Origin of the sequence: Bifidobacterium aquikefiri (assembly GCF_002259795.1) — a bacterium.
Classification (GTDB): Bacteria; Actinomycetota; Actinomycetes; order Actinomycetales; family Bifidobacteriaceae; genus Bombiscardovia; species Bombiscardovia aquikefiri.
The window spans coordinates 1-57,671 of record NZ_MWXA01000005.1 but is presented as its reverse complement, the minus strand read 5'-3'; the positions used below and the strand labels follow the sequence as shown (position 1 = coordinate 57,671).

Below are 57,671 nucleotides of genomic sequence, written 5' to 3'. Positions count from 1 at the left end.
CATAAGAGCTTAACGAAACAAATTCCTTGGCGTCTGCCTTTCGACCTTCGAATCCGGGGGTTGACCCGCAGTCCAATTGCCCAAGAATCAGGCCCGCATGAAATCTCAAGGCAACATCGGGATCAATATCCCAGATGGAGCTCAACTCAGAAGATTCCTTACGCACCATTCGCATCTTGTCGCGTCTATGATGTTTGGACTGCTCGCGCATCTGCTGATCCTGAATTTTGCGCAACTCACGCGCGCCAAATTTTTCACCTGTTGGAGACATGAAACCCCTCGATTCATAAGACCCTTGACCTGTGGCATCCCCTTGGGAATACCACAATAGTCGTTTCGTCTATGAGTCGGGGGGTTGTATGTGTGGAGTAACTCACATGGAATGGGCGGAGATCAGTCTTCGTCCTCGTCAGGATCGTAGTCAACACCAGTTTCTGCGCGCTGCGCATCGGTGATTGGCGCCGGGGCACCGGTAAGTGCATCCTGGCCACTGCCAAGCTTCGGGAATGCGATGACGTCTCTGATGGAACCAACACCAGCGAGCAGCTGAGCCGTGCGGTCCCAGCCAAGAGCAATGCCAGCGTGAGGAGGGGCACCAAACTTGAATGCATCAAGCAGGAACCCGAACTTCTCTTGAGCTTCTTCCGGCGTGATGCCCAGAACCTTCAAGACACGGTTCTGAATGTCATCACGATGAATACGGACCGAACCACCGCCGATTTCCTCACCGTTACACACAATGTCGTAGCTGTCGCTCATGGCATGCTCAGGATCCTGGTCAAAGTTGTCGATCCAATCCGCGCTTGGCATGGTGAATGGATGATGCATCGAAGTCCACTTGGAGTGGCCGACTGCAACGTCATCATCGTCAGGATCATCTGCCTGCTTGAAGAGCGGGAAGTCGACAACCCACGTCAATGCGAACTCATCTGGCTTGAGCAATCCCTGGCGACGTGCAATCTCAACGCGAACGGCACCGAGCAGGAGCTGCGAGGTCTCACGACGACCTGCGGCGAAGAACACGGCATCACCGTTCTCGGCATGAACTGCCTCTTTGAGGCCATTACGTTCTGCATCTGAGAGATTCTTGGCGACCGGTCCCTTAAGATTGCCGTCTTCTTCAAACTGTACATACGCGAGACCCTTGGCTCCGCGCTGCTTCGCCCATTCCTGCCATGCGTCAAACTGTCGACGTGGAAGTGAGGCACCACCCTTGTAGACCACGGCACCGACGTAAGGGTTCTGGAACACGCGGAACGGCGTGTTCTTGAAGTAATCGGTGAGCTCGACAATCTGGTTGCCGAAGCGAAGATCGGGCTTGTCTGAACCATACTTGTTCATCGCATCGGTCCAGGAAATGCGCGGAATTGGAAGCTTGACCTCAAAACCTGCGCTCTTCCAGATATTCGCAATGACCTTCTCGGCCATCGCCATGACATCCTCCTGATCAACAAAGCTCATTTCAATGTCGAGCTGGGTGAATTCAGGCTGACGGTCGGCACGGAAGTCCTCGTCACGGTAGCAGCGAGCCAATTGATAGTACTTTTCGAAACCGCTGACCATCAGCAGCTGTTTCAATAGCTGTGGTGACTGCGGCAATGCATACCATGAACCTGGAATCAGGCGCGCGGGAACAAGAAAGTCACGTGCGCCCTCTGGCGTGGACTTGATAAGTGTCGGTGTTTCGATCTCGCAGAAGTTCATCTCGTCGAGAGCCTCGCGAGCTGCCTTGCTCATCTTGGCGCGCATGCGAATGGTGCGTTGCATGGCGGGACGGCGCAGATCGAGATAACGATACTTCAGTCTGGTGTCCTCGCCGGGAAGCTTGTTTTCGGATTCATTCTCCAATGCTGTGGAAACCTGGAAGGGCAGGGCTTCGGACTTTGCAAGAATCGTGACATCCCTTGCCACTATTTCAATCTTGCCAGTCGCAAGATGGGTGTTCTCATTGCCATCTGGACGGGCGCGAACCTCGCCCTTGATCTCGACCACGAATTCGCTTCTTAAGGGTCGCGCAATCTCTTCATCGTAGATAACGATCTGAACCAGGCCGGTCTGATCACGCAAATCGATGAAGGCCACACCACCATGATCCCTTCTGCGATCAACCCAACCTGAGACGGTAACGTCCTTGCCGATCTCCGCCTCGGTCACTTCGGTGGCATAATGCGTTCTGTAAGCCGACTGGCCCATAACTCCTCTATTCCTATTCGACACACCATTACACAACATTCAATTGGCAAAACAGGAGAACTGATTGCCGGATTCCCTGGGGAAATCAGCCTTTATCGCTGCCAAATTGCACGGTTTGCTGGGCATACACACTATCTGGAGTCCAAGACTTCGTGCCGGCCGGAAGCTGTTCTCCCATAACGATATTCTTCACCGATTCCTCGGCATCATCAGTTGCCGGGAACCAGACATAGGGGATGCCGAGATGATCGGCATAGCGGATTTGCTTGCCGAGCTTCACAGCCTTTGGCGAGACATCTGTCGAGATGCCTCTGACGCGTAGTTCACGTGCAATGCGATTGCTCTCTCCCCTGCTCTCCTCATTCCAGACGGCGACGAGTACGCAAGCAGGAGAAACCCGCGAGGCGTGTGCCTGGGCACCGTGGAGCATATAGGAGACAAGACGCGACAAACCTATGGAAAGACCGACACCTGGATATTTGCGATTCCCTTGAGACGCGAGATTGTCGTAGCGTCCGCCAGAGCAGATCGAACCAAGCGATTCTGCACCTTCCAAGAAAGTCTCGTACACCGATCCGGTGTAGTAATCAAGCCCACGCGCGATCTTCAAATCAGCGATGACCGAGCCGGGTCGAATCCTGGACGATTCATCAACAATCATGGCCAAGGTTGACAATCCCTGTTGCGCCAGTTCGAAAGCCTTGGAAGTCTCGTCGATGCCGCATTGCCTGCTGAGCTCATTGAACTGCGATTCAAGATCCGCTCCCGTCGATGCGGAAAGTTCTGCGAGTCGAAGGCAGGCATCGGCCTGATCTGATGTAGCACCGCAGGTGTCGATGAGAAGCTTGGTCACTTCGTCGGCTCCGACCTTGTCAAGCTTGTCGATTTCACGAAGCACGCCTTCAATGTCGCTCAGACCAATGCCCCGATAGAAACCTTCGGAAAGCTTGCGATTATTGGCATGCACAGTTGCCTTGGGCAGTCCGAACGCTCGAAGGCTCTCCATTGCATTCACCATGACAAGCGGCAGCTCAACCTCATAATGCTCTGGAAGCTCACCATTGCCGACCACATCGATATCAGCCTGGATGAACTCTCTGAAGCGTCCCTCCTGGGGACGCTCTCCGCGCCAGACCTTTTGAATCTGCCAACGCTTGAATGGAAATGTCAGGGCGCCTGAATTCTCGACCACATACCGACTCAGAGGCACCGTCAAATCGAAATGCAGACCCAGACGATCCTCAATCGGCGTGTCATTTTCCTGACCCTCCTCCTGAAGTCGACTCAGCAGATAGATCTCCTTGCTGGTCTCTCCCTTTTTCAGCAGGCTGGAGCCTTGTTCGACCGCTCTGGTCTCGATTCCCAGGAACCCATTGAGCTCAAAAATCCTGCGTAACGTATCAATTGCCTGTTGTTCGACAACCCGTTCTTCGGGAAGCCACTCCGGAAATCCGGATAATGATGCACCTTTAGCCACGATTCCATATAATAGGTGAGGTTGCGGAAAAGGTGACACCCTCTTTCGCGATCCCTCTATCCCACAAGCTAAGGAGCTGGCCATGGCCGATGAAACAGCCACCACACCCGTAAACACTCAGACACCCCAAGACAACGATCACGGTAGCGCTTCGCAGGGGTCTTCACTGAGGCCAGCTGCGTCCAATCTCGAAGCCTCGAAGCAGCCCGCACATACCAATGTTCCCAAGCCTCACGCGCCATCACCTGCGGCCTTTGCAAAGAAGCAGCCAGCCGGCAAACCATCTGCACCACTTGCGGCGGTCAGCTACTCGGACGAGGCGATTGCGAAGGCGCAATCATTCGGCCACGTTGATGATAAGGGCGATGTATTCGTCACCGAGAATGGCATCGATCGCAAAGTCGGCGAATTCCCCGATGCCAAGCCTGGCGAGGCACTCAATCTCTATGCGACACGCTATCTCGAGCTGAAGGCGAAACTTGATCTGTTCGAGGCACGGCTGAAGAGTGCCGCAATCAAGCCTCATGAAATCGATGAATCACTGAAGACATTGGAAAATGAGACAGCAGAACCACAGGTCGTTGGCGATCTGACAGCGTTGAAAGCACAGCTTGGCAGTCTCAAGACTGAGGGAGCCGAGAAGAGGCAGAAGCTGGCCGACGAGCGCAAAAAGGCTCAGGATCTGGCCAGGCAAGAGCGCACGGTGATCGTCGAGAAGGCGGAGAAATTGGCTGCCTCACTCGGAGACAACACCAATTGGCGTTCCACTGCAGACAAATTCCGCTCGCTGTTTGACGAGTGGCAGAATCACCAGCGCAACAGCGTCAGGCTTGACAAGACCATTGCCGATGAATTGTGGAAGCGATTCTCCTCTGCACGCACCACATTCAATCAAGGTCGTCGCAAGTGGGCACAGATGCGAGATGCCGAGCATACCAAGGCAAAAGAAGCCAAGGAAGCAATCATTGCCGAAGCTGAGTCAATGGAGAACTCCACTGACTGGGGCGAGACTTCACGCAGCTTCAACGCATTGATGGATCGCTGGAAGCAGGCAGGTCGTGCAGGTCGTCGCGAGGACGATGACCTATGGGCCAAATTCCGCGCTGCCGCCGACACCTTCTTCAACGCGCGTCAAAGCGATCGCGACCAGACTTCAAGTGATGAGAAGGCCAACCTTGTCAAGAAAGAGGCTCTTGTCGCCAAGGCAGAGGCTCTGCTCCCCGTCAAGGATGACACCGCCGCCAAGAAAGCACGTCAACAGCTTGCAGCCATCCAAGAAGAATGGGATCAGATCGGCTATGTCCCACGTGAGGACGTCCATCGCATCGAAAGCCGTCTGGATGCCGTCGATAAGCAGATCAAGTCAGTTGAGGATGCTGTGTGGAAGCAGTCAGATCCTGAGGCCGATGCTCGCAAGACCAGCTTCGAGGATCAGCTGAATGCGCAGCTCAAGGAAATCGATGACCAGATCGCCGCGACCAGCGATGCAAAGAAGATCAAGAAGCTTCAAGCTGAAAAGGCGACGAAGGAACAATGGCTGAACGCCATTCGCTGAAGCTCTCAACCGAAAAGAATGCCTCTGATTGCGCATATGGCTCGTAGTCAGAGGCATTCTTTTCGTATATCGTGAGCGAAAGCGCTCATTGTGAACTTATCGAAGTATCACATCAAGATTTTCCTGTAATTTCTCTAGCTATCACAGGAAAATCAGCCAATTTGGCACGTCTATACTTCGATGAGTTCACAATGAAGACTGAAATGGCGATTGTTACCTATTGAATGTGCCTCATTCGCGATTCCGCCGAGTCCTTGGCGCCCGTGAGACGATAGACATCGAAAACGCCGTCGATTTTTCGAACTGCGGATAACAAACGATTCAAATGCTGTGGGTCTGCCATTTCGAATACAAATTGACTCACGGCCACACGATCTCTGCCAGTTGCTTGGCTCCCTGATAGGATGTTCACCCCGTGGTCAGCCAAAACTCGCGTCACATCGGACAGCAAATGCTGGCGATCAAGCGCCTCGACCTGAATCTTGACCATGAACGAACCCTTGGTGCTGGTCCAGGAAACGGGAACTATGCGTTCCGGCTGTCGTTTCTTCAAGTCGATGAGATTCTGGCAGTCGGCGCGATGAACCGAGACTCCCTGATTGCGTGTGATGAAACCCTCGATCTCGTCACCTGGTACAGGTGTGCAGCAACGTGCAAGCTTCACCCAGACATCGCCAACACCCTTGACCGATATGCCTTGAGACCCACTCTCCTGTGGTCCTTCGAACTTGCTGAGAGGCAGAGCCTCCTGCTCAACCTCGTCATCGACCTCAGATGGACCGGCATCCTTGACAAGTCGAGAAATCACATTCTGGGTGGAAATCTGGCCTTCCCCCAAGGCGGCGTATACAGCCTCAGCATTGGGATAGTTCAGTTCATCCGCAATGCCGATGAGCGCTTCATTCGAAAGAAGACTCGCCACCGGAAGATTCTGTTTGCGCAAGGCACGAGTGAGATCGTCCTTACCCTCATCGATGGCCTCAGAACGACGCTCCTTGCTGAACCACTGACGTATCTTGTTCCGTGCCTTCGGACTCTTGACGAAGCTCAGCCAATCACGTGATGGGCCTGCGTTCTCGGAATTGCTGGTCAGCACCTCGACCGTATCGCCGTTTTCAAGTTCAGTATCAAGAGGAATCAGACGGCCGTTCACACGTGCACCCATCGTGCGATGTCCGACTTCCGTATGCACTGCATATGCAAAATCCACTGGAGTCGCATGAGCGGGAAGCGAGACGATCATGCCCTTCGGTGTGAAGACATAGACCTCGGCCGACCCCAGATCCTCTTTCAATGACCCAAGGAATTCGTCGGAATCCGGTGTCTCGCTCGTCCAATCGGCCAGCTGCTGAATCCATTTGAGATTGTCAGCCTCGCTCAGTTCCGAACTCTCCTGTGTCAGGCGCTTTCTATCGGTCTTGTCAGGTTTGGAAAGAACACGCCCTGCAGAGCCATTTTCCTTATATTTCCAATGGGCAGCAATACCGAATTCTGCTCTGCGATGCATGTCCCACGTACGGATCTGAATCTCGACAGGCTTACCGCCGGGACCAACGACAGTTGTGTGCAATGACTGATACATATTGAGCTTTGGCATCGCAATATAATCTTTGAAACGCCCTGGAACAGGATTCCATCGTGCATGAACGGCACCAAGGGCCGCATAGCAATCCTGAATCGAATCGACGAGAATTCTCACGCCCACCAGATCATAAATATTGGCGAAATCATGGCCGCGGACAATCATCTTCTGATAGATGCTGAAATAATCCTTTGGTCTTCCGGTCACCGAACCTTCGATACCCTGATCGTGCAAATCATCCTTGATCTCATGCAGAATCTGTTTGAGATACACATCTCGCTGCCCTGCCCGTCGGGCAACCAAGACCACTATCTCGTTATAGATCTTGGGATAAAGTACCTTGAAGCTCAGCTCTTCCAACTCGGTCTTGATCGCATTCATTCCCAGACGATTTGCCAGTGGAGCATAGACATCGAGCGTTTCGCTCGCCTTGCGCTGCGCGCTTGAACTCTTCACATAGCGCCAGGTTCGAGCATTGTGCACTCGATCAGCCAGCTTGACAACCAGGACGCGGACATCACGACTCATGGCCACGACCATTTTCCGAATGGTCTCCGCCTGGGCAGAATCACCATAATCCATCTTCGTCAGCTTGGTAACACCATCGACCAGACCAGCGACCGTATCTCCGAACTCGTTACGACACTGATCAAGCGTGTAATCGGTGTCTTCAACGGTATCGTGCAGAAGACCAGCAGAGACGACGATCGGACCCATGCCAAGATCGGCAAGAATCTGCGAAACTGCAAGCGGGTGAATAATGTATGGTTCTCCGGATTTACGACGCTGCAGACGATGCTGAACGGCAGCACGGCGGTACGCTCGTGGAAGCATCGTCATATCCTCGTCTGGGTGATGATATTGACATACCTTCAGGATCGGGGCCAGTGGGTCAAGAGGATCGTTGCTGATCTCGCAACCCAGAGCTCTGGATGAAAAATCCTGGAGTCGTTCGCCATCATCATTCGATTGCTGTGAATCCCTGGATGAAGTCGGATCGGAATCCACGCTCCCACCCTGATCCCGTCCTTCAACCTGGCTCTCTGCAGACTGGTTCAATCGCTTCACATGCTCATCCGCTGTGCTTGCCATCATTCCTCCTTCTGCAGGGCTAACTTCATCATCCTACTCGTGTGGCTGATTTCTCTGTTGGACTTCGCTAAGGGTAGCTACGCAATTCCCGTCGAACCAAATCCACGCTCGGATCGATCCGATCCCGGAAGGGTTTGTGCCTGAATGAAGCGGGCTTCAACGTATCGTTGTATCACCAGCTGTGCGATGCGGTCGCCCCTGTGGAAAGTTACCGGCTCATGGGCATCCAGATTGATCAGCGTGACCTTGATCTCACCCCGATACCCTGAATCAATGGTTCCTGGTGTGTTGAGAACGGTTACACCCTGCCTTGCCGCCAAACCGGAACGAGGGTGTACAAGACCTACATATCCAGCTGGTAGTGCGATGCGAATTCCCGTAGGGACAAGTCTGCGTTCAAAAGGTTCAAGTGTGAAATCGATGCTGGTACGCAGATCGGCACCGGCGTCCCCGGTATGCTCGTATGCCGGAATGTGAGAGTGCTCACCGTCGAGAACGATGAGCACTTCGCTCTGTTCTGGTTCGTTATATTGCTCGTCAAACGACATCAGGCGGCGCACTCCTTGCAAACCGGCTGACCATCTTTATCCATGTAAGCCAATTGGCTGCGATGTTTTACCAAGAAGCACACTGAACAGATGAATTCGTCACCTTGCATTGGAATCACCGTGACCGAAGAATCCTCATTGCTCAAGTCGGCGCCGGGCAGTTCATAGTCTTCGGCGATGGCATTCTCATCGTCATCGATATCGTTCGACGAATTTTGCGACCCTTTCCCAAGCTCCTGCAAGGACTCCTCGTCGTCATCCTTGTTGCGTGGGGAATCATAGTCCTGAGCCATTGTTTTCCTTTCGTCATAACGTGGTGCTGTGCCGAGCACTGCGCCATAGGATACACGATTTTTGGTCAGGCACACGAACTTCAGCATAAATACTCGTAAAACGCCGTAGTTAGTGCACAATAGAATGGAAGCGTTGGAAGGAAGTAAGGTACGAATATGCCCGAAGAACCGCTAAGAATAGCGCAATTTGACCATGTGAGTGATGGTGGAGACCTCGTGTTCGTGTTCGACCATCGGCATTTCGCTGTGCGCGTGGATGACACACTCGAACGCGGGATCCTCGAGGCGAAGCAGATTCGCGCCGAAGAGGAAGGTTTTCCTTCACCTCAGTCATCATCGGCTCTTCCTATTTCCAGAATTCAATCGTACATTCGTGCGGGTGCCGATCCAGAGTCGGTTGCACGCCAGTTCAACATTGCGCAAGCATTGGTACGGCGCTTTTCCACACCCGTGGAGACCGAGAAAAAGTACGCAATTGATCAATTCCTGACTGTCGCCGTTCCACCAAACTCCAAGGCCAAGAGTTATGGCGAACTGATCGAAATGACTTTGCGTAACGCTCGCATCACGATGTCTTCCATAACGTGGTCCGCAACACGCCGAGGGCATGAACCGTGGAGAATTCGTGCACAATTCCAATCCTCTGGACGTATCATCACTGCCGACTGGAACTGGAATATCCGTGACAACACGGTCAGCCCTCTCAACCGTCAGGCCAAACGCCTCATTGGTGTGCCCAACAATCAACCTTCACATGGAACATCGTCGTTGGAACAGGTTCTTGATGGTCGTGGTCCCCTCCCATTCGCATGGATGGAAAACGAGGATGAGACAGCATCGGAGAATCTGCCTCTGCAAAAAGCCGATCTCGCTGTGACCAGTCAGGCTACACCCATCTCGCATGATTCACACAGGAATGGTGAATCGCTTGCTGATACCAAAACCCGTAGAGAAGCTGAGCGTGACGAATTGTCCGTGCATAACGCGTTCGACAGCGATGGCAACTCATATTCAGGTAATACCTCGGCAGACGGAGAATCTGCCACGTTCAATGGCGTTTACCACAATGATGAACCCGATATCGACTTCTCTCCGCGCGATGCTGAGATTGCGGATGTCAGCAGCAGCATGGCATACATCGAAGGGGAGGAAAACAGCGGTAACGATGGATCCGGTGCAACATCACAGCATCCGGGCACACGCTCAGATGAACAACGCTCAGATGAGCAACAGTCAGATGAGCAACAGTCAGATGAGCATGAGCGCAGGCACGTTAACAAATACAGCTCCTGGATGTACAAGACCACTCATGGCAAGGCGAATGCCGCCTCGCAACATTCCCACAGCGGGCAGCAGCGCAACGACCAACAACCAGTGCGTACCGCTGATCAGCAAGGTGAGGGTGCAGACAGGAATACTCCACGCTCCAGCACCATTGCGCGAGAACCTCACGCTGCTGAAGAAGACGCGAGGTCTCAATCACCACAATCGTCAACACAGGCTTCGCATCAACGAACCTGGAATACCGGCAAGGCCACCGGTGCTTCGAAGGAATCCGGTCAGAATCAGGATTCTTCCAAGAAGAAGTCAGGACGTTCTGCCGTTCCCAGCTGGGACGAAATCCTGTTCGGCGACTAGCTGTTTGCCGTTCGACGAGCCAAATCTCGCGTCTCTGCATCGCGCTTGTGGAATGCAACGACAGTTCATGGGATTCAAACGTTCAGACCAGATCCATCAGACAAGGAATATCCGATTCCATCATGGATCTCGAACCATGGACGCCGGGCAGCCGCGTTGCACGATCCTTCTGGACTCGTGAATCGACAAGTGTCGCGCGATCATTCATGACGGCAAGAACATCGCCAATCATCGGTTCGACATCAGCCTTGACGGGACCAAACAGGCCCGCATCGATTGCCTCATGCTTGGTGAGCACCTCCGCGGATTCACCGAGTTCATTGCACCAGCGTGCAGCAATTTCATGCGAATCCTCGGGCTCATCCGCATAAGCCATGACGAATCGTGGCTCACCACCATAGAATTTGACACCCCTGAGCAATTCCGGATTCTGCGCCATGTCAATGCGTTGGCTTGGGTCAACTTCTATCATGCCATGGTCAGCAATGATAACGATGAGTGTCCCTTTCGGGGCGCGCCGATGCAGCAAGGCCAGCTGGGAATCAACAGTTTCGAATTCGGCGATCCACGGTTCGGATTCCCATCCAAACTCATGCCCAGCCTTGTCAACGTCACGTATGTAGAGGTACGTAAGACCCGGCTCACGCGCAGCCTTGCAAGCTTCAAGGATTCTCTCATCAGCACCCTCACGACCGATGTAGGTGCTGCCTCGCAAGGCGGCTTGAGTAAGAGCGGAACCGGCAAATTCCGGCAGTCCCGATGATGTAACGCGTACACCTTCATCGCTCAAACGTTCAAACACTGTAGGTTCACGCTGAAGTTCCAATGGTGGTATGGCATTGCGAAACTGGATCATCTGACTGATACGATGCCTGTACGGGTTGAGCTGGGTGTAACCCGTCATTGCCGTCATACCCGGGCACGTACCAGTGCCGAATGCTGCCATGGCAACCACAGTCGTACTCGGCTGACACGTCGAAATCGGACGCGCATTGGCACTCTCATGCATAAGACTGCGCAGATAGGGCGCATGACCCGATCGCGTTGCAATATTCCAGAAACCCATGCCATCAACGAGTACGACTATCGCAGACTTGCAGCTGGGAAACCCTAAGGTTTCCTGCAGTTTTCTTGGATCATGATGGATTGCCGTCTCCACAGGATTCCCGAGAGCACTGCTGATCGCCGGCAAGACTGATGAAATTCTGAATGCTCCTCCCCTATGGAAGCCATCACTGCTTGAATTGGGAATCTCATCGCCGTAATCGGCAATATCGACGTGTTGCAGGAGGGTCTTGGGATCAGGAATTTCAATACTCATGCTTTTCATTGAACTACTCACACGCGATAACCCGTGCTATAGAGCCTTCCATCACGATGAAAAGTCCGGCATTCACGCGCTGTGCTGACTGGCACAACATTGGTGAATCGAGTCTGGAAATTCATTTTTCCATGTGTCCGCTAGAATTGATGAGTTTGCAGAAGGCTCAGGCCTTCGAAACCCAGACAAGACACGCAGACATTTTATCCTGTTGGATAATGGTTGCCGGTGTAGTCACACAGCGAGGAGTTTCAACTATGGCATCGCGCAGAAAACCGCCTTTTGATCCGAGAAGCGTCAAGGAGCACATCGTCGAAACGCCTTTGGGCGATGAGATGAGCAAATCATTCCTCGAATACGCATACTCGGTCATCTATGCGAGAGCTTTGCCTGATGCACGCGACGGACTGAAACCAGTGCAACGCAGAATCGTCTATCAGATGGGTCAGATGAATCTGACACCCGACAAGGCATATATGAAGTCGGCTCGTGTCGTAGGAGAGGTCATGGGCAAGTTGCATCCCCACGGCGATTCTGCAATCTATGAAGCCATGGTACGTCTCGCACAGCCATTCGCAATGAGACTTCCCTTGGTCGATGGTCACGGCAATTTCGGCTCGCTCGACGATGGCCCGGCCGCCTCACGATACACGGAAGCCCGTCTCGGACCTGCCGCCCTGGGGATGAACGAAAACATTGACGAAGAAACCGTCGATTTTTCGCCCAACTATGACAATAAACTGCAGGAGCCAGTCGTGCTTCCCGCGGCATTTCCGAATCTGTTGGTCAATGGGGCATCGGGCATAGCTGTCGGCATGGCAACGAATATGGCTACGCACAATCTGGGCGAAGTCGTTGCAGCTGCACAATATCTGATGAGCAACCCCGATGCCAGTCTGATGGATCTCATGCGCTTCGTGCCTGGACCGGACTGGCCGACTGGCGGTATCATCGTGGGCCGAGATGGCATCAAGGAAGCCTATGAGCATGGCAGAGGTGCCGTAATCACGCGCTCTGCAACACATATTGAGAATGTGACTGCGCGCAAGAAGGCAATCGTAGTGACTGAACTGCCATTCATGGTTGGGCCTGAGCGCGTGCTCGAACGCATCTCTGAAGGTGTCAAGAATCGCAAGTTGGAAGGCATCTCAGGCGCCATCGATCTGACGGATCGTCATAATGGCACACGACTCGTCATCGAGATCAAGACCGGCTTTGACCCCGAAGCTGTGCTTGCCCAACTGTTCAGACATACACCCTTGCAGGAATCCTTCACCATCAACAATGTGGCTTTGGTCAACGGCAGACCGCATACCATGGGCCTGAAGGAATTGCTGAACGTCTGGATCGATCACCGTCGTCTCGTGGTCAAGCGCCGCAGCGAATATCGTAAGCGCAAGGCATTGGAACGTCTGCACTTGGTTGAGGGACTGCTGCTTGCTCTCATTGACATTGACGAAGTCATTCAAGTGATTCGCAGCTCCGATGATGCCGATACCGCAAAAACCCGATTAATGGCGGTTTTCGATCTTGACGACATCCAGGCTCAATATATTCTCGATCTTCGCCTTCGAAGACTCACGCGTATCAGCAGAATCGAGTTGGAGACGGAACAGGATGAATTGCATAAACGCATTGAAGAGCTCAATATTATTCTCTCCTCGAAAGTTGAACTGGACAAGGTCGTTACCGATGAGATGAGCATCGCAGCGCAGACATGGGGAAATCCACGTCGTACAGTGCTGCTTGATGCCGATCCTTCAGGATCACTTTCACCCGTCGCAATAACCGATGAATCCGGTGCAGCCTCCCAATCTGCTTCAGCATTTGCCGCGGCTCGTTCTGCGAGCAGCCTTTCGAACCACACAGGAAGTGCACGCGCAGCAACTGCGAATTCCGCAGCAGACAAGGACGCTGGACTTCGCATAGAGGATAAACCATGCACGGTTATGCTCAGTGCGGCTGGTCTGATTGCCCGAAGCTCTGCGAATGCCTTGGACGAATGGATGTCTCGCTCCGCGTCGGATGGACGCACCGAGAACGATCAAATCGTTTCCATCTTCTCGACGACAACGCAGTCCAACTATGCGCTGGTAACCTCCGCAGGCCGATACGTGCTCGCGCATGTCAGCGACCTTCCTGCCTTGCCCGCCACTGCTGCCTTGAGCGTGAGCGGCGGTGTACGTGCGGACGAACTGCTGGGCATGACGCAATCTACCGAACATTCAGAGCATGAACATGTTGTGGCAGCCGTGGTTGCCGAGAATACGATTCCCCTTGCCATCGGCACTCGTAATGGCATCATCAAACGTTGGAATGGCGAAGCGCCGAGCACGATGGATTCATGGAACGTCATTGATCTGAAATCTGATGATCAAGTGGTATTTGCTGCACCTGCCGATGACGATGCCATGATCGTATTCATATCTTCCGATTCGAGTCTGCTTGCATTCCATGCCAAGGATGTACGTCCACAGGGCCGCAATGCGGCTGGCATGGCTGGTATTCGTCTGGGCGAAGGTCAGCATGTGTGCGCTTTCAATGCCATTGCTGCAGGACAGATTTCTTGGACCTATGTCGAGAACGATGACAACGGCATGACATCACAGGCCGGAGCTGTCGTTTTCACGGTAGCCGGCGATTCTCAGGCACTTGCAGGTACGGAGAACGGTTGTGGCAAGGTAACTCCACTCGAAATGTATCCAACCAAGGGTCGAGGAAGCCGTGGGGTGCGCTCTCAACGCTTCCTGAAGGGCCAGGACACGCTGATACTGGCTTGCATTGGAACATGGCCACTGCGAGCATCTTCGGCATCCGGTACCCCGGTGGATCTGCCTGATGTCGATATGCGCCGTGATGCCTCGGGTCAGGATTTGAGCGCTCCAATCGCCTACATCGCATAGCAGCCGCATGACCGTGACGAAACATTAACCTAGCAGCGCATACATGAAATGCTCGATCAGCTACAAATGAAACAGCTGATCGAGCATTTTGTATGCGCTTACTTATTCCGCACTTTTACTGTCAACACGCGCTTACTCGCTGTAAACGTTCGTGCTGTATGCGCTTACTTTCTATTGAATGCCGCTATGATACCCGCAACGATGGCAACCGCGCATCCGGCAAGCAAGCCCATTCTGAATCCTGTCACGCTGGGAATGCTCGTCCCCTTGACTGCAATGCTGGTGCCGGCCAGAATCGCAGCAATCACGGCCGATGACACGGAAGTTCCTATCGATCGCATGACTGTGTTGAAGCTGTTCGACGATGCCTTTTCGCTTGCGGGAACGCCGTTCATGATGAGCGTTGGCATGGCACCGAAGGCGAATCCGGTTCCCATGCTGCCGATACAGGATGCAATCGTCAGACCGATCAACGAATGCATGACCAGTGCTGCAAGTCCATATCCGCATGCCATGATCAGCGCGCCGCTGATCAGCGTTGTCTTGGCGCCATATTTCGTCGTTATCTTGGCTCCCAGCGATGATACGGCCATCATCGCGAAGCCGCTCGGCGCCATCCACAGACCCATCTGCAGCATGGTCTGACCGAGGCCATAACCCGTCGAGCTGGGAAGTTCCATGAGTTGCGGAAGTATCAATGATTGGGCATACATGGCGAAACCGACGAAGATGGATGCGATGTTCGTGATCAAGACATTATGCCGTCTGATGATGCGCAAGTCCACGAGCGGATTCGTGAAGCGCAGCTCCCAGAATCCCCAAGCCACAGCAATGATCACAGTGCCGATGAACAACCCCAGAATCGAAGGACTCGTCCAGCCCCATGAGCTGCCCTTGATGATGCCCAGCAGCAGGCACAGCAGAGCGACTGCAAGTCCGAGCGCCCCGACAAAATCGAAGGGAGCATAGTTGTGTTCGTGATGTGGCTTCGGAATCAATACATAGATCAAGACAAAGATCAGCGCTGCGATGGCGAAATCGACCCAGAAGAGGCCGCGCCAGCTCACGTACTGAATGATTGCCGCCGAGATTGGCAGCCCGAGAGCTCCGCCGATGCCCATGGACGAGCTCATCAGCGCGATCGCCGTGCCCACGCGTTCTGGGGGAAGTACGTCGTGCAAGAGGCTGATGCCGAGCGGAACCATGCCCGTGGCGATGCCCTGCAATGCTCGTCCAACAATCATGACTGCGATGTTGGGCGCGATCGCGCAGATCATCGAACCGATGACCAGAGGAATCAGCGCCAGAAGCAGCATGCGCCGCTTGCCATAGGTGTCGGCAAGTTTGCCGAGGATTGGCATGCCGACGGCGCCGGTGAGCAGCGTGACGGTCACCGCCCACGCGGTGACTGAGGGGTCTGCGGAAAATAGCTTGGGCAGCTCTCCCACCAAGGGAATCACCAAGGTCTGTGTGAGCGAGGATGTGATGCCTGCCGCTGCCAACACCGCGACGATGACCGCCGGCCGCGTATTTTGCGTTCCACTCGCTGTTGAATCTATGCCTTGCGAGTCACCTTCCGTGACTGTGGTTCGCTCCAGCTGTGTATCTGATGCGTTCATATGCTTATCTTTCGTATGCGTGAATCTTTATTTCCTGTGTGTTTGACAGAAGCATCATCTGCATGAAATCGTTATGTGTCATACACTCAATATGCATAATACACAGTTATGCATAACACACAAGTTATGCAATGTACATATTTGAGCTACACTCGGTGAACATAGGGAGTCATGCCAGAGGAGGATTGGATGAATAGCAGTCACAACCGCAAAGAAGCGTTGCAAGAGCTGGAAGATGAGACGAGCACTCAGGACCCAAAACTGCTCGAAGATATCGTTACCATCGAATATGAATCATTGCTGTTGGGAAAACGACTTACTCGAGTGGCCGGCTTTCGCGACCATCAGATCGGCACGCTCGATAGAAGTGCCTACATTCTGCTCGTCAGTCTTGAACATGAGCCGCAATCCATCGGTGAACTCAGTGCCGTCACAGGACTGGATGCTTCGACTTTGAACAGACAGACCGCTGCGATGCGCAGGAGTGGCCTGATTGAACGCATAGCCGACCCCAATGGCGGGATGGCAAGAAAATTCAAGATATCTCACAGTGGAGCACAAAACCTTGAAAAGCAACGCCACAGGAATCTTGGTGCGTTATCAACAGTGCTGAGCGATTGGTCGAGTGAAGAGATCGATAGCTTTGCACAAGCGCTTACGCGCTTCAACACAGCCATTCAGGAGCGCGTGTCATTCAATGGAAGGTAACGTGCACTTCTATTATCGCTGCCTCGAGCAATCAGGTATCAATCTCAGGTGTCAATCTTCGTGCGATCGAAGTCATCGGCATTGTCGACAATGAACTGCTTGCGCGGCGGCACCTCGTCGCCCATGAGCAACGAGAACACACCAGAGGCATTTTCTGCATCCTCCATGCGGATGCGGCGCAGCATCCTCGTTCTCGGATCCATGGTGGTATCGGCCAACTGATCGGCATCCATCTCGCCAAGACCCTTGTAACGTTGCACGTCCTCGCGGAAGTCGATGCGTTGCTTTCTTAAGTCCGACAGTCGCTGCGCCAGCTCGTCATCCGAATAGGTATAGATGTATTCGCCCTTATGCTTGCCAGCCAACGCTATGCGATGCAGGGGTGGGACGGCAGCGTAGACGCGTCCCGCCTCAATCAGTGGTCGCATGTAGCGATAGAACAGCGTCAGCAGAAGAATGCGGATGTGGGCTCCATCAACATCAGCATCGGTCATCATGATGATCTTGTGATAGCGAGCCTGCTTGATATCGAAGCTTGCTCCAGAACCCGCACCCACGACCTGGATGATTGCGGCACATTCCTTGTTCGAAAGCATCTGGTTGAGCGACGCCTTCTGAACGTTCAAAATCTTGCCACGAATGGGCAGCAGTGCCTGAAACATCGAGTTTCTTGCCGCCTTGGCCGTACCCAAGGCTGAATCACCCTCAACGATGAACAACTCCGCTATGTCATCATTGCCAGGTTGCGAATCAGAGAGTTTGGCAGGCATGGAAGCCGATTCCAATGCATTCTTGCGTCGAGTGACTTCCTTGGTCTTGCGTGCCTGCACGCGGGCATGCATTTCGCCGACAATCTTGTCGAGCACTCGAGCAGCCTGATCTTTGAACCCACGTCGAGATCCATGTATCATTTCGCCAAACTGCTTATCGGTCATGCGTGTCACAATGGGCTTGACCTGAGCAGTTCCCAGCACATCCTTCGTCTGTCCTTGGAATTGCGGCTCAGCGATGCGCACGGTAACCACCACGACCAGACCAGCAAGGATGTCCTCACGTTCGATCTTGGTATGCGAATCCCTCAGATTGACCTTGAGCTTCCTCGCGTTCTCCTCGACGCACTTGCGAACCTGCCGGGTCAAGGCATTGAGATATCCATCGACATGCATGCCTCCCCCGGGTGTCTCCACAACATTGACGAAGCTGCGCATCGTAGTCTCATAGCCATTGACCCAACGCATCGCAATGTCAACACCACACACGCGCTTGACCCTCTCGGCCTTCAGCTCGCCGTTAGGTTCGACCTTCTGCGTCTCCTCCTCATAGTTGGCTTCACCGGTAACATGCCAGATATCACTGATGGGCTCTCCGACAGTGAGAAAGTCGACAAAGTCCTTGACACCACCTTCATGCATGAACTCAACGACACGATGATGTGTTGGAGTGGTACCGAGGGATTCGCTCAAGTGCTGATCAGCGATGACATCGCTATGATCGTCAATGCCCTCAACATTGTGTTCGCCAACGTGTTCGCCAACGTTTTCATCAATGACTGAAAGCTTCAAGCCCGGCACAAGAAAGCTGGTCTGACGGACCCGGTCAATCAGCTGGTCATAACTGAAATGAGCGGTCTCATTGAATATTTCAGGGTCTGCCCAGTATCGAATACGCGTGCCGGTGGTTTTTCTGGATACCTTGCCCACTTCCCGCAACTCGGTGGGCTTGTTCTTGCGGGTCCTGACAAAATGCGAAGCGGGTGATGGGTCGTTGGAATCTGCATCTTCAAAGATTCCCGGATGACCCTGATGGAATTCCATCCTGTAGGTCTTCCCATTGCGATCCACCTCAACGTCGAGACGGGTGCTCAATGCGTTGACCACGGATGAGCCCACACCATGAAGACCACCGACCGCGTTATAGGAAGAATTACCGAATTTCGCACCGGCATGCAGCTTCGTCAATACGACTTCAACGCCCGTAAGCCCCGTTTTTGGCTCGATATCCACGGGGATGCCGCGGCCGTTGTCCGCCACGGTAATCGAACCGTCGGTATGCAGCGTTACCGCAATATGTGTGCATACACCCGCCAATGCCTCATCAACGGAATTATCGATAATCTCCCACAGACAATGCATCAATCCTTGACTATCGGTCGTACCGATATACATTCCCGGACGCTTGCGTACTGCATCCAGACCTTCGAGAACCGTAAGGCTCCTTGCGCCATACGAATCCGCCATGCCACTTCTCCCCTGTTCCGACAGTCCAACCATCTCATGAGTCCGTTCACACCGACACCGTGCAGATATCCTGGTGGTGTGAACCTCAACTCATCATTGATCCAGGAAGTCACGCAAAGTCTGAGAACGCGACGGATGACGCAGCTTCGACATTGTCTTGGATTCGATCTGACGAATGCGCTCACGCGTGACACCATAGACACGTCCTATATCATCGAGCGTCTTTGGCTGACCATCCTCAAGGCCATAGCGCATCTTGATGACACCAGCCTCACGAGGGCTCAAGGTCTCGAGAACCTGCCGGAACTGTTCCTGCAGAAGTGAAAATGCTACGGCATCAGAAGGAGCAATCGCATCGGTGTCTTCAATCAGATCGCCAAACTCGGAATCCCCGTCTTCGCCCAGCGGCGTGTGCAACGAGATAGGTTCACGGCCGTACTTCTGCACTTCCTGAACCTTCTCGACAGGCATGTCAAGCTCTCGCGCCAACTCGTCAGGTGTGGGCTCACGTCCCAAGTCCTGAAGCATCTGGCGTTGAACGCGAGAGAGCTTATTGATGACCTCGACCATGTGAACAGGGACACGAATAGTACGTGCCTGATCAGCCATGGCACGGGTGATTGCCTGCCGAATCCACCAGGTCGCATATGTAGAGAACTTGAAGCCTTTCTTCCAATCGAACTTCTCCACAGCGCGAATCAGACCGAGGTTGCCCTCCTGAATCAAATCCAGGAACAGCATGCCACGCCCGGTGTAGCGCTTGGCCAATGAGACCACGAGTCGAAGATTGGCCTCCAAAAGGTGATCCTTGGCCTTCTTGCCATCGGATGAAGCCCATTTCAGTTCACGCTTACGTCTGAAATCCATGTCATCAAGCTCGGTCTCCAACAGATGTTGAGCATAGAGCCCGGCCTCAATGCGTTCAGAAAGATCGACCTCCTGCTCGGCATTCAGCAGGCTGACACGACCAATCTGTTTAAGATAATCCTTGACGGGGTCTGCCGTGGCTCCGGTGGCAATCACGCGACGTTTCGGATTGCCTGAAGGGGTGATGTTCTCGTCATCGTCAGAATCGCTGACCACGAAGGCACCCTTGGCCTTGATCACTGGGATGTGAGGAGAACGACGTGAATGATGCCCAGAGCCCTGGGCATGCGAATCATTCGTATCGTCGTCATCGTCGGAATCGTCGTCAGCATCGTCATCGGAGTCACCATTATTGTCTGCAGAATCGTTGTCCGAATCGCTCGAATCGTTACTGTCTTCGTCTTCCAGCGCGTCGTCGTTCAAATCGATATCTTCATCATCAGCGTTGGAGTCGTTATCAAGATCCTCGGAAATGTCACTATTCTCCAGCTCGTCATCTTTCTTCGAAATCGGCATTTTCTCGGATTCCGTAGTCTTGGACTTGGCTGACTTCCTCTTTCGTGGGGAAGGCGACTTTGGGGACACTTCTGCCCTGCTTCGTGACTTTGAGACACGTCTGCTAGGAGTTTCCTTGGTTTTCTCCTGCGTTGCCGTACTCGAAGTTTGTGTGCGTACCGTCTTCTCAGCCGTATCCTTTGTGGCCAACATATCCTCCTGGAAGTTCTTGTCCGCTACCTATCAGCATTAAGGCCCAATTATGGCAAGGGCAAATTGTCAACTAATAGAGTGAACCATCTTCCAAGGACGATTATTCCCGAATTTCTCAATCTTTGCTCTGCGCGGGAAACATATTATGTTCCAATGCAGAAAGAATGATCGAAGCCAGCGTACAGTTTGGATCACATTTGAGACACGCTTGAGCCCATATATACGCAGAGTGATCACCCATCCACCATTTCACATAGGTGATGATTGCGAGCAGCGAAGCACCTTTGGGATTGTCAATATGCCCGGCTGCATGTTCAAGAATCGCCAGGCCACGATTGCATCGGCTTCTGATCTCAATGTCAGTCGCACGGGCAAAGGCTTCTTCAAGATTGTTTCTGATGATCTGCACAGAACTCGGGGCATATGGGTTATCGAAGATAGTACGTATGCGTTCGAGATTCCTGCAATCCTCGTCGCCAAGCAACGAGATAATCAGCAAATCTCTCAGCGTTATAGAACGCTTGATGCCCGCGTCAAGAACGCGTATGGGTTCTTCGCTGAGCGTTCCTGACGATGACTGAATCAGTGTCAGCCATTCCTTCAGTGGTCTGGCCACCGTTTTCCAAGATGTTCTGCTCCGTCTTCTGGTACGTGGCAAGGGAGATGACGTCGTTATGGATGCTGTCATAATTGATATTCCTCACTGTGAAGAAGTGCAGCAGGCAACGAGCGAAACTCTCGACAAAAGCAAGAATCGATGCTCAACCACTACTGCATGTCGTATGGATACGGTTTCAACCCAGACTGTGCGATTTCTCATTAGGGAAGAGACTGTTCCACAACAGTGTCATCAACATTGACCCACAAACAACGTATCTCAGTCATGTGGTCGAATGTGAAATCCCATGTGTTCAGGTGCCCTTATTCCCACTTGCATCACGCATAGCCAAGAAGAGCAACCCGGAATACCACACGATATCCTCATCGCATTCAGTCTGGAAACCCGACAAAGATCGTGAAAAGCGGTTAGTCTCGTAGATATGACGATCCCTGACGACATTGCCGCAATCAACCACCGCATCTCCTTTCTTGTAGACCGACATCTGGGGGCACCTGCTGGAACAGGTATCCCTCGGTCATGCCAGGACATATACGATGCCGTCATATGCCAAGGGCAAGCATCGAATGAAGGCGGAAAAAGACTGCGCGCCCGATTGCTCCTCTCCATCTATGATGCAATTCAGGGGACCCGTTCAGCCGATCGAGACGCGGTCATGGATGTGGCGTGTGCCATCGAGGTCTTTCAGACCGCTGCGCTCGTTCATGATGACATTATCGACAATTCACATCTTCGCCGGGGCAAGCCTTCGGCTCATGTTGCGCTCACCTCAGCTTTGGCTCGGATGGCAACGGCAGAAGATCCTGCCAACGCGCTGCCTTCTGCGGTTGAACACATTCCGCACATTGGCGCGGGTCTTGGCATCATGCTCGGGGATCTTCTTTCGACTGCGAGCATTGACATCGTAAATGCCATCAGCAATCACATGGAGCATGGAGACGGAGTGCTCGAGGCTTTTCTGAACATGCATCGCGAAGTCGAAATTGGTCAGGTGCTTGATCTCGCGGTAGAGCAGGTTCCTTTGAACGATCCTCACCGTCTGGCTGAGGCATCATTGGCAGTATTTCGATGGAAAACAGCCAGTTACACGACTGTGGCTCCTCTGACCATCGGTATGCTGGCCGCTGGGGCAGATCCACACAACGCAGCGGCGGCGATTGGCACCAATCTCGGAACCGCCTTTCAACTGGCCGACGACCTGCTCGATATCATCGGAGATCCTGCGCGAATCGGCAAGCCAACAGGCGGAGACATTCGTGAGGGCAAGCGAACGGTGTTGCTGAGCGATGCGCTCAACTTGTCCAATCAACGCGACCGATCCTATCTCATCAACGCATTCACGGCTGATCATAGAGACGAGGGCGACGTCAGAGAGATCACTCGCATTTTCAAGGACAGCGGTGCCTTCGAAGCATCTCGCAAGCGTATCTCATATCTGTGGTTTGAGGCTCAGCATGCAATCAATCGCACTGCGCACAAGCTCCAATTCTCCGAGAAGGCATGTCATGACGTGATTCAATGCTGTTCTCTTTTCATACCGGAAGCTCTTCGGTAGGTCAGATATTTCAATGTACATCCACTCATCAGCAATACGATGTGCCTGCATATGCTCCTATGCGTGTATTTTTAGCCAAGAAGCACAAACCGGCGAATGCATTTGACGAGCGCGAACCTTACGATACCTATATGAGTGAAGAAGCGTATCCATCCGAACAGCGTGCAGTCAAGGGAAGTGTGATAGAGGGGCGCTATCGCATTGTCCGCAAGATTGCCGAGGGGGGCATGGCAACGGTATTCGAGGCGGTAGATGAACGCCTTTCGCGCCATGTTGCATTGAAGATGATGCATATGCAGCTCATTCAGGGAGCGCATCGCGAGCAGTTCATCGAACGCTTTCATCGTGAGGCACGTTCATCTGCATCCATCGCCAATCCACATATCGTTCAGGTCTATGACACAGGAATCTATGAGGGCGTTGGCTTTCTGGTCATGGAATATGTGCATGGAGTCAATCTTCGCTACGAAATGAACCAGCAGGGTACCTTCAGTGTGCACGAAACGCTGCGAATACTCTCTGAAGTTTTGGATGGGTTGTCATCCGCGCATACGGCTGGCGTGGTACATCGCGATGTCAAACCAGAGAACATACTTATCAACGATCGCGGCCATGTCCAACTCACCGATTTTGGTCTGGCCAAGGTTGCGTCCCAGGCAACGCTCTCGACCACTGGCATGCTGCTGGGAACGGCGGCATATCTAGCACCCGAAATGATTGAGTTCAACGAGGCCATTGCCCAGGGCGACGTATATGCATGTGGCATCATCGCCTATGAAATGCTTACCGGTTCGGTGCCCTTCGTTGGCGATAATCCCGTGACAGTCATCTTCAAGCACGTTCACAGCGACATTGCACCCTTGACAGATGTATGCCCGGGTATTGATCCTGCTGTTTCCCACTTCATCTCACGCCTTGCATCTCGCCAAGTGGCAGACAGACCGAAGAATGCTCAGGAAGCATTCGAGGAATTGCAGGAACTCTCCACAAGTCTATCCCCACAGGATCAGCATTTTCAGATGTCAGTACGAGATCCAATCTACAAGACTCAGCCCGCCCAAACGCGCGCCGAAACCTCTCCACTTGCGCTCAATTCGCCTACGAGTGTCTTGTCTGCGGTTGCAGACAAGACTACGACGCATGCCACACAACCGGTGATGCCACGATCACGGCTCAGACTTGTTGCAGGCATCGTCGTGCTGCTGTTGCTCATCGGTGCCTCAGGCACCTCGGCATGGTGGTACTTCCTGGGCCCGGGCAGCTACCTGAGTCTGCCCATGCCCACTGATGTCACTTGTTCTGCCAATCAAAGCTGCACGGTGAACGGTGCATCCTGGACACGCTATAAGGGTATGCTCCGCCAGATTGGCATATCCTTCTCAGAGTCCGAGGAATTCAGCGACTCAGTGCCCAAAGGTTCCATCGTTTCCAGTAAGCCCGACACGGTCGGTTCCCATATCAGCAAACGTGGAGGCTCTGCAAGTTTTGTCATCTCCAAAGGCATTCGTCAGGCAACGATTCCTCAGGATATTCTCGATGCGACGACAGCCCACGGAAAATCCCCTCTGGATGCACTGAAGAGTGCGGGCTTCAGCAATATCAATCACGATGCCGGCGCGGATGAATATTCTATCGATGTTCCTGAAAATGCTGCAATCAGCGTTGTTCCTGAGCCTGGCACAACCACGAACCACACCACCAGCGTCACCGTGGTGCTCTCAAAGGGACCCAAACCTGTGAGCATGCCAGACATCGTTGGCTCGACCAAGGCTTCGGCACAACACCAGCTTGAAGAGGCGCAACTCAAATCGAGTTTCACGGAAGACTGGTCGGACAGCGTTGACAAAGGCAAGGTCATTTCCAGTAGCGAGGAAGCAGGTGCACAGCTGCATTGGGGAGATCCGGTCTCCGTCGTCATTTCCAAGGGACCTCAGATGGTAACAGTTCCGGACGTTCGCGGAAAGAATGAGCAAGATGCAAGCTCCATCCTGAAGGCACTCGGATTGGATGTGAAAATATCAGCGCCCCTCGGTGACCTTACACAGACCGTCCGCCTGCAAAGTCCTGATCCCGGCAAACAGATTCGAATCAGGGACACCTCGGGCAATCCCACCGTAATCACGCTTACCGTGGTCTAAAGGATCGCTCAGCGCGACTGTGTGCCATCCTGAAGTTTGCGAGCTGCAATGTCTTTCTTTGCCACCTGCGCATAGATGTCGACATACTCCTGGCCGCTGAGTCGTGCAATCGCCTCCATCATCTGGTTCGTGAGCGAGCGAATCTGCTCGTGCGTCAGTTCATCCTCGGCAATTTTCGGAACTTCAATTGGCTCGCCAAATAACACCTTGGTTTTGCCCTTCAGCGGCAGCACCTTGCCCTGCTTCTGCAATTCACGTGTTCCGACAAGAGCTGCCGGAACAATCGGCGAACCGGTCTCAAAGGCAAGACGTGCTACACCGGTATGCCCACGATATAACCTTCCATCAGGGCTTCGGGTACCTTCAGGATGAATGCCAAACAGCTCCCCCGCCTCAAGAATGTGTCTGGCTGTTTCCAGTGCTCCAAGAGATTTTGATCCTCCAGAACGGTCCACAGGAAACACTCCGACCGAGGTAAACCACCACTTCTTGAAAGCTCCCTTGAATCCCTTGCCAGTGAAGTACTCGGACTTACCCATGAAATGAATCATCCGGGGACTCACCAGGGGCAGCAGTCCATCATCAATGACCGCCAGATGGTTCGATGCAATGATTGCTCCGCCCTGTGCCGGAATATGTTCGAGACCAGAAACCGCTGGACTTAAACGTCGGCGAGCGAAAGGTCCGATGAGCTTAACGAAAAACCAATACAGCATGTTCCTCCTGGCCAGCGGATTGCCAACCGCTGAGGTTAAAATTATAAGTATGACCGAGCACAAGAATACCAATCCGTTTGACGAGCAGCCAACTTCGGGTGATGACAACGCGTGGAATCACGATTCTCAAGACAAGGACAAGGGTTCCGCACAATCAAAATCTGACGACTGGGCAATGTTTCTTTCAGAGCACCAAGACGATATGGGTTCGATCGAACACTCCCGCAATGCCAAAAGATTTGAGAAACACGTGAAGCGTGAGCAGAAGAAAGCTGCGCTCAATGTACGTGATCTCAGGGCAGATTCCTTCGCAGATACGCAAGGTGCAGATCGGGGTCCTCGCGATTTCACAGGGAGCAGCTGGTTGGATACCGACGATGTTATGGATGAAGGCAACGATTTTGTGCCACCGAACCCTGCAATAGGACCGGTTCGAAGCACAACGCTTGTGTACGTCATCTTTATCATTCTGGGCGTTCTCGCCTTGGGTGCAGCAATCTTTATCGCTCAGTTCGCATCCCTGCTCGGCACGATTGGAGGCGTTCTGACCATACTCGGTGCTGCAGGACTGTTCTACCAGCATCGCGGCCATACAGAAACAAGGCGTGACCCATTCGATGACGGGTCACGCGTCTGATCGCTACACTTGCATTACTCGCATCACTCAGTAATCGTTGCCTTGAGCGTATAAGCCGGTAGACATAATCCCGAATTTATCCAGGCACAGCAACCCAAGGTGGCTTATCCTGGCTTCAGCGCTGGGCTACCGAAATCCAGCGTTCCAGAAGTGCGTGTGCAGCTCCAGAATCGACCGCGCTCTCCGCGATCCCATAGGCCTGCTTGAACCGCTCGGTAAGTGTTGCCTCGTTGGAATCGAGAAGATGCTGATCAGCGACAATGGCCGATGCAGCATTCAACAGTGCAGTGCTGCGTGAGGGAACAAGTTTGCCGGCAAATAGATCGCGCGCAACCTGAGCGTTGAACGCAGGCTCGCCACCCTTCAGGTCAGCAACATCGATTGCAGCTAATCCCAGCTCGACTGTGGGATCGAACTCGGTCTCGTGAACCTGTCCATCACGAATTTCCCACACGGAGACAGGTCCTGTCGGAGCCATCTCATCAAGCCCTTCGGAAGATGTATAGACCATGCCGTCCTGACCTCGACGAGCATAGACGGCAGCCATCATAGGACTCAGTTCTCGCTTCGCGCATCCGATGGCCACATGGTTCGGCTGAGCGGGATTCGTCAATGGACCCAGAAGATTGAAAATGGTGGTCACACCAAGCGCAGAACGAACAGGTCCTGCAAAGCGCATCGATGGATGGAAAGTCTTGGCGAACGCAAAGGTTATGCCCACTTCGTCGCCTATCTCACCCACTCGGGATGCCGGAATATCAAGTGGCAGGCCAAGGGCTTCAAGACAATCTGCAGCGCCGCATTTGCTTGTGGCGGCACGATTGCCATGCTTGACGATCTTCACGCCTGCGGCGGCAGCAATGATTGCGCCCATTGTGGAAAGGTTCACGGTTGCAGCCCCATCGCCACCGGTTCCAACTATGTCAGTTGTTTCACCAGAAACATGCAGTGGCACCGCATGGGAGACCATCGCCTTGGCCGCACCCGCAACTTCTTCGCTCGTGAATCCAAGCGCTGACTGAACTGCCAGGACCGCCGCTACGGGTACAGGATCCGCCTTGCCGCTCATAAGTTCGTCCATGTACCACTCAGACTGTTCCGTAGAAAGATGTTTACCTGCCACCAATGTGGCGAGTGTGGACTTCCATGTAAACGGCTCAGTCATAATTCCTCCGAATGTGAATGGTGATGTTGAGTGGGACTTTCCTTGGTTGCTGCGAAAACAAGCAGCCGATAACGAAAACCCGCTTCCCTTACTGCACGATATTAGCGCACAATAAAGCAGCGGGTTATTTCAGACCATGGTGAGAGGTCTAGTGTTTCTCATTTTGACCATGGCACATCTTGTATTTTCTTCCTGAACCACATGGGCAGGGAGCATTCTTTGATGTTCCTGGATATGTCTTGCCATCCGACCATGGAGAACGAAGTTCCTCATCCTTGGGGCGTTTGACCTTGACGCGAGAATCCGCATGACTCATTGGCTCTGGACCAGTGATGCCAACATGCTGTGCATCGGTCTCATGGTGACGGGCATCTTCGTCAGCCGCTGTGTCAACAATATCCTGCTGTTCGTCAAGGGATTCGCTCTGATCCTCTGCCCCGGCCCCAGCAGCGATGTCAGACTGTGCAGCGGTGACTTCCACTGTTGTCGTGCTTTCAGCTCCGGACTTATTGTCGCTATCGGTATCGCTCACCGAAGGCTCACCGAGCTGATCCTTTGTGGAATGAATGGCGAGCTGTGTCTGGGCGGAATCAACTGCGGCATCTTCATCACGTTCAGAATCTGGATCTTCGGTTGCCGCAACCTGTTGAATGTCCACATTGAAGAGCAGCTGCACAGATTCTTCCTTGATGGCTTCAATCATCGAGTTGTACATCTGATAGCCTTCACGCTGGTATTCAACCAGTGGATCACGCTGACCCATGCCACGAAGACCAATGCCGTCCTTCAGGTAATCCATCTCATAAAGGTGTTCACGCCACTTGCGGTCAAGAACCGCGAGAACAACGCGTCGTTCAAGCTGACGCATGCCCACTTCGCCGATGACGTCTTCGCGTGCCTGATATTGTTCATCAGCATCCTTGACGATCGCCTTCTGCAACACTTCCGCGGCCTTGTCGGCCTTGAGCTTCGCGATGGACTCCTTTTCCTTGTCCTTGTCGATGCTTACAGGATAAACGCTGGATAATGCCTCCCAGAGTCCGTCAATATCCCATTTATCTGGCTTGTCAGAGCCATTGTTGGCGCCTCGCATGTACGAGGCGACGGTGTCACTGATGAAGCGCTCGATATCGTCATGGATGTCCTCGCCCTTCAGCACAGCCTGACGTTCCGCATAGATGACCTGACGCTGCTTGTTCATGACGTCATCGTATTTCAGAACATTCTTACGAATCTCAAAGTTTCGAGATTCAACGGCCTTCTGAGCATTGCGAACACCCTTCGACACACTCTTGGCCTCGATTGGCTCGCCCTCCGGCATGCCCTTTGACATGACGCGTGCCACGAGCTGCGTATTGAACAGGCGCATCAGATCGTCTTCAAGGCTTAAATAGAAGCGGGACTCGCCAGGATCACCCTGACGACCGGAACGACCACGCAGCTGATTATCGATACGACGCGATTCGTGGCGCTCAGTCCCGAGCACATACAAACCACCAAGGTCGACAACTTCCTCGTGTTCATCCTTTGCCTGTTCCTTCACCTCTTGCAAAGTCTCAGGCCACATCTTCTCATATTCCTGAGGCGTGTCCTCAGCTGAATATCCCTGCGCACGAAGCTTTTGGTCGGCAAGGAACTCGACGTTGCCGCCGAGCATGATATCGGTACCACGACCAGCCATGTTGGTCGCCACTGTCACGGCATCCTTACGACCCGCAACTGCAACGACTGCAGCTTCCTTCGCATGCTGCTTGGCATTCAAGACCTGATGAGGAATCTCTGCCACATCAAGCAGGGACGAGACAACTTCGGATGACTCAACGGAAGCAGTACCGAGCAAGACCGGTTGCCCCGATGCATGGCGCTTCGCCACATCCTTGACGATTGCCGTGAGTTTCTCTTTTTTGGTGCGGAAAATCAGATCGTCCTTATCTTGACGAATCATCGGACGATTCGTAGGAATTGGAATCACGCCAAGCTTGTACGTTCCCATGAACTCAGCAGCTTCTGTTTCGGCGGTACCAGTCATGCCCGCAAGCTTGTCGTACATACGGAAGTAATTCTGCAGTGTGATTGTTGCGAAAGTCTGATTCTCAGCCTTGACCTCAACGTTTTCCTTGGCCTCGATTGCCTGGTGGAGACCCTCGTTGTAGCGTCGTCCAGAAAGAATACGGCCGGTGTGTTCATCGACGATAAGCACCTCACCGTTTTGCACAACATAGTCACGGTCTCTGATGAAGAGTTCCTTCGCCTTGATGGCGTTGTTCAGATACCCAATAAGCGGCGTGTTGCATGGCTCATAAAGGTTTTCAATGCCAAGGTAGTCCTCAACCTTGGTGATGCCGGGATCGAGAATGCCGACGACCTTTTTCTTTTCGTCGACCTCATAGTCTTCATCACGGCTGAGACGGGGTACGAGTCGAGCAAACTGACGATACCAGCGGGTGACATCGCCCTCAGCAGGCCCGGAAATGATCAGAGGAGTACGTGCTTCATCAATAAGGATGGAGTCGACCTCATCGACGATGGCAAAGTTATGGCCGCGCTGAACAAGATCGGACTTTTCCCAGGCCATATTGTCTCGAAGATAGTCAAACCCGAATTCGTTGTTGGTGCCATAGGTGATGTCGGCCTCGTACTGTTTCCGACGCTCAGCTGGCTTCTGATCGGTAATGATGCAGCCTACATTCATGCCGAGGAAACGGAAGATGCGACCCATGAGTTCTGACTGATAGCTCGCGAGGTAATCATTGACGGTAACAACGTGCACGCCCTTGCCCGAGAGTGCATTCAGATAGCTTGGCAACGTTGCAACGAGCGTCTTTCCCTCACCGGTTTTCATCTCGGCGATGTTGCCCCAATGCAAGGCTGCACCACCCATGAGCTGCACATCGAAGTGACGCTGACCGAGAGTACGGCGAGACACCTCGCGCACTGTAGCGAATGCTTCCGGCATCAACGAGTCAAGTGACTCACCGTTATCGATGCGTTGTCTGAATTTTCCGGTCTGAGCCTTCAAATCCTCATCACTCATAGCCTTAATGTCGTCTTCAAGTGCATTGACGGCTTTCGCTACGTTCTGAAGTTTACGAAGCTGGTGACCTTCGCCCATGCGAAGGACTTTGTCCAGGACTGCTACCACGTTGAGCTCCCTAATGTGTTGCATCTGCAACAACTAAACAACAAGGTGAAATGCCTAATATGAATACTAGGCACAAACTTCGTCCATAGTACTTGAAAGCGCGGATTTTACCTAACATGAGTTTCACGCTTTCAGCTATCCTAAGGGCTGCTTTTGTTCCATGAATATGGGTCTGCAATGATGTCGATCACGGCAGACCCATATTCGCTACTCATATATGTACAAACTGCAAAAAATTACTTCGATACGTTTTCAGGCGTGTCAATTTCAAAGACACCGTAGCTCCAACCGTGACGGTGATAGACAACGGATGGCCTTCCGGTCTCCTTGTTGACGAAGAGGAAGAAATCGTGCCCGATGAGTTCCATTTCGTAAAGAGCCTCGTCAATGCTCATTGGCTCTGCAAGGTGGAGCTTGCGTCTGATGACGATTGGAGTATCGCCAACCTGAACCTCTACGGATTCGCCTGGACCCAATTCGCTGGCGAGAGCTGCTGCAGGGCTGTCAGTTGGCTCAGCCTCTTCGACCTCTTGCGGTTCGGGAGCAGTCTGTGGCACGACAACACCCATATCAACAGGAACGGGATTGGTATACCCGCGACGATGATCCTTACGACGATCACGGGCACGACGCAGACGAAGAGTCAGCTTATCGAGAGCCAGATCCAAAGCACTGAATTCATCCGCGCTGGAAGCCTCGGCACGAACAACGGTTCTCCCTGCAATAACCGTGATTTCAACTCTTTTTGCTGTATCCGCCTGCCTTGGGTTGCCCTCATGAGAAAGAACAATCTGGACGCGTTGCGCATCTGGGGCTATGGCAGTCACACGATTCATCTTTGTGTCAGCTACATCACGGAACCTCTGCTTAATTTGCGTGTGGCGTCCCGTTACGACGATTTCCATGTGAGCCTCCTTAATCGGGCGGTATGACCCGCCGTGTGTGTTGAACGGCTTCATCACCGTTCCGGTAGTCAACATTGTAGCCGAAAGCTTCGCATTGTTGGGGTTTCTCAGTCTTCCGGCACTCAATTAGCATAGAATTTTCGCCGATTCCGAAAATTTCTCATGTCGTAACTTCGGGCGTTTGCCGAGTATGTAAAGTATTGGTTACTATGGATTCTTCGGTCATCATGCTTTTCCTTGGCATGGAGCCAGATGTTGGCGGCGAGGCTCGCCAGATCCTACGATGTTGTATTCTTATCCACTGAGACCCCTTTATGGCTGCGGTGCTGGGTTTTTCCCCGCACTGAGGAACTTCCGGGCTCCACAGAGCACAATGGCGGATAACGTCCGCCCAGGGTGACCTGAGAGATAGCGCAACAGAGAATAGACCGCCCGCGTTTGGAAACTTACGCAGGTAAGGGTGAAACGGCGGTGCAAGAGACCACCGAATCGCTGGTGACAGTGATTGCAAGGCAAGCCTCATTGGGAGCAAGGCCAAGCAGAAGACATCAAGAGCTGCTCGCTCACGTCTTCGGGTAGGCTGCTAGAGCCTGACGGCAACGTCAGGTCGAGATGGATGGCCATACGTCTTACACGACGACAGAACCCGGGGTACGAGGGGTCTCACTACTTTTCCCAACATCCTCCGCGGCACATTACAGCTTGAGGGTGGTAATGCCGTGAATCATCAGCTCAACACCTATGCAGAGAATCAGGAAACCAATCACTCGAACCAACGCTCCAATGCCGGTTGGGCCAAGTCTATCGACAATCGGAGTTCCCCACATCAACAATGCACTGATGATGACTGCAAGCAATACGATGGCGAGGATAAGTGCACCGCGTCCCTCAAGACCGGGATACCGTGCTGAAAGACCTATAACTTCACCGATGGCACCGGGCCCTGCGACAAGAGGCAGAGCCATCGGTGTGAATGATATGTCCTTTTTGATCCTGGCATGATCGTTTTCCTCTTGGGAGAGCTGCCGCTTCGGACTCAGCATGCCAAGACCTGAATTGGCCACCACAAAACCACCAGCAATTTGAATTGCCGGAAGACTCAGTCCAAAAACATCGAGAATCAACGAACCCAGAATGGCAAAGGAAACCAGTATGATCCCGACATTGATTCCGGTGCGTAAACCTTGTCTACGCACCTCGTGCGGAGCAAAGTCACCAGTCAATCCTGCGTATGCGGCAAGAGCTCCAGCGGGATTGGCTATCGGAAACAGAGCCAGCAGAGATGTGGCGAAAATAGTGATAAAAGTCGACATGATTCGATACTACCGGCAGAAGTTTCAAGAGATAGGTATTTCCTAAGCATTGTCGAAGAGTTCATTGGCAACCTGACGAATTATGTCAGGAGCATGGCCTTTTCTTCCTCCTGCACTCCAGAATCTGCGCTTGCGCTTGATGGGATCCATACCTTGAGTCTTTCGCAACACAGTTCTGCCGAGCTCATATGCAGCATCTACAAACTGCCCCGCCTCAGTTGATTCAGCAATCAAGCGTCTTGTCAGGGTACGATCTACGCCTTTGCGCAGTAATTCACGTTCGGTATATCGAGCGCCCATATTTCTCGAAAGACAGTACCTCACTGCGGATTCTGCATATGCCTCATCATTGATTAACAGTACCCGTTGCAAACGAGAAATGACTTCGTCTATAACCGCGTCATCGAACTCCTTATCAATCAGACGCTGCTTCAAACCACCTGAAGACCGGGGAGCCGCATCCAGAAGTCTGAGCGCAGCTTCCCGGCATGCGTCAATATCGTTGTCGCTTAATTCACCGGGGACTGTTTCAGCATCTTTCCCTGCGTGCCCCTCGTCCTTATCCGTGATGCAAGCAACCGCATCACGGAGATCGGCTACCTTGCGATCATGAGTTCGCGAGGTGTTGAAGGCCTGCGTCCCACGATGACCGTCCAATGGGCGAGCGTCTTCAGTGCTTTCAGTGCTCTGAGGACTGTTCCTATCAGAGCTATGGGCAGGACTTTCAACACTGTTATCAACACTGTCATCAAGACTGCGCTCACCGCATACATCTTCAGCGGATTGCCGCTCAACAGATTGGGATTCGGGAATGATGATCTTGTGCGAGGCTAGGAACTTATCGGCCGTTATCACGCAGCATCACTCCACTCATATGGATGGCAATACTCGCTCGACTTGAAATACTCATGCGACACGCGACATTCATGCGTTTGCGGGAACCTGTGCACGTGATCCGATTTGTGCAGAGGATTTGGATTGAGCATGTTCTTCGGACTTTGGTGAACCCTTGTCTTCAGATCCGTGATCGGCGTCAGTCTGTCCTGTTGCATCGTCAGCATCTTCAGAGGCTGCATCAGGGGTTTCCAGCCCAAAGGCAATCTTGACCTTGTGCTCGATTTCCTGAGTGAGTTCGGTATTATCCTTCAGATATTGGCGAACATTCTCACGACCCTGGCCAAGCTGATCGTCACCATAGGTGAACCACGAACCCGACTTCTTAACGATATTGGTCTGCAATGCCATATCAAGAACCGACCCCTCCTTGGATATGCCTTCGCCGTAGAGCACGTCGAATTCTGCCGATTTGAAAGGAGGAGCCATTTTATTCTTGACTACCTTGACACGAGTCCTATTCCCGACCGCTTCTTCGCCATTTTTCAAAGTCTGTATTCTACGAATGTCGAGACGCACTGATGAATAGAACTTCAATGCCTTGCCGCCTGTAGTCGTTTCAGGGCTGCCGAAGAAGACCCCGATCTTTTCGCGAAGCTGATTGATGAAGATTGCGGTAGTATTCGCCTGTGCAAGTGCCCCAGTCATTTTTCTCAGAGCCTGGCTCATCAATCGCGCCTGAAGACCTACATGACTATCGCCCATCTCGCCCTCAATCTCTGCCTTTGGAACCAGAGCCGCTACCGAGTCGATGACGATAATGTCAAGCGCACCTGAGCGGACGAGCATGTCAGCAATTTCCAGAGCCTGCTCACCATTATCTGGCTGAGATACTATAAGCGAATCGGTATCGACACCGAGTTTGCGGGCATATTCAGGATCCAATGCATGTTCAGCATCGATGAATGCAGCCACTCCCCCATTTTTCTGGGCATTCGCAACTGCATGCAACGCAAGTGTTGTCTTGCCCGAGGATTCAGGACCATACACCTCCACGATTCTTCCGCGCGGCAATCCGCCGATACCTAAAGCCATGTCCAAAGCCAGAGATCCGGTAGGAATGACTTCAACATTCTGCACCGGCCGATCGCCAAGGCGCATGGCTGAACCTTTGCCAAAGCTTTTTTCTACTTGATCAAGAGCCGTCTTCAACGCTTGATCCTTGCGCTTCGCGTTGTCCTCCGGACTTTTGCGCGATCCGCGGGCACTTGTGTGTTGAGCCATTGGCTCTCCTTAGTAAAATCTCTATATAAACAACAGCGCAACCGTATGACATTGCGACGCATAACATAAAGCTTCACAACCAATGTGGTCGAATGTGGGATGTATCCGACGGCATATGCTGAATACGGATTCCCAGTATAGTCGAACATTTGTTCGAACACGAGTTTTAGGCAAAAATAAAAGCGGGTGTGTCTGATCATCCGATGATCGGCTGACACCCGCTACATGAATCTATGCCGCCGGGAGTGGCGGCGCATTATGATCTTTTCCCCAACGCCTCGAGTCTGGAATGTCCATCTGGTTGCACAATACATTCCACACGACCCTAGGCTCAACGCCCTTGTTCAGCGCTTCCACAACGGTCATCGAGTCCAAGGCTGCAAGCCTTTGATCATGCGAAAGGCTGCGACCATAAACACGTCCAAACACTTCTTCCAATAGCTGCCAGAATTCTCTTTCTCGCACTCATGACCTTATCTATGCTGTGAAACCTCACCGTTGAGCGGGTTAGCCATCAACCCGCATCTTCTTCAACGCCATAATAGCCAGACCCATAACAACTAGCTTTCAAGTGATTCCAAATAATCCGCAACCATACGCAACATCTGTGGAACGCTGACGCCAAGAGCTTCAGCTATTGAACTCAACAACTCAGAACTTGCCTCTTTCTGCCCTCTCTCGACCTCAGAGAGGTAACCCAGGGACACACCCGCATTTTCGCTCACTTCGCGCAACGTCTTGTGATCCTTCGTTCTCAGATCACGCAGTACGTGGCCCAGAGCCTCACGCAGGGAAACATTCTGAGCGTTTTCTGATGAATCCTCTACAGAGATCTTCGCGGAACGCTTTGCTGCCGGAGCATCTTCATCTTGCATCCACATACGGCTGAGGGCTGCCTGACGGTCATCCTTAGCCTTTTTCGCCGCCTTGGCCCTCAGCACCTGCTGCTGGGCGAACATCACTGCCCTTTTTTGTGCAGGAGTTAAATTGCGCACACGCGCGTTGCCACGTTGAGGAAGTGATACGGGCTTGAGTTCATAGGACTCACCACTGTGAGTCAGTTCAGTGCGATTCAATACTGTATTTTCAGTAACCATTGCATATCCCCTTTCGCCACCATCGTTTTCGACTACAACTTATTCAACAGGGCCCAGGGCTTAATATTCCGTCAGCGAAGCTATTTTCGACTGAATGTGAGCGACTTCACATTCGACAGTCTTATGTCGCCTTTTGCTATTGCAACCGCCTGGTTGCCGACTCCAACGCCTGCTCCAGATAAGTGAGGACATGCTGCACTGTCTGAAGACGAACGCATTCACGCGAGCCCCCAAGCTGCAATCGATAACTGACCGTGTGCGCTGATGCCGCTTCGGATTCAGCGTCATTGAGCGGTGAATATATGCCCACATAGACCATGCCTGCAGGCTTATCACCATCTGACCCCGGGCCTGCAACCCCAGTGGTGGAAAGACCGAATACTCTGCCTCTGATGTCATCTCGTTCATAGAGGTGTGCCGTCGATTGAGCCATCTGTGCTGCGACTCTGGGATCCACGGCTCCTGCAGTATCGAGTATGTATTCGTCAACGTGCAAAATCGAAGCCTTCGCCGCGATATCGTATGTGACCGCCGATCCGAGGAATACGTCGGATGCACCTGGAATTCTGACGAAGGCGTCAGCAAGGAGTCCGCCAGTCAGAGACTCGGCAGCTGCAAGGTAGAATCCGTGCGTTCGACACATCGTGATGATATGGGTCGCAAGTTCATCACGCTGTCTTTGCGATGGCGCAACCGTATTCGCCTGATCGTGAGAGGATGCTTCAGGATTCGACTGTTCGATTTCATTGTTCTTCATAGATCACCTGGAAATACTTCGATGCTGTGGATAAGGACAACAGCATCAACCGCTGAAGAGTCAAGGTCGGCACTGCGATTTCAGCGTCTTCGCAGTGTGTGATAGAGATATTCACCACCTGAATACATACAGAGAATCAATGCGATATAGACGATTGCCGCCGTGAAAATGGTATAGACATGTGCAGGACCTGTTTCAATGCCCACCAGTGCAGGTATTGGAGCCAACAGTAAGGCAATCGCAAAGCATTCGAACAAGGTCTTGTATTTTCCTGCCTTGGATGCCGCGATAACGCTTCCTCCGGTGTCAATGACGATGAATCGCATGACGGTGATGCCGAGTTCACGAATCAGAAATAGCGCGGTCACCCACCATGCTATTTCGTTGAAGCATGACGCAACCACCAACGCCGCAAGAATAAGCAGCTTGTCGGCAATCGGATCGAGCAGTTTGCCAAGCTCGGTAACCTGATTGTATCGGCGGGCCATCCATCCATCGAGCTTATCGGTCGAGGCGGCAATGATGAACAGCGCCGTTGCCGACCAACGAAGCGGCAGACTCTCAGAACCGAAGCGTCCAGAAGCGATATACAGCGCCAAAAAAACGACAACAAGGACGATTCTGACATACGTTACCAAGTTGGGAGGGCTGTTCCACCCGTCGAAAAGACTGCCATGAACCGACCCATCGCCATGCGTGGCTTTGTTTCCGGTCGAATCTGAATCTGACTTGTCTTCAAGGTGTTCCTGCATGACCTCTCCTCGATTGCCGCCCTGCGTCATTGCTTTTGAAGAAAAACGTATGCATTGCAGCTATTTACGTATTACACCCACACCATGCTACCCCGAAAGGCCTATTTACATGACATCAAGGAGCATCTCATGCGTTCGTGCTTCCTTAGGTACGTCCCGGTTCATGGTGTCAATGCTGTGTCTCAATATCCTGCTGCGACTGGCCCAACGTTGGCTGCGACTGTTGCAGAGAGGTCGTTTCACCCTTCAGGAATGAAAGAACAGCTTGCAAATCCTGTGGTTGCACGAGCACTTCTCGTGCCTTTGACCCTTCAGAAGGCCCGACAACGCCATGCGATTCAAGTAGATCCATCAAACGTCCAGCTTTGGCAAAGCCTACGCGCAACTTACGCTGCAACATTGACGTTGAACCAAATTGAGTCGTTACCACCAGCTCTGCAGCCTGCAACAGCACATCGAGATCGTCACCGATCTCTTCATCGATTTCTGGCCGATTCTCTGCCTGTTGAGCCATCTGTTCGATATCTTCGCGATAATGGGGCTTTCTCTGTGTTCTCACATATTCGACGGCACGGCGAATTTCTGATTCCCCAACCCATGAACCTTGGACACGCAAGGGCTTCGCCGACCCCATGGGCAGGAAGAGCGCGTCTCCCTGCCCGATGAGTGTCTCAGCCCCGGTGGTATCAAGAATCACTCGGGAATCCGTTGCAGACGAAGTTGCAAAGGCCAGACGCGAGGGAATATTCGCCTTGATGAGTCCGGTGACCACATCGACTGAAGGTCGCTGCGTCGCCAGCACAAGGTGCACACCCGCCGCCCGCGCAAGCTGGGTTATTCTTTGAATGGAACTCTCCACATCGTTCTTGGCGACCATCATCAGATCTGCCATTTCATCCACGACCACGAGCAGATAGGGATACGGGGCTACCTTGCGCTTCGAACCTTCAGGAACATGTACCTTGCCAGCACGAACAGCCTCATTGAAATCCTTGACATGCCGGAATCCAAAGTACTGGAGGTCATCATAGCGAGCATCCATCTCTTTCACCACCCATTCCAAGGCTTGTGCGGCCTTCTTGGGATCGGTGATAATAGGAGTCAGAAGATGCGGAATTCCAGCATACGCGCTTAATTCAACACGCTTTGGATCGACCATGATGAGTCTCACCTGTTCCGGTGTCGACCGCATGATCACTGAAGTAAGCATGGAATTGATGAAGCTGGATTTTCCTGAACCCGTGGCACCAGCAACGAGCAGATGCGGCATCTTCGTCAGATCGGCAGTAATGAAGTGTCCTTCAACATCCTTGCCAACACCGGCAAGCATTGGATTGGGATCGGACTGAGCCTTTTCGGAACGAAGCACATCCCCAAGATGAACGATTTCGCGATCGACATTGGGAATCTCGATGCCGATTGCAGACTTGCCAGGAATCGGAGAAAGAATGCGGACATCAGAGCTGGCAACGGCATAGGCAATGTTGCGTTGCAGATTGGTGACCTTTTCAACCTTCACTCCAGGGCCGAGCTCAACCTCATACTGGGTGACCGATGGTCCACGTAGAAAACCGACCACCTTCGCATCGATGTCAAACTGCTGGAAAGTCGATTGCAATGCCCTAATGACATTGTCATTTGCAGGGGTTCTCGCAGCATGAGGTTTACCTTTGACAAGAAGATCCATGGTTGGCAGCTGATATTGGGCCATGGAATCATTTTCGTCTGCATCGTTGCCCTCATCACCCGTTGCGCTTTGCGAAGCGGCATGATCTGTTGCATCGTCTGCAGCATTCGCATCCGAATGAGACTGATCTGAGACGGCATTACCCACAGTTCCGGCGTCCTTACCCGTATGATCCGCCGTGGAAGAGACATCCTCACCCAGATGGGATGCACCTATGCTCGATGAACCATACGATCCCGGCATGGCAACGGTTGCCTCACCGGATGTCATATCCTCACCATAATCATTACGATGCTGAGGCATGTTCAGCATCTGCGTAGAGTCATGGTCATGTGCCGCAGAGTCACCAATTACCGAGGTCTCGTCAATATCGCCATGCTGACTCGCCGCTCGAACGAACGGATCGTCCCCCTCGTATCTGTCGAGCGTGGAATCGTCGCCCCTGTGTCTGTTGAAATGGAACAGGCGCGTGAACCAGGAACCCTGTTTCCTGCCGTCATCCACGTCGTCGGTTCCGTCATGGGCAGGCACTCCAGGAGCAAGCACCATCGTTTCGTCGGCTTCAGGCATGCCTGCCGCGAATGTGGAAACCTGAGATTCACCATCATCCGCTTTTCCGGCGGCCTCAGCACTGCGGCCGCGAAGCTTGCTTAACCCTGACCGGCCGATATCGGGCAAATCAGTCACATGCAGTCCGGCAATCATCAGAATTGAGAAGAAGGCAACCACGACAAACACGATGATTGCAAAAACATTCGAGAGCCCCCATGCCAAGGGTGATCCGAGGAAGAAGCCGAAAAGGCCGCCCGCGTCCTGTATCGCCTCAAAATCGAAGGTTCTGGAACTAGCCGTTTTCGAAATGTCGAGGATAGAGCAGATAGACCACAGCATCAATACCCAACCACTGAGTATTCGGGGGTTGTTCTGATCATCGCCAACGTGACGGATGAGTCTCAAAGCAATATAAGTCAGCAGCACGGGCAGAATCAGACTCATGACTCCCAGTAGACCGGATGCCGCAGCATGAAGGACGCGTCCCAGTGCCCCGCTGACACGAAACCATTCACTTGCGCAGAACAGCACGGCACAGATCAGCAGAACGAAGCATGTGCCGTCCCTACGAGCCGCTGGGTCAAAATCACCGACACCGGTCAACGAGCGAACGATCGATGCAAAGCCACGGGGAATAGCCAGAGAAACTTTCTTCCACATCGACTCCTGTTGCTCGGAACCGGATTGAGAGTGTGTTGCGGCATTCCTCCCACGCGAAGGTGTAGATGATTGATGCTGCTGTGACCTCACATTGACCTCTCAAAATCGTGTCTCAATATTATGACCATATATTGAGATTTCCACGGTACTTTCGTTTGTTTATCCATACGACCGCATTCGTAAGTAGTAACAACCTCGATTGCTGATGTAACTCGACATTGTACCGATACCGAGTCCAGAATAGCCAGTACACCGAATGAGCTGCCAATTTCGATGAATTTCGCACAAACACCATACAGGACACTACCGAAATGCTTCAAAACCGGCAGAAAGTTTTCAGAGCGGCTACCATCGTGTTTATGACGACCGATGCAGAACGTGCGAGCGCAGTCGCATTTGCTAGACAAAACTGCGCACTGGAAAACATCACTCCAAGCGACAAGGCGCTCGCAGGAGCTCGCAACCATCTGGAACATGCGATTTCTGTCGATGAGATAGCCAGTTCAGTCGAGAATCCCAGCGTTGCCGATTCCATCTTCTTCAATACGATTGCGCTTGGTGAGCGCGGTTGGAAGACTTCCGGTGACCTCGATGAACTCAGGGAAATTCACCGGCACGTCTTCGATGGCGTCTTCGATGATGCCGGCATCATCCGCACCGGCAATACCCGAGGCAAGGTGGGAAGAGCGGCAGATCCAGAAGCCTTCTTCCCCGCCAATCTGATTGAAACCGGTGCTGCAAACATTTCGACCGAGCTGAGCGATAAACGAAATCTTCGCAGTCTGGATCGCGATGTGTTCGTGAAGGAGCTGGCACACATTTATGATGAACTCGGTTATCTGCATCCATTCATCGGCGGCAATGCCATCACACTGCGCATATTCGCCTCACGGCTGGCTCATGACGCAGGATGGGACTTGGATTGGGGCAAGATAGACGCGCAAACATATAAAGTCGCCAAACACAGTGCCTATGAGGGCAATACCTCAGAGTTGGAAAGCATGTTCCGCAGCATGATTCGTCCGGCAAATCTTTCACGCACATTCCTGATAGCCGGTTGGGAGCAGGGACCTGCTCACTAAAGTAGTGCTCTCAGGTCCGAGTTGTCTCAGGTGCGCCAGCGTCTTCCTGTATCGCCGAGGTGATGTGATGCATAAGTGTCTGCCTCTGCATCGAATCCATCGAACTCGCCTTGGTCGGCCCGGATGATTACCCGGATGGCCTTTTCAACCAATTGTGGGTCAAGTGCCTGAATCCAATGGATCCTTGGGTCTCTGCCAAACCAACCCATCTGTTTTCTCGCCAGGCGTTTCGTTTTTTGCGCTATGGATTCCTGGGCTTCCTCAAGCGTCATGCCTCCATCAAGGACTTCGAACATCTCTTTGTATCCGAGGGCCTTGACTGCGGTCAGGCCGAGTTTGGGTCGCATGTCGCGTGCCTCTTCGAGCAGTCCGTTTCTGATCATAGCTGCCGTTCTGATATCAATGCGTCTGTCAAGTTCTTCTCTATCGATATCGAGACCGATTTGAATCGTTGGAATCTTATAGCTGTAATGCGGAAGATTCGCTGAGTAGGCTTTGCCTGTAATCTCGATGACTTCCAAGGCACGAATGGTGCGACGAAGGTTGCGAGGATCCATTCTCGATGCCGCTATCGGATCCCTGTCTTGTAACTGTGCAAACAGCACCGTTGGACCTTCGATTGCTGCGCGTCGTTCCAAATGTTCGCGAATATGGGGATCGGTGCCCGGAAAGCTCATTTCATCGACGGCTGCACGTGAATACAGGCCTGAACCACCAACGAGAATGGGGCGGATGTTCCTTTGCTGCAATTGATCGATGCAAGCTCTGGAAAGTTTCTGGAACCTGGCCACCGTCATCGGTACATGTGGATCGGAAATACCCATCAGATGATGACGAACCTCATAGAGCTGGGCCGGTGACGGCTTGGCGGTACCAATATCCATGCCTGCATACATCTGATACGCGTCTGCATTGACGATTTCCGCCTCCATGTCGTGATGGCGAAAAACGCGTACGATGTTGATTGCCAGATCAGTTTTGCCCGTTGCCGTTGGACCAACAATCGAGATTACTCGTTGATTTAACAAGGTTGGCATTGCTGCATTCTTTCCACTCGCCTATCATCATGGCACTGCACTGGAACACGAACATTACCGCTGCTGCAAGCCCAACGACCGCGTTCAGAGCATGACTGATTGCCATAGTAGTCGAACTTGTGAGCGGACATACTGACGATATGAAATGTGGTTGGCACGCTCTGGCTACCTTGCTGTAAGCGTTTTCCAATCTTTCAGAGTGAACATAGTGGGCAGCTCGTGACTTCGTTCCCGCGAATGCAGAGCGTCAAGGGTAGAATGTTGAACCCGGAAACGACGAACCAGTCTCCTATGGAAGGCAAACAGTGATATTAGATCGCAAAAATGTGATGAACTCGGCTGAATTGGAGCAAAGTCTGCACTCCTTGAAGTCAACGCCAGGAACTTCACTGTCCAAGGGTGACATTGCCGAATTCGTTGATCTTATGCAGGTATATGAAGGAGCCATGCACGAGATCAGCACGAAACTGGAGATACTCGATGATGAGTTTCAGGTCAGGTTCAGTCATAATCCGATCCATCACATGGAACGTCGGTTGAAAAGCATGGCATCGATTATCGGCAAGCTTGAACGCAAAGGACTTCCGGTAACATTGCAGTCGGTGAAGGACAATCTCTTTGACGTTGCCGGCATCCGTGTCATCTGCAACTATCGCGATGATGTCTATTCCGTGTCACGCTACCTTTCTGACCAGTCCGACATTCAGGTTTTACGGGTCAAGGATTACATCCGCAACCCCAAGCAAAACGGATATCGCAGTCTTCATGTGATATATGCCGTTCCGGTGTTCTTGACCAGCGGTCAGCATTTCACACCAGTCGAGGTGCAGTTCCGAACGATCGCCATGGATTATTGGGCAAGCCTCGAGCATCAGCTTCGCTACAAGTCGAATCTTCCCGATGAAAGACTGTCCGAGCATTCCCAGACTCTGCTTGACTGCGCGAAATCCTTGCAGAACGTCGAAGTTCAGATGCAGTCCATACACCGCGACATCAGTGGTTCTCCACAAGAGACCGAAAGCCCTCAGGAACCCGCTACGCAAGCCTCTACATCCCGCTCGACGGATATTTAGCCTTCGACGAATCGTAGTTGAACGCAAGGCCGTTCACCTATTGGAAGATATAGTGTTGGCCTCCTCTGCCACAGCATGCAGAGGAGGCCAACACTATATCTGGGTCTATTGAACTTGCCAGCAACCGCGGGACCACGAGTCTGGTTAATGCTTGCAGCTATTGACCTGATTGTTATTGCATAGCAATAGGGTCACGAGTTTGAATCAGAAGTTGAAATTATCAGGATCCGCACCGTTTCTCTTGCCCGTGTCGAATGCTGAAATGGCCTGCATGTCATGATCGCTCAAGCTGAAATCGAAGACATCGAAGTTCTGCTCAATGCGTTCCTTGTGCGTTGACTTCGGGATAACGATGACGCCACGCTGGAGATGCCAACGAATGACGACTTGTGCAGGAGATTTTCCGTAGCGATCGGCAATCGTTTGCAATTCTGGATTCTTCAAAAGGCTGCCACCAGTGCCACCCAGTGGACTCCAGGCTTCAACGTCAACACGCATCTGAGAGTTGGTCCAGTCGATCAGGGTCTGATTGGCGAACTGCGGAGAGGATTCAATCTGGTTGACAGCGGGTTTGACAGAACTCAATGCGTGCAATTCCTCGAGATGGTGCTTCTCGAAGTTGCACACGCCGATTGCACGTACGCGACGCTCAAGATACAGCTCCTGCATGTCTTTCCATGCCTGTTGCCATCCGTCTGCCGGCCAGTGGATCAGATACAGATCAACATAGTCCGTTCCCAGCCGATCCAGGCTCTCCTCATACGCTTCACGGGTTCTGCCAGCACGAACATCATCATTCCAAAGCTTCGTGGTGAGGAAGATGTCTCTACGCTTCACCCCGGATTCGCGGATGCCCTGACCAACTGATTCCTCGTTATTGTATGCACGGGCGGTATCGATATGGCGATATCCGGTCTGAAGCGCCCATTTCACCGCATTGACGGTTTCATCGCCGGAAGGGGTCTGGAACACACCCAGACCCAGTTGAGGAATTGAAACACCATTGTTGAGCACTATCGTATTGTTGACATCAATATCATTCATATGCTTCCTCCTTCTATAAATATCCTCCTATGCGCTTGTGACAAGACGTGTCCGGTTACGCCTGTCGCCAAGAGCGGTCTGCACTGGTGATATCGCATCGACCAGTAATGCCATGTCGCTTCCAGCTGAAATTGAGTCATTAAGGAATTCGTAAGGTCTCTCCTCTACTATCTAATGCAAAGAGTAAAAGGAGAACAATCATGACATTTGGAAGGCAACCACGAAGTGGGCAGCAGCCGCAGGACCAGCAGCTCCACAGTGATCAGACACCAGTGAATCGGCCAATGTTTGGCGAATACAACTATGCGACGGACAATCGCCAATCTCAATACGGAGCCTCAGCCTATGGTTCACAACCGCAGATGACCATGAACGGTCAGACGGCGTATTCATATGAAAGTATGGAAAGGGCAACCCACGCCTCGGTTACCCGTGCCTATGGCGAGATGACCTTGGGACTGGTACTCACTGCAGCCGTTGCCGTCATAGCTCAATCAACCGGCGCACTTGAAGCCTACATGAGCGCAACAGGCATCATCGGATGGATTGCCTTGGCAGTCATTCAGATTGGTTTGGCCATCAGTCTGGGCGCACGGATCATGAAAATGCGTTCGAGTACAGCTCGCCTGATGTTCTATGTGTATGCGGCACTGATGGGTTTCACCCTCAGTTCCATTTTCTGGGCTTTCAGCGTCAGTACGATCGTCATTACGCTCGGCCTGTGTGCGGCATTCTTCTTCACACTGACGATGATTGGCATGACTACCAAGCTCAACATGCTCAAGGCTGGACCAATACTGATGGTTGGTCTGATCGTGCTCATCGTCTCTCAGGTGGTGCTGATGTTCGTGGCACCCAGCGCCTCAACCTTGAGAATCGTTGCTGCGGTTGGACTGCTTCTGTTTGCAGGCATGACCATGTACGATGCCCAGCGGACTCGTCTGATCTTCCAGCAGGTTTCCACGCAAGGTCCTGAGATGGTTAAGAAGGCATCAATTCTGTGTGCCCTCAACCTGTATCTTGATTTTGTGAATATGTTCCTCTACCTATTGCAGTTGGTCGGTCTGAGCAACAACTGACACCGATACTTCCCCTACAGGCAATGCATCCTGACGTTGCACGAAACGAGATGCCGAGTTTTGTTGCCTTTTCAAAGTAGTAATCGCTGTTTTGGACTCAATCTTAGAGCTAAATCAGCAATTATAAGAACTTCCACTTTGAAAAGGCAACAAAACTCGGCATCTCGTTGTCATATGCCCTTATTTGGCGTTTTTCATCAGATTTCGCAGTACAAATTGCAAGATACCTCCGTTGCGGAAGTAGTCTGCCTCTCCCGGGGTATCGATTCGAACAACCGCAGCGAAGGTGATGGGCGTCCCGTCATCTTTCGTTGCCGTAACCGTAACGGTCTGCGGAGTGATCCCCTCGTTCAGAGCAGTAATACCCGCAATATCGTAATGCTCGGTACCATCAAGACCAAGACTCTCAGCACTCTCACCTTCGGGGAATTGCAAGGGAAGCACGCCCATACCGATGAGATTGCTGCGATGAATGCGTTCGAAACTCTGGGCAATGACCGCCTTCACCCCCAACATGCTCGTACCTTTGGCAGCCCAGTCGCGCGAAGATCCGGTGCCGTATTCCTTGCCGGCCAACACTACCAGCGGAATGGACTCGGCACGATAATGCTGTGAGGCTTCGAAGATCGTTGTCGGTGCATGATCGACGAAGTCATAGGTGAATCCACCCGGTGTGACTTCCTCACCGACAGAGGCAAGCAATTGATTGCGCAGACGAATGTTGCCAAAGGTTCCACGCACCATGATTTCGTGGTTGCCACGCCGTGAACCATAGGAATTGAAGTTTTTCGGTGCAATGCCATGCTTCTGCAAATAGACACCTGCAGGGCTGCTGGCCTTGATTGCTCCTGCCGGAGAGATGTGATCGGTCGTGACCGAGTCGCCAAGAAGGGCAAGCACTCGAGCACGGTGAACATCTGCTACGGGAGCGGGATCGCTGCTCATGCCATCGAAGAAGGTCTGCTTACGAACATAGGTGGAAGCATCATCCCATGCAAAGGATTCACCGGCAGGAACATCGAGACTCTTCCAGCGGTCATCGCCCTCGAATACAGAAGCATAGTCCTTGACGAACATGTCACGGCTTACCGTTTCGTCGACCACTTCCCTGATGGCATCGTTCGACGGCCACAGCTCACGCAGGAACACTTCATTGCCATCTGAATCCTCACCCAGCGACTGCCTGTCGAAGTCGAAGTCCATCGTGCCGGCAAGTGCATAGGCAATGACCAATGGCGGCGAGGCAAGATAGTTCATCTTGACATCGGGACTGATTCGGCCTTCAAAGTTTCTATTACCAGACAACACCGCAGTCACCGAAAGATCATTATCGTTGATTGCCTGTGAAATTGCAGGATCGAGAGGTCCCGAATTCCCGATGCAGGTTGCACATCCATATCCGACCAGCTGATAGCCCAAATCATTCAGGTCTGTGGTGAGTCCAGCCTTATCAAGATAATCCGTGACAACTTGTGAACCCGGTGCCAGTGAGGTCTTCACCCACGGCTTCGGCTTCAGCCCGCGATGGTGTGCATTGCGCGCAAGCAAACCTGCTGCAATCATCACCGAGGGATTCGATGTATTGGTGCAGCTCGTGATCGAGGCAATGGCAACATCACCATTGTGCAGATCAAAGTTTCCATGGGTTTCGGTCGTTACAGGAACGGACTTCGTGTTGGTGGACTCCGTTATGTATGCAGGCATGGTCTTCTCAAAGGTCGACTTCGACTCCGTGAGCATGATGCGATCCTGTGGACGCTTCGGACCGGCAATCGAAGGTACAACCGTACTGAGGTCGAGTTCCATGTATTCCGAGTATTGAGGCTCGACATAATCGGGAGCAGCGGTGTCATGCCAGAGCTTGTTGGCCTTGGCATACGCCTCGACAAGTGCAATCTGCTCGTCCGTGCGTCCTGTCAGATGCAGATAGTCGAGCGTCACCTCATCAATGGGGAATATTCCGCATGTCGAACCGAATTCAGGACTCATGTTGCCCAGCGTTGCACGATTGGCGAGCGGCACATTCGCGACACCATCACCATAGAACTCAACGAACTTTCCAACCACACCATGCTGACGAAGCATGTCGGTGATGGTCAGCACCATATCGGTCGCCGTGACACCCTCGCGAATGCTTCCCTTGAGCTTGAAACCTACGACTCGCGGCACCAGCATGGAAATCGGCTGACCGAGCATTGCAGCCTCCGCCTCGATGCCACCAACGCCCCAACCGAGAACACCCAGACCGTTCACCATTGTGGTATGTGAATCAGTACCTACACACGAATCAAGATAGGCGAGTTTGCGGTCTGGATGGATGTCGGACTGCTTGCTCATCACCACCTTGGCCAGATACTCGATATTGACCTGATGAATGATGCCAGTGCCAGGTGGAACAACCCGGAAGTTGTCGAAGGCCTGCTGCCCCCAACGGAGAAACTGATAGCGTTCACGGTTTCTCCTGTATTCGATGTCCATATTGCGTTCGATGGCATTGGGCACACCGGCGACATCGATCTGAACAGAATGATCGATGACCATCTGCGCAGGAACCTGCGGATTGATGACCTCAGGATCTCCACCCAAGTCCTTGACAGCATCACGCATCGTTGCTAAATCGACGATGCAGGGCACGCCAGTAAAATCCTGCATCACCACACGGCTTGGTGTGAATTGAATTTCGTGACTTGGGTCCGCCTGCGGATCCCAGTCCAGCAAAGCCTTGACATGATTGTCGGTGATATTGGCACCGTCGATGTTGCGAACCAGATTCTCGACCAATACTTTCAACGAGTAGGGAAGATGGTCTATGCCAGGAAGATTGGCGATTGAATAGTAATCAAATTCCTGATTGCCAACATGCAATGTTGATTGCTGATCCTGATGCATGGACATGCTACCTCCAAATTTACTCATTCATACGCTTCAAACGCATGAAGTACGACGTTCAGGGACCGGCCTCATCATTGCCGTGACGCTGAAATACCTGCCCTGTTGCCGATGTTTGGTTTAATACTGCAACAAGTTGAAAGAGATCAACTCATCAAGTGCTCATTAACCATAACATCGACCAACCTTACGGTTAGTTCTAGCGTGTTCGTATTACGACTGAGATAATTCGCTCTCGGCTTGGCAATGGCTGCTGACGAAATCGGCGGTTCCAGTAATTGCAACGAAAATTACAGCTGAACATAGCACTGAAACCAATGATATGAACACAAGCCTTCCTGATGGAATAGTCAGTTCGAAGAAACCCGCAACGGGAGGTATCACCACTCCCAGAACTCCAGCCAGGGCAAAGGCCGCAACCAATATGCCACGCCAGGAGCGCAATGGACGCGCCACACGACAGAGCACCAGGATACCCATAACGAATAGTATGGTCGCGCAGACCATGCGCCAAGCGTTCAGATTTGCCTCACTGCCCAGATCCCAGTGCATCATCGATGGTATCAGCCAGGCTGCGAGCAAGACTGACAGACCGGTGGCCACGCCACATGGCAATGCAAAGGCAACGACTCGTGAAAGAAATCCTGGCTTGTATGTTCTCGTGTTGGGAGCCAACGCGAGCAAGAACGCCGGTGTTCCAATGGTCAAGGCACCGATGTAGGTGATATGACGAGGCAAGTATGGGAATGGGATTGCAGTGAGCACAACTCCGAGAGAAATCAACGCTGAATACACGGTCTTCACCACGAAAAGCGACGCCACACGTTCCATGTTAGCCATGACCTGACGTCCACGAGCGACGACGTCAGGCAGATGCGAAAACTTGGAATCGACCAATACAACCTGGGCAACCGCTTTCGTCGCCGGAGCCGCATTACCCATGGCGATGCCCAAATCAGCCTCTTTCAATGCGAGAGAGTCATTGACGCCGTCGCCCGTCATTGCCACAACATGGTGCGTGGTGTGCAGCGCCTCTACGATAGCCTTCTTCTGCTCGGGCAGAACACGGCCAAGCACATCGACATCTTCAAGCGTGCGGGCAAGCTGATGGATATCGTCGGGCAGCTGCCTCGCGTCCATTGCTCTTGGCCGTTGCTGCCCGGTCAGTTCGACCTTTGCTGCTATTGCACCCACAGTGGCAGGATTGTCGCCAGAAATCAGCCGGCATCGAACACCCTGGTCCCTGAACCACGCGAGTGTGTGCTTCGCGTCGGAACGAATGCGTTCGGAACATGCAATCAATGCCTGAGGTTGCAATTCGGTGGGAAGCTTCTCTGGTATTTCCTTGGTATCCGTGGATCCCTGATGCGCATGAGCGTTCACGGCGAGCAGCAGCACACGAGAACCTTGTGCCGCTAGCTGCTGGATCTGTTGCGCCAACTGATCTTCCAGCATCTGATCGGATCGAGTGGTGGACATGCTGGAGATAAGGATTTCTGGGGCACCAAGATACCACGTCGCTCCATCTGAATACCGGATGGCACTCCACTTTCGAGATGAAGAGAACGGGAGACGACTTTCAATATCCTGTGACTTCCTGTAGGAATCGAGACCCTTGAGAATGGCTGCTGCTGTGGAATTCGGATTGTCTTCGCTGCTCACGTCAACCGCATGCTGCTCAAGATCGTGCGTATCGGACTGGCTGCGTCCATCACGTGAGGAATCGAGCGCAATGAGCCGTTCAAAGGCAATGCCGCCATCGGTGATTGTCCCTGTTTTATCAAGATTCAATGAGTCAACGCGTGCAAGCGTTTCCACGGATTCCAACTCCTGCACCAGCGTATTCTTCTTCGCCAAGCGAATCGTAGCGAGGGCAAAGTTCAGGGATGTCAAGAGTACGAGACCTTCAGGAATCATGCCGACGACTCCAGCCACCGAAGAGACAACAGCCTGACGCCAAGTGCCAGATGCCAATGCCTGACTGAATCCACCGACGGTCCGCATCTGTGTCCAGATGAGGAGTATGCACAGTGGAATCACGATAATCGTCATCACCTTGAGAATCTTGGTGATGCCTTCGTTCAAATCGGATCGGGTCTTGCTATACACTTTGGCCTTTTCCGTCAACCGGGCTGCATAGCTATCCTTTCCGACCGCAACGACCTTGCCCAACGCAAGACCTGAAACGGCAGTAGTTCCAGATAAAGCCTGGTCACCATCTTGTTTTCTGACGGTTTTCGATTCTCCGGTCAGCATCGATTCATCGAGCTCAAGACCATAGGAGTGCAGAATGTGGCAATCGGCAGGAACCTGCTCCCCCGAACGAATCCACAGCACGTCACCATCAACTATCTGTTCACTTCGAATTTCGATGTTTCTGCCATCTCTGCGAACCAAAAAATTCGATGCAACCAAAATTGAGAGGCGATCAAGAGTTGCCTTCGCCTGGAGTTCGGTAACGACACCAATTCCCGCGTTGATGATGATCACGAAGCCAAAAACGGCATCTTTCCATTGCCCTGTTATCAATACCATCACCATGGCAGAGAAAATCAACGCGTTGAAGAAGGTGAATACATTTTCGCGAAGAATTTCCAGAATTGATCGTGAACTCTTGGTATCGACACTATTGATCTGATGATTTTCGATGCGAGATTGAACATCCCGGGCACTCAGACCTTGCTCGTCAACCTGCGGCATCGAGACCGGGTTGTTGTGCTTCAGATTCGATGATGGTCTGCGTGCATCCAAGGATTTCCCATTTCTCTGCATTGTGTTGTAGTACGAGCCCTTCTCTGCATGCTGATTCACCATGGTATGCGAACACTTGAAAAACATCCATCGAAGCCTCTGCAACCGACATTCTATACTGCTTACGAGGTTTATAGGCAAAAAAGTGTGCCTGTTTTTGGTTTTGAAGTGTTGTGACTGTAAGGCTGAGGGGCGATTGTGCTTGGTGTGGTTGAATACGCACCCGGCATAAAAGTGTGCCTGATATCGGCTCATATTTTCTTGCAGTCGTCCCGTGAAACGCAACGGCATCACCAGTGCGGGCACACACGTTCAGACATCACACCCACTGGTGTCGGGGCCTATGACCACCTGTGCCTTTGGTGAACGAGGTTCATCATGTAAGTGCATAGTGCTGGTATTCATCAGCATCGTGGATGCCATAATGCCGTGGCATTGATCGCTGCTGCCGAACGGATAGAATTCATTGATTTTCCATGTCACATCATTACTCATTCATAGCTGACGTACATGGTCTTCGCATGCCTGATATTATTCATCACGATGAACGATGCCTGTTCCAAGGAGAGGCTCGATTGCTGTAGCTGAGCCGCATCACTGTCTGCATGTGTATCCTTGAACGCACTGGATTCATCGGACTTCGCATGCAACACGAACTGAGCGGCATACAGACGGTCATCCAGCGTGGTGCTCTGCTTGCTGGAGGAGACAAGCACTACGGGAATTCCATCATTTCTTGCGCTGTGCAACGCAGCAACCACGTGATCATTGAAATCACAGCCTATGGAGTTTTGTGTTGCATTGCAGCGCAGCAGAATCATGGTCGATCTGTTGGCAACTGCTGCCACGATTGCCTCCGCCTGAGCATCCGTCACATTCTCTGACGATGCATATTGGGTTTTCATGGACTTCGCCTGCAGATAATGCAGAATCTGCCGATCCTGCGCTGTCGTGGCTGTGGTCTCGGCACCAATGAAAGCTATGAGAACATCCGAACGATCAATGCCGTCATGGGCCATGGAGCTGCTCTGCGGCGCATCTCCTACCGCACCGGCACCTGGTGCGCAACCAGCCAGCGACAATCCCAAGACAAGAACCATGACGCTGACGAATGCAGCGGCCCTGGCTCTGCGCATGCTCATCGTGGCACAGCGCTCACTTGGTAAAGACGGCCAAGGATTCCACATGATGCGTCATCGGGTAGATGTCATAAGCACTGAGATTACGGAGCGTGTAACCGGCAGCGTCGAGGGTCGCGGTATCACGTGCAAGGCTAGTGGGATCGCAGGCAACATAGATGATGGCCTTCGGATTCGCCGCTGCCACGCGCTCGCAGACCTTTTTTCGTGCGCCTGCACGTGGCGGATCAAGCACAACGATGTCAGGATGCGCCAGATGCGAAGGCACATTGCCAAGCACTGCGCCAACATCACCGATTCGAGCATCGACACGCGATATATTAAGACTTCGAAGATTACGGCGTGCGTTGATGACGGCCGGCTTTGCACCTTCGATGCTGAGCATGCTGGTTCGTGGAGAGGTCATCGTGGCCAGCGGAAGTGTAAAGAGGCCAGCTCCTGAATACAGATCCCATATGCATGCGGAATCAGATCCATTGAGCGCATCCTGAGCAGCATGCAACACATGCGAGACCAAAGCATGGGGTGCCTCGCGATGCACCTGCCAGAAACCGTCTGCGTTCACACGGTAATTCCATATGTGATCGTCAACGTTCACCTGCTCCTTGAGTAGAAACTCACCGGCGATGAGCTCGCCATCCACCATCACCGCATAGTTCTTGAACTCAGCAGTCGGAATCTCGCCCTCGACTTTGCTCCCGGCCTCAACCTCGCCCAAACTCAAGATCTCGTCATTTTCCGCAGTCTGCGCCGCCTCAGGAACGGCAATTCTCAGTTGTGCTCCCGGGGTGAATCCGCCATCCCAGAAATGCGTTTCTTCTGCAACCTTCAGTACCGATGCCGTCGCCAGAGGCATAGTGCTCAGAGTCACACGATGATGAGTGCCACGACGTCTCATGGAAGGAAGTCCGTTCTCATCCGCAATCATTTCGATGCGAGTGCGCCAATGGAGACCGCCAAGCTGCGCATCTTCCGGCATGCGGGTGACTTCCACATGGGTATCGACATGTCCCAAGCGCTTCATCTGCTCATTGATGATGTCTGACTTCCACACGATCTGACCAGGAAGCGAGACATGAACCAAATCGGCTCCGCCAACCCCGCCGCCATCACCAAGCGGACCGGCAAGCTTCCATGCCGGCTCGACGCGATATGGGCTCGCCTCAATGACCTCGGTCACCTCACCCGTCCAGAATCGGTCGGTACGCTCATGCGGCTCGTCAAGCACAATGCGCACCAACTCCCCTGGCAATGCAAAACGTACGAAGACCACTCTGCCGTCGATATGTCCGACGCACCGACCTTGATCGGCATAACGCTCGATGCGAACTCCAGTTTCCAAACCCAAATCAATCCCCAATTGTTGAATGTTCAGTATTGTTTCTCTTGCTTTTCCAATTCACCATGGCGATGCAGCGGATCGGCCACAAGAAGCCATGATATCCATATCACCAGTGCAAAGCATGGAACTCCCATGATGAGTCTTGCCGTCCCGAGCCAAGCTACATGGTCAGTGAGATACATTGGCAACTGCACCAGCAGACGCAAGGCAAAGAGCGCAATCCACAACGCTGTGACCTTCGTATAGGCACGGTATAGGGGGCCGTCGCTGCGCCACGCATCAAGCCATGCCCCAAAACCGCTGAATGTCGGGCGTCGAATGAACTCTATGCACGCACCGATGCCAGGGACCTTGAGCACCATGGAGGTCAGCAGTGCAACAATCCATGCCACGTTCGTGATGAAGCCAGGCAGATAATAGTTCCTTGCATCTTTCGTAAACCAAGCCCACACAAGACACAAGGCAACCGCGCACACACCGCTCAACGCGCCCATGATTGGCTGGCGCTGCACCATGCGAAGCAGAAGCTGCAACACAGCCTCCACAAGCGATATGGCCAAGGTGATTGCAAGGTTGCCCGTAACGATATAGGCGATGATAAAGATCAGGCCCGGAAGCAAAGATTCAACCACGCCTCTGACACCGCCGATGGCATCCATGATCGAGAAGTCATCCGATGCTAGCGATCCAATCCCTTTTCTGGCACTGTTTTTGGCTGCCACACGTTGAAAAGCCGTATGCCATACGTCTCCTGCAAAGGATTCGTCATCGTGCTGACTTTCACCATCGCAATCGTGTTGGTCAGCGATTGAAGAATCGGGCTGATCATCGCGCTGATTGTGCATACCATTCACCTTGAACGTCAGAAGTTATCGAACCTCGGAGAACATGGGGCCTCTGGAAAGCGTTGTCTTGACCTCTGTGTTCTGATCGCTGTCGAAAGGCCCCTTGGGCTTTTCGGGAATGGACTTGTCATTCTTGTCATTGCCGCTCTTCTGCGTGTTCTTGGCAGTTGCAGCGTCCTGATCCTGTGCGGCAGCTTCCTGCTCCCTGCGTTGCTTTGGCGTCACCGGTGCGTGCATCGGAATCATATCGCGTGGAGCAAGCGGCTCGTCGCCGCGTTCAACGACAATCTCCTGGAACAGGTTGTCGAGAATCTGCTTTTCCTCTCCAACGGATGCCGCCGGACCCGAGAAGATGCCGCGAAGCATCCAACGTGGACCATCAACGCCAACGATTCGAGTGATAACGGTATTGCCTTTGACCTCAACAGGCAGGGAAACCTCGGTTCCGAATACTCCGGGCTTACTGGATGCACTGTCATTGCCCGCAAGCAGATCCTCGCGCACATCATCCCACAGCCCCAATGTCTTGGGAGCAGCGAAGGCTTCGATCTCAAGGCTTGAAGAACCATACGAGATGGTGGCACCCAACACATCCCCGCTTGCACGATTTGCCTTCAGACGAAGCTCTATGCCTTGAAGATACGGCAGATAGAAAGCACCGATGTCGAGGTATTCGTCGTAATCCACAACTTCCTCATCGTCGACGTCCCATGGTCCGCGATCTTCACCTCTGCCCTGATATTCGGCGCTGTCTTCTTGATTATCATCATCGATTGGATCGAAATCAGCATCCTCGTCTTGCGGTGCAAGAACTTCGTCGTTCTCTACCTCAGGTTGATCTTCTGCTGACTGCTGTTTCGCATGCTTCTTGCCGAATCCGAACAAGCCCATGATTCCTCGTTTCTGACCTCGCATAGGAGGTTATTCGTTACGTCCGTTATCCAAGAATAACCACAAAGGTGTGTATGCGCATGTCTTTGCGGAAAGTCCTCGTGCTCTCAGACCTTGTACGTTACTTCCAGAGCAGCATGATCGCTCCACCGGGTATCATACGAGCTTGCCTTGTCGATGGTGAATCCTTGGGCTGTTTCGGCAAATTCCGGCGTTGCAAACTGATAGTCCAATCTCCATCCCACGTTATTGTCAAACGCACGTCCACGCTGACTCCACCATGTATAGGGACCTTGTATATCTCCTGCCAAGTCACGCATGACATCTACGTAATCGAGATCATCAAGCCATTTGTCGATATAGACACGTTCGGAAGGCATGAAACCCGCATGGGTCACATTCGCCTTGGCATTCTTGATGTCGATAGGCGTATGCGCAATATTGAAGTCGCCGCAAAGAACCGCTTGCCTGCCGCCTTTGGCAGCTTCGTCGCGTAAGTCCTCGAGACGCCCCATCATGGTGTCAAGAAAACGGAACTTTTGCTTCATCTTCAATGCATCGTCCGCCATACCTGAATGCACATATATGCAGATGACGGTGAGCACATGGCCATCAGGTGTCTTGACATCGGCTTCTATCCAGCGACCAGTGTCTACTGGTTCGCTCAGACCTGGAAGACCGATCCTTGTCTCCAGTACCGGCAGGGTGGTGAGCAGGGCAACACCAGCACGCCCCTTGATCTCACAGATATCGTTGACCCTGAAGAGATCTTCAGGCTTCTTGATCTTGCCCTGCGTGACATATCTATCAGCGAAATCGTCAAAGATCGGATCAATGGCCGATTGGGGAGCCCGCACTTCCTGCATACACCAGACATCAGGAACCTTCGCACTCACCCATGTGCCAACATCCTTGCGCGCTGCAGCACGCACCCCATTCACATTTGAAGTCGCAATCGTAATGCTCATGCCACACACCCTACCAGCGTCGTCGAGGAACCGCTCAGGAATCCAATCCTAAGCTCAGATTTCCACCAGGAATTGCATCCAGCAAATCTTTGGTGTATTGCTGCTGCGGATGTTCAAACACCTCATCGGTCGTAGCATGCTCAACGAGCTTTCCATGCTGCATGACGACGACTTCGTCCGCGATCTGACGGACAACGGCCAAATCGTGAGTGATGAACAGATAGCTGAGTCCTCGCTCTGCCTGCAAATCATTGAGCAGCTCAAGGACCTGGTTCTGCACCAGCACATCAAGTGCTGAAACAGCCTCGTCGCACACGATCACACTGGGATTCAAGGCCATGGCACGAGCTATGGCAATGCGTTGGCGCTGACCACCCGAAAGCTCGTTCGGATATCGACGCATCACCGATTGCGGCATTTCTACCATATCGAGCAATGCCTTGACGCGCTCTACGCGAGACTTCTTGTTGCCGACCTTATGAATGCGCAAGGGCTCCTCAACTGAACGAAATATTGAATACATCGGATCCAGGGAACCATAGGGGTTTTGGAATACCGGTTGAACCTGCCGACGGAATGCAAGCATTTCCTTGCGCCTGAACTCAGCTATATTCTTGCCCTCGAAGGTTACCGTACCCGCAGTCGGCTCAAGTAGACGCAGCACCATATTGGCAACGGTGGACTTGCCCGAACCCGATTCGCCGACGATTGCCAGGGTGGTGCCACGTTTGACCGAGAACGACACATCGTCTACCGCCTTGAACATTTCTGTTCTGCGAGGTAGTTTGAATTCCTTGGTCAGGTGCTCGACCGTTATGATGTGTTCACTGCGTTCCAGGGTTTCCTCACCCTTGACCTTGTGCTCCAGCAAGGCATCGGCATCGCTGCCGCGCTCCTTGGCCGAGATGATGCGTTGCGAACAAGGTCAAGGGTGAGGAAACCCTGGAACGCAGTGAACACATCATAACGGTCGAGCA

At 52.6% G+C, this 57,671-nt stretch carries 40 protein-coding genes, 1 other RNA gene and 4 pseudogenes (1 of these 45 running past the window's edge); 11 read left to right on the top strand and 34 right to left on the bottom strand.

Annotated elements, in window-relative coordinates:
• The 3 genes from BAQU_RS04145 to hisS all read right to left on the bottom strand — a co-directional run.
• Positions 1–271, bottom strand: the beginning of a protein-coding gene (locus BAQU_RS04145; protein ID WP_094693036.1) for a PPK2 family polyphosphate kinase. The gene continues 716 nt to the left of window position 1, outside the view; only the first 271 of its 987 coding nucleotides appear in the window; its start codon is at positions 269–271; its stop codon lies beyond the left edge, outside the window.
• 122 nt (positions 272–393) lie between these two features.
• Positions 394–2,193: an aspartate--tRNA ligase gene (aspS, locus tag BAQU_RS04140; protein ID WP_094693034.1), complete on the bottom strand. Its 1,800-nt coding sequence runs from the start codon at positions 2,191–2,193 to the stop codon at positions 394–396.
• A gap of 85 nt (positions 2,194–2,278) precedes the next feature.
• Positions 2,279–3,670 (bottom strand): histidine--tRNA ligase, encoded by a 1,392-nt coding sequence (hisS, locus tag BAQU_RS04135; RefSeq protein ID WP_094693032.1) that lies wholly within the window; start codon positions 3,668–3,670, stop codon positions 2,279–2,281.
• A gap of 82 nt (positions 3,671–3,752) precedes the next feature.
• Here hisS and BAQU_RS04130 point away from each other — a divergent pair, with 82 nt between their 5' ends.
• The gene (locus BAQU_RS04130) at positions 3,753–5,225 is read left to right on the top strand and encodes a DUF349 domain-containing protein (RefSeq protein WP_094693030.1); all 1,473 of its coding nucleotides are present in this window, start codon (positions 3,753–3,755) and stop codon (positions 5,223–5,225) included.
• A gap of 217 nt (positions 5,226–5,442) precedes the next feature.
• Here BAQU_RS04130 and BAQU_RS04125 read toward each other — a convergent pair whose 3' ends face one another.
• From BAQU_RS04125 to BAQU_RS04115, 3 genes are all read right to left on the bottom strand, one after another.
• Complete coding sequence (locus BAQU_RS04125; RefSeq protein WP_244568428.1) at positions 5,443–7,902, bottom strand: RelA/SpoT family protein; 2,460 nt, start codon at positions 7,900–7,902, stop codon at positions 5,443–5,445.
• 74 nt (positions 7,903–7,976) lie between these two features.
• Complete coding sequence (gene dut / locus BAQU_RS04120) at positions 7,977–8,447, bottom strand: dUTP diphosphatase (protein ID WP_094693026.1); 471 nt, start codon at positions 8,445–8,447, stop codon at positions 7,977–7,979.
• Positions 8,447–8,740, bottom strand: coding sequence for a DUF4193 domain-containing protein (locus tag BAQU_RS04115; RefSeq protein ID WP_094693894.1), 294 nt, complete (start codon positions 8,738–8,740; stop codon positions 8,447–8,449). The genes dut and BAQU_RS04115 overlap by 1 nt, the downstream gene beginning before the upstream one ends.
• Positions 8,741–8,896: 156 nt before the next feature.
• On the opposite strand from BAQU_RS04115, the gene sepH reads away from it, so the two are divergent.
• A complete protein-coding gene (gene sepH, locus BAQU_RS04110; RefSeq protein WP_094693024.1) occupies positions 8,897–10,378 on the top strand; it encodes a septation protein SepH in 1,482 nt (493 codons plus the stop codon).
• An 82-nt stretch (positions 10,379–10,460) separates the two neighbouring features.
• On the opposite strand, the gene BAQU_RS04105 is transcribed toward sepH, so the two are convergent.
• Complete coding sequence (locus BAQU_RS04105; RefSeq protein ID WP_169713264.1) at positions 10,461–11,708, bottom strand: alkaline phosphatase family protein; 1,248 nt, start codon at positions 11,706–11,708, stop codon at positions 10,461–10,463.
• A 248-nt stretch (positions 11,709–11,956) separates the two neighbouring features.
• On the opposite strand from BAQU_RS04105, the gene BAQU_RS04100 reads away from it, so the two are divergent.
• A complete protein-coding gene (locus BAQU_RS04100; RefSeq protein ID WP_094693890.1) occupies positions 11,957–14,602 on the top strand; it encodes a DNA gyrase/topoisomerase IV subunit A in 2,646 nt (881 codons plus the stop codon).
• Positions 14,603–14,766: 164 nt separating this feature from the next.
• Here BAQU_RS04100 and BAQU_RS04095 read toward each other — a convergent pair whose 3' ends face one another.
• Positions 14,767–16,221, bottom strand: a complete 1,455-nt coding sequence (locus tag BAQU_RS04095; RefSeq protein ID WP_094693022.1) for an MFS transporter — start codon at positions 16,219–16,221, stop codon at positions 14,767–14,769.
• Between the two features lie 189 nt (positions 16,222–16,410).
• Between BAQU_RS04095 and BAQU_RS04090 the strand changes: the two genes are divergently transcribed.
• Positions 16,411–16,929: a MarR family winged helix-turn-helix transcriptional regulator gene (locus BAQU_RS04090; protein ID WP_143241961.1), complete on the top strand. Its 519-nt coding sequence runs from the start codon at positions 16,411–16,413 to the stop codon at positions 16,927–16,929.
• A 44-nt stretch (positions 16,930–16,973) separates the two neighbouring features.
• Here the strand turns inward: BAQU_RS04090 and BAQU_RS04085 are convergent, their stop codons facing one another.
• The 3 genes from BAQU_RS04085 to BAQU_RS04075 form a co-directional block, all read right to left on the bottom strand.
• The gene (locus BAQU_RS04085) at positions 16,974–19,166 is read right to left on the bottom strand and encodes a DNA gyrase/topoisomerase IV subunit B (protein ID WP_094693886.1); all 2,193 of its coding nucleotides are present in this window, start codon (positions 19,164–19,166) and stop codon (positions 16,974–16,976) included.
• Between the two features lie 93 nt (positions 19,167–19,259).
• The gene (locus BAQU_RS04080; RefSeq protein ID WP_169713263.1) at positions 19,260–20,741 is read right to left on the bottom strand and encodes an RNA polymerase sigma factor; all 1,482 of its coding nucleotides are present in this window, start codon (positions 20,739–20,741) and stop codon (positions 19,260–19,262) included.
• Positions 20,742–20,856: 115 nt separating this feature from the next.
• Positions 20,857–21,429, bottom strand: a complete 573-nt coding sequence (locus BAQU_RS04075; protein WP_143241960.1) for a hypothetical protein — start codon at positions 21,427–21,429, stop codon at positions 20,857–20,859.
• Between the two features lie 352 nt (positions 21,430–21,781).
• Here BAQU_RS04075 and BAQU_RS04070 point away from each other — a divergent pair, with 352 nt between their 5' ends.
• Positions 21,782–22,915 carry a polyprenyl synthetase family protein gene (locus BAQU_RS04070; protein ID WP_094693018.1) on the top strand — a complete coding sequence of 378 codons (1,134 nt, stop codon included), beginning with the start codon at positions 21,782–21,784 and terminating at the stop codon, positions 22,913–22,915.
• 131 nt (positions 22,916–23,046) lie between these two features.
• Entirely contained in the window at positions 23,047–25,053 is a 2,007-nt protein-coding gene (locus BAQU_RS04065) for a protein kinase domain-containing protein (RefSeq protein WP_094693882.1), read from the top strand.
• A gap of 8 nt (positions 25,054–25,061) precedes the next feature.
• Here BAQU_RS04065 and BAQU_RS04060 read toward each other — a convergent pair whose 3' ends face one another.
• Positions 25,062–25,769, bottom strand: a complete 708-nt coding sequence (locus tag BAQU_RS04060) for a lysophospholipid acyltransferase family protein (RefSeq protein WP_094693016.1) — start codon at positions 25,767–25,769, stop codon at positions 25,062–25,064.
• Positions 25,770–25,818: 49 nt separating this feature from the next.
• Here BAQU_RS04060 and BAQU_RS04055 point away from each other — a divergent pair, with 49 nt between their 5' ends.
• On the top strand, positions 25,819–26,406 hold the full coding sequence (locus tag BAQU_RS04055) for a CvpA family protein (protein ID WP_094693014.1): 588 nt from the start codon (positions 25,819–25,821) through the stop codon (positions 26,404–26,406).
• Between the two features lie 115 nt (positions 26,407–26,521).
• Here the strand turns inward: BAQU_RS04055 and trpD are convergent, their stop codons facing one another.
• The 4 genes and pseudogenes from trpD to hpf form a co-directional block, all read right to left on the bottom strand.
• Complete coding sequence (gene trpD / locus BAQU_RS04050; protein ID WP_094693012.1) at positions 26,522–27,571, bottom strand: anthranilate phosphoribosyltransferase; 1,050 nt, start codon at positions 27,569–27,571, stop codon at positions 26,522–26,524.
• A 148-nt stretch (positions 27,572–27,719) separates the two neighbouring features.
• Positions 27,720–27,899: pseudogene (locus BAQU_RS10815) on the bottom strand (SEC-C metal-binding domain-containing protein); the annotation flags it as partial.
• 237 nt (positions 27,900–28,136) lie between these two features.
• Positions 28,137–30,713, bottom strand: a pseudogene (secA, locus tag BAQU_RS04045) (preprotein translocase subunit SecA); the annotation flags it as partial.
• A 236-nt stretch (positions 30,714–30,949) separates the two neighbouring features.
• Positions 30,950–31,618, bottom strand: coding sequence for a ribosome hibernation-promoting factor, HPF/YfiA family (gene hpf, locus BAQU_RS04040; protein ID WP_094693880.1), 669 nt, complete (start codon positions 31,616–31,618; stop codon positions 30,950–30,952).
• Between the two features lie 302 nt (positions 31,619–31,920).
• On the opposite strand from hpf, the gene rnpB reads away from it, so the two are divergent.
• An RNA gene (gene rnpB / locus BAQU_RS04035) (RNase P RNA component class A) lies at positions 31,921–32,288 on the top strand.
• A gap of 25 nt (positions 32,289–32,313) precedes the next feature.
• Here rnpB and BAQU_RS04030 read toward each other — a convergent pair.
• From BAQU_RS04030 to BAQU_RS03995, 8 genes are all read right to left on the bottom strand, one after another.
• Complete coding sequence (locus BAQU_RS04030) at positions 32,314–32,931, bottom strand: MarC family protein (protein WP_094693008.1); 618 nt, start codon at positions 32,929–32,931, stop codon at positions 32,314–32,316.
• A gap of 42 nt (positions 32,932–32,973) precedes the next feature.
• Positions 32,974–33,786: a regulatory protein RecX gene (locus BAQU_RS10750; protein WP_244568427.1), complete on the bottom strand. Its 813-nt coding sequence runs from the start codon at positions 33,784–33,786 to the stop codon at positions 32,974–32,976.
• A gap of 69 nt (positions 33,787–33,855) precedes the next feature.
• A complete protein-coding gene (gene recA / locus BAQU_RS04020) occupies positions 33,856–35,049 on the bottom strand; it encodes a recombinase RecA (RefSeq protein WP_094693006.1) in 1,194 nt (397 codons plus the stop codon).
• Positions 35,050–35,280: 231 nt separating this feature from the next.
• Positions 35,281–35,514: a DUF3046 domain-containing protein gene (locus BAQU_RS04015; protein WP_094693004.1), complete on the bottom strand. Its 234-nt coding sequence runs from the start codon at positions 35,512–35,514 to the stop codon at positions 35,281–35,283.
• Positions 35,515–35,609: 95 nt separating this feature from the next.
• Entirely contained in the window at positions 35,610–36,146 is a 537-nt protein-coding gene (locus BAQU_RS04010) for a helix-turn-helix domain-containing protein (protein WP_094693002.1), read from the bottom strand.
• Positions 36,147–36,282: 136 nt separating this feature from the next.
• Positions 36,283–36,903, bottom strand: a complete 621-nt coding sequence (locus tag BAQU_RS04005; RefSeq protein WP_094693000.1) for a CinA family protein — start codon at positions 36,901–36,903, stop codon at positions 36,283–36,285.
• 80 nt (positions 36,904–36,983) lie between these two features.
• A complete protein-coding gene (gene pgsA, locus BAQU_RS04000) occupies positions 36,984–37,655 on the bottom strand; it encodes a CDP-diacylglycerol--glycerol-3-phosphate 3-phosphatidyltransferase (protein WP_094693876.1) in 672 nt (223 codons plus the stop codon).
• Positions 37,656–37,824: 169 nt separating this feature from the next.
• A complete protein-coding gene (locus BAQU_RS03995) occupies positions 37,825–40,554 on the bottom strand; it encodes an FtsK/SpoIIIE family DNA translocase (protein WP_094692998.1) in 2,730 nt (909 codons plus the stop codon).
• Between the two features lie 359 nt (positions 40,555–40,913).
• Between BAQU_RS03995 and BAQU_RS03990 the strand changes: the two genes are divergently transcribed.
• On the top strand, positions 40,914–41,636 hold the full coding sequence (locus BAQU_RS03990; RefSeq protein ID WP_169713262.1) for a Fic family protein: 723 nt from the start codon (positions 40,914–40,916) through the stop codon (positions 41,634–41,636).
• Between the two features lie 26 nt (positions 41,637–41,662).
• Here the strand turns inward: BAQU_RS03990 and miaA are convergent, their stop codons facing one another.
• Positions 41,663–42,673, bottom strand: coding sequence for a tRNA (adenosine(37)-N6)-dimethylallyltransferase MiaA (gene miaA, locus BAQU_RS03985; RefSeq protein ID WP_094692994.1), 1,011 nt, complete (start codon positions 42,671–42,673; stop codon positions 41,663–41,665).
• A gap of 329 nt (positions 42,674–43,002) precedes the next feature.
• On the opposite strand from miaA, the gene BAQU_RS03980 reads away from it, so the two are divergent.
• A complete protein-coding gene (locus tag BAQU_RS03980) occupies positions 43,003–43,746 on the top strand; it encodes a GTP pyrophosphokinase (protein WP_094692992.1) in 744 nt (247 codons plus the stop codon).
• 204 nt (positions 43,747–43,950) lie between these two features.
• On the opposite strand, the gene BAQU_RS03975 is transcribed toward BAQU_RS03980, so the two are convergent.
• The gene (locus BAQU_RS03975; RefSeq protein WP_094693874.1) at positions 43,951–44,781 is read right to left on the bottom strand and encodes an aldo/keto reductase; all 831 of its coding nucleotides are present in this window, start codon (positions 44,779–44,781) and stop codon (positions 43,951–43,953) included.
• A gap of 209 nt (positions 44,782–44,990) precedes the next feature.
• On the opposite strand from BAQU_RS03975, the gene BAQU_RS03970 reads away from it, so the two are divergent.
• The gene (locus BAQU_RS03970) at positions 44,991–45,869 is read left to right on the top strand and encodes a Bax inhibitor-1/YccA family protein (protein WP_094692990.1); all 879 of its coding nucleotides are present in this window, start codon (positions 44,991–44,993) and stop codon (positions 45,867–45,869) included.
• 180 nt (positions 45,870–46,049) lie between these two features.
• Here the strand turns inward: BAQU_RS03970 and acnA are convergent, their stop codons facing one another.
• The 8 genes and pseudogenes from acnA to BAQU_RS03925 all read right to left on the bottom strand — a co-directional run.
• The gene (gene acnA, locus BAQU_RS03965) at positions 46,050–48,764 is read right to left on the bottom strand and encodes an aconitate hydratase AcnA (RefSeq protein WP_094692988.1); all 2,715 of its coding nucleotides are present in this window, start codon (positions 48,762–48,764) and stop codon (positions 46,050–46,052) included.
• 207 nt (positions 48,765–48,971) lie between these two features.
• Complete coding sequence (locus BAQU_RS03960) at positions 48,972–51,458, bottom strand: HAD-IC family P-type ATPase (RefSeq protein ID WP_094693872.1); 2,487 nt, start codon at positions 51,456–51,458, stop codon at positions 48,972–48,974.
• A 542-nt stretch (positions 51,459–52,000) separates the two neighbouring features.
• Positions 52,001–52,651, bottom strand: a complete 651-nt coding sequence (locus BAQU_RS03950) for a hypothetical protein (RefSeq protein WP_094692984.1) — start codon at positions 52,649–52,651, stop codon at positions 52,001–52,003.
• A 13-nt stretch (positions 52,652–52,664) separates the two neighbouring features.
• A complete protein-coding gene (locus tag BAQU_RS03945; protein ID WP_094693870.1) occupies positions 52,665–53,990 on the bottom strand; it encodes a class I SAM-dependent RNA methyltransferase in 1,326 nt (441 codons plus the stop codon).
• Positions 53,991–54,019: 29 nt separating this feature from the next.
• On the bottom strand, positions 54,020–54,649 hold the full coding sequence (locus BAQU_RS03940) for a DUF3159 domain-containing protein (RefSeq protein ID WP_244568459.1): 630 nt from the start codon (positions 54,647–54,649) through the stop codon (positions 54,020–54,022).
• 210 nt (positions 54,650–54,859) lie between these two features.
• Positions 54,860–55,591: pseudogene (locus BAQU_RS03935) on the bottom strand (DUF3710 domain-containing protein); the annotation flags it as partial.
• Positions 55,592–55,833: 242 nt separating this feature from the next.
• Positions 55,834–56,694, bottom strand: coding sequence for an exodeoxyribonuclease III (locus tag BAQU_RS03930; RefSeq protein ID WP_094692978.1), 861 nt, complete (start codon positions 56,692–56,694; stop codon positions 55,834–55,836).
• 34 nt (positions 56,695–56,728) lie between these two features.
• Positions 56,729–57,613, bottom strand: a pseudogene (locus BAQU_RS03925) (ABC transporter ATP-binding protein); the annotation flags it as partial.
• Positions 57,614–57,671 lie beyond the last annotated feature (58 nt).

Bases quoted from the DNA above. Each gene is read 5' to 3' on its own strand.
- aspS (WP_094693034.1), bottom strand. From the start codon at position 2,193: ATGGGCCAGTCGGCTTACAGAACGCATTATGCCACCGAAGTGACCGAG.
- BAQU_RS04010 (WP_094693002.1), bottom strand. From the start codon at position 36,146: ATGGTTACTGAAAATACAGTATTGAATCGCACTGAACTGACTCACAGT.
- BAQU_RS04095 (WP_094693022.1), bottom strand. From the start codon at position 16,221: ATGAACGCATCAGATACACAGCTGGAGCGAACCACAGTCACGGAAGGT.
- BAQU_RS03940 (WP_244568459.1), bottom strand. From the start codon at position 54,649: ATGGATGCCATCGGCGGTGTCAGAGGCGTGGTTGAATCTTTGCTTCCG.
- BAQU_RS04030 (WP_094693008.1), bottom strand. From the start codon at position 32,931: ATGTCGACTTTTATCACTATTTTCGCCACATCTCTGCTGGCTCTGTTT.
- BAQU_RS04125 (WP_244568428.1), bottom strand. From the start codon at position 7,902: ATGATGGCAAGCACAGCGGATGAGCATGTGAAGCGATTGAACCAGTCT.
- BAQU_RS04065 (WP_094693882.1), top strand. From the start codon at position 23,047: ATGAGTGAAGAAGCGTATCCATCCGAACAGCGTGCAGTCAAGGGAAGT.
- miaA (WP_094692994.1), bottom strand. From the start codon at position 42,673: ATGCCAACCTTGTTAAATCAACGAGTAATCTCGATTGTTGGTCCAACG.
- BAQU_RS03930 (WP_094692978.1), bottom strand. From the start codon at position 56,694: ATGAGCATTACGATTGCGACTTCAAATGTGAATGGGGTGCGTGCTGCA.
- sepH (WP_094693024.1), top strand. From the start codon at position 8,897: ATGCCCGAAGAACCGCTAAGAATAGCGCAATTTGACCATGTGAGTGAT.
- dut (WP_094693026.1), bottom strand. From the start codon at position 8,447: ATGTCGTTTGACGAGCAATATAACGAACCAGAACAGAGCGAAGTGCTC.
- BAQU_RS04130 (WP_094693030.1), top strand. From the start codon at position 3,753: ATGGCCGATGAAACAGCCACCACACCCGTAAACACTCAGACACCCCAA.
- BAQU_RS03990 (WP_169713262.1), top strand. From the start codon at position 40,914: ATGACGACCGATGCAGAACGTGCGAGCGCAGTCGCATTTGCTAGACAA.
- BAQU_RS04115 (WP_094693894.1), bottom strand. From the start codon at position 8,740: ATGGCTCAGGACTATGATTCCCCACGCAACAAGGATGACGACGAGGAG.
- BAQU_RS04080 (WP_169713263.1), bottom strand. From the start codon at position 20,741: ATGTTGGCCACAAAGGATACGGCTGAGAAGACGGTACGCACACAAACT.
- BAQU_RS03960 (WP_094693872.1), bottom strand. From the start codon at position 51,458: ATGCCGCAGGTTGACGAGCAAGGTCTGAGTGCCCGGGATGTTCAATCT.
- BAQU_RS04005 (WP_094693000.1), bottom strand. From the start codon at position 36,903: ATGAAGAACAATGAAATCGAACAGTCGAATCCTGAAGCATCCTCTCAC.
- BAQU_RS04090 (WP_143241961.1), top strand. From the start codon at position 16,411: ATGAATAGCAGTCACAACCGCAAAGAAGCGTTGCAAGAGCTGGAAGAT.
- BAQU_RS03995 (WP_094692998.1), bottom strand. From the start codon at position 40,554: ATGTGGAAGAAAGTTTCTCTGGCTATTCCCCGTGGCTTTGCATCGATC.
- BAQU_RS04070 (WP_094693018.1), top strand. From the start codon at position 21,782: ATGACGATCCCTGACGACATTGCCGCAATCAACCACCGCATCTCCTTT.
- BAQU_RS04105 (WP_169713264.1), bottom strand. From the start codon at position 11,708: ATGAAAAGCATGAGTATTGAAATTCCTGATCCCAAGACCCTCCTGCAA.
- trpD (WP_094693012.1), bottom strand. From the start codon at position 27,571: ATGACTGAGCCGTTTACATGGAAGTCCACACTCGCCACATTGGTGGCA.
- BAQU_RS04055 (WP_094693014.1), top strand. From the start codon at position 25,819: ATGACCGAGCACAAGAATACCAATCCGTTTGACGAGCAGCCAACTTCG.
- BAQU_RS04060 (WP_094693016.1), bottom strand. From the start codon at position 25,769: ATGCTGTATTGGTTTTTCGTTAAGCTCATCGGACCTTTCGCTCGCCGA.
- hpf (WP_094693880.1), bottom strand. From the start codon at position 31,618: ATGGAAATCGTCGTAACGGGACGCCACACGCAAATTAAGCAGAGGTTC.
- pgsA (WP_094693876.1), bottom strand. From the start codon at position 37,655: ATGCAGGAACACCTTGAAGACAAGTCAGATTCAGATTCGACCGGAAAC.
- recA (WP_094693006.1), bottom strand. From the start codon at position 35,049: ATGGCTCAACACACAAGTGCCCGCGGATCGCGCAAAAGTCCGGAGGAC.
- BAQU_RS03950 (WP_094692984.1), bottom strand. From the start codon at position 52,651: ATGAGCATGCGCAGAGCCAGGGCCGCTGCATTCGTCAGCGTCATGGTT.
- BAQU_RS03970 (WP_094692990.1), top strand. From the start codon at position 44,991: ATGACATTTGGAAGGCAACCACGAAGTGGGCAGCAGCCGCAGGACCAG.
- BAQU_RS04075 (WP_143241960.1), bottom strand. From the start codon at position 21,429: ATGACAGCATCCATAACGACGTCATCTCCCTTGCCACGTACCAGAAGA.
- BAQU_RS04085 (WP_094693886.1), bottom strand. From the start codon at position 19,166: ATGGCGGATTCGTATGGCGCAAGGAGCCTTACGGTTCTCGAAGGTCTG.
- BAQU_RS03980 (WP_094692992.1), top strand. From the start codon at position 43,003: ATGAACTCGGCTGAATTGGAGCAAAGTCTGCACTCCTTGAAGTCAACG.
- acnA (WP_094692988.1), bottom strand. From the start codon at position 48,764: ATGTCCATGCATCAGGATCAGCAATCAACATTGCATGTTGGCAATCAG.
- BAQU_RS04100 (WP_094693890.1), top strand. From the start codon at position 11,957: ATGGCATCGCGCAGAAAACCGCCTTTTGATCCGAGAAGCGTCAAGGAG.